The 56,250-nt window shown below is 64.7% G+C and carries 51 protein-coding genes (2 of these 51 running past the window's edge); 12 read left to right on the forward strand and 39 right to left on the reverse strand.

The annotated features are described in order from the left end of the window. The 3 genes from JQ592_RS09680 to JQ592_RS09690 form a co-directional block, all read right to left on the reverse strand. Window positions 1-1,519: the 5' portion of a DUF6798 domain-containing protein gene (locus JQ592_RS09680; RefSeq protein WP_211402647.1), read on the reverse strand. The gene continues 257 nt to the left of window position 1, outside the view; the window shows 1,519 of its 1,776 coding nt (coding positions 1-1,519); the start codon lies at window positions 1,517-1,519; its stop codon lies off the left edge, out of view. Window positions 1,520-1,739: 220 nt separating this feature from the next. Beyond that, window positions 1,740-2,945 carry an ABC transporter substrate-binding protein gene (locus JQ592_RS09685; RefSeq protein ID WP_211402648.1) on the reverse strand — a complete coding sequence of 402 codons (1,206 nt, stop codon included), beginning with the start codon at window positions 2,943-2,945 and terminating at the stop codon, window positions 1,740-1,742. Window positions 2,946-3,122: 177 nt separating this feature from the next. Next, entirely contained in the window at window positions 3,123-3,443 is a 321-nt protein-coding gene (locus tag JQ592_RS09690) for a BA14K family protein (RefSeq protein WP_211402649.1), read from the reverse strand. 283 nt (window positions 3,444-3,726) lie between these two features. On the opposite strand from JQ592_RS09690, the gene JQ592_RS09695 reads away from it, so the two are divergent. Then, window positions 3,727-4,581, forward strand: coding sequence for an alpha/beta fold hydrolase (locus JQ592_RS09695; protein WP_211402650.1), 855 nt, complete (start codon window positions 3,727-3,729; stop codon window positions 4,579-4,581). Window positions 4,582-4,976: 395 nt separating this feature from the next. Here JQ592_RS09695 and ftsH read toward each other — a convergent pair whose 3' ends face one another. The 10 genes from ftsH to tolQ all read right to left on the reverse strand — a co-directional run bounded on the left by ftsH (window position 4,977) and on the right by tolQ (window position 17,371). Then, window positions 4,977-6,899, reverse strand: a complete 1,923-nt coding sequence (ftsH, locus tag JQ592_RS09700; protein WP_018641582.1) for an ATP-dependent zinc metalloprotease FtsH — start codon at window positions 6,897-6,899, stop codon at window positions 4,977-4,979. 290 nt (window positions 6,900-7,189) lie between these two features. After that, window positions 7,190-8,269 (reverse strand): tRNA lysidine(34) synthetase TilS, encoded by a 1,080-nt coding sequence (gene tilS, locus JQ592_RS09705; RefSeq protein WP_211402651.1) that lies wholly within the window; start codon window positions 8,267-8,269, stop codon window positions 7,190-7,192. A 64-nt stretch (window positions 8,270-8,333) separates the two neighbouring features. Beyond that, complete coding sequence (gene ybgF, locus JQ592_RS09710; RefSeq protein ID WP_211402652.1) at window positions 8,334-9,386, reverse strand: tol-pal system protein YbgF; 1,053 nt, start codon at window positions 9,384-9,386, stop codon at window positions 8,334-8,336. Between the two features lie 187 nt (window positions 9,387-9,573). Further along, window positions 9,574-10,062: a peptidoglycan-associated lipoprotein Pal gene (pal, locus tag JQ592_RS09715; RefSeq protein WP_018641585.1), complete on the reverse strand. Its 489-nt coding sequence runs from the start codon at window positions 10,060-10,062 to the stop codon at window positions 9,574-9,576. A 251-nt stretch (window positions 10,063-10,313) separates the two neighbouring features. After that, complete coding sequence (locus JQ592_RS09720; protein ID WP_211402653.1) at window positions 10,314-11,039, reverse strand: N-acyl amino acid synthase FeeM domain-containing protein; 726 nt, start codon at window positions 11,037-11,039, stop codon at window positions 10,314-10,316. A 178-nt stretch (window positions 11,040-11,217) separates the two neighbouring features. Further along, on the reverse strand, window positions 11,218-13,551 hold the full coding sequence (locus tag JQ592_RS09725; protein ID WP_211402654.1) for a putative bifunctional diguanylate cyclase/phosphodiesterase: 2,334 nt from the start codon (window positions 13,549-13,551) through the stop codon (window positions 11,218-11,220). Window positions 13,552-13,787: 236 nt separating this feature from the next. Further along, window positions 13,788-15,137: a Tol-Pal system beta propeller repeat protein TolB gene (gene tolB, locus JQ592_RS09730; RefSeq protein WP_211402939.1), complete on the reverse strand. Its 1,350-nt coding sequence runs from the start codon at window positions 15,135-15,137 to the stop codon at window positions 13,788-13,790. A gap of 41 nt (window positions 15,138-15,178) precedes the next feature. Continuing rightward, window positions 15,179-16,138 (reverse strand): protein TolA, encoded by a 960-nt coding sequence (locus JQ592_RS09735; RefSeq protein WP_211402655.1) that lies wholly within the window; start codon window positions 16,136-16,138, stop codon window positions 15,179-15,181. Between the two features lie 4 nt (window positions 16,139-16,142). Continuing rightward, a complete protein-coding gene (gene tolR, locus JQ592_RS09740; RefSeq protein ID WP_211402656.1) occupies window positions 16,143-16,592 on the reverse strand; it encodes a protein TolR in 450 nt (149 codons plus the stop codon). A 62-nt stretch (window positions 16,593-16,654) separates the two neighbouring features. Beyond that, the gene (gene tolQ / locus JQ592_RS09745; RefSeq protein WP_018641591.1) at window positions 16,655-17,371 is read right to left on the reverse strand and encodes a protein TolQ; all 717 of its coding nucleotides are present in this window, start codon (window positions 17,369-17,371) and stop codon (window positions 16,655-16,657) included. 532 nt (window positions 17,372-17,903) lie between these two features. Here tolQ and ggt point away from each other — a divergent pair. After that, entirely contained in the window at window positions 17,904-19,640 is a 1,737-nt protein-coding gene (gene ggt / locus JQ592_RS09750) for a gamma-glutamyltransferase (RefSeq protein WP_211402657.1), read from the forward strand. 232 nt (window positions 19,641-19,872) lie between these two features. Here ggt and JQ592_RS09755 read toward each other — a convergent pair whose 3' ends face one another. After that, window positions 19,873-20,640, reverse strand: coding sequence for a serine O-acetyltransferase (locus JQ592_RS09755; protein WP_211402658.1), 768 nt, complete (start codon window positions 20,638-20,640; stop codon window positions 19,873-19,875). A gap of 291 nt (window positions 20,641-20,931) precedes the next feature. Between JQ592_RS09755 and JQ592_RS09760 the strand changes: the two genes are divergently transcribed. Further along, entirely contained in the window at window positions 20,932-22,095 is a 1,164-nt protein-coding gene (locus tag JQ592_RS09760; RefSeq protein ID WP_211402659.1) for an acyl-CoA desaturase, read from the forward strand. Window positions 22,096-22,253: 158 nt separating this feature from the next. Here JQ592_RS09760 and JQ592_RS09765 read toward each other — a convergent pair whose 3' ends face one another. The 5 genes from JQ592_RS09765 to JQ592_RS09785 all read right to left on the reverse strand — a co-directional run bounded on the left by JQ592_RS09765 (window position 22,254) and on the right by JQ592_RS09785 (window position 25,056). Continuing rightward, the gene (locus tag JQ592_RS09765) at window positions 22,254-22,745 is read right to left on the reverse strand and encodes a DUF2852 domain-containing protein (RefSeq protein ID WP_211402660.1); all 492 of its coding nucleotides are present in this window, start codon (window positions 22,743-22,745) and stop codon (window positions 22,254-22,256) included. A gap of 121 nt (window positions 22,746-22,866) precedes the next feature. After that, window positions 22,867-23,628, reverse strand: a complete 762-nt coding sequence (locus JQ592_RS09770) for a TetR/AcrR family transcriptional regulator (RefSeq protein WP_211402661.1) — start codon at window positions 23,626-23,628, stop codon at window positions 22,867-22,869. A gap of 127 nt (window positions 23,629-23,755) precedes the next feature. Further along, window positions 23,756-24,121, reverse strand: coding sequence for a YciI family protein (locus JQ592_RS09775; RefSeq protein ID WP_211402662.1), 366 nt, complete (start codon window positions 24,119-24,121; stop codon window positions 23,756-23,758). 51 nt (window positions 24,122-24,172) lie between these two features. Beyond that, on the reverse strand, window positions 24,173-24,577 hold the full coding sequence (locus JQ592_RS09780) for a YciI family protein (protein WP_211402663.1): 405 nt from the start codon (window positions 24,575-24,577) through the stop codon (window positions 24,173-24,175). 113 nt (window positions 24,578-24,690) lie between these two features. Further along, window positions 24,691-25,056: a nuclear transport factor 2 family protein gene (locus tag JQ592_RS09785; RefSeq protein ID WP_211402664.1), complete on the reverse strand. Its 366-nt coding sequence runs from the start codon at window positions 25,054-25,056 to the stop codon at window positions 24,691-24,693. A gap of 227 nt (window positions 25,057-25,283) precedes the next feature. Here JQ592_RS09785 and JQ592_RS09790 point away from each other — a divergent pair, with 227 nt between their 5' ends. The 4 genes from JQ592_RS09790 (at window position 25,284) to JQ592_RS09805 (ending at window position 28,067) form a co-directional block, all read left to right on the forward strand. Further along, a complete protein-coding gene (locus JQ592_RS09790; protein WP_211402665.1) occupies window positions 25,284-26,072 on the forward strand; it encodes an SDR family NAD(P)-dependent oxidoreductase in 789 nt (262 codons plus the stop codon). Window positions 26,073-26,256: 184 nt separating this feature from the next. After that, window positions 26,257-26,673, forward strand: a complete 417-nt coding sequence (locus JQ592_RS09795; RefSeq protein WP_246820347.1) for a hypothetical protein — start codon at window positions 26,257-26,259, stop codon at window positions 26,671-26,673. 261 nt (window positions 26,674-26,934) lie between these two features. Continuing rightward, complete coding sequence (locus JQ592_RS09800; RefSeq protein WP_211402667.1) at window positions 26,935-27,273, forward strand: hypothetical protein; 339 nt, start codon at window positions 26,935-26,937, stop codon at window positions 27,271-27,273. A gap of 428 nt (window positions 27,274-27,701) precedes the next feature. Then, on the forward strand, window positions 27,702-28,067 hold the full coding sequence (locus tag JQ592_RS09805) for a hypothetical protein (RefSeq protein ID WP_211402668.1): 366 nt from the start codon (window positions 27,702-27,704) through the stop codon (window positions 28,065-28,067). Window positions 28,068-28,172: 105 nt separating this feature from the next. On the opposite strand, the gene JQ592_RS09810 is transcribed toward JQ592_RS09805, so the two are convergent. From JQ592_RS09810 to JQ592_RS09825, 4 genes are all read right to left on the reverse strand, one after another. After that, the gene (locus JQ592_RS09810) at window positions 28,173-28,586 is read right to left on the reverse strand and encodes a VOC family protein (RefSeq protein ID WP_211402669.1); all 414 of its coding nucleotides are present in this window, start codon (window positions 28,584-28,586) and stop codon (window positions 28,173-28,175) included. A 38-nt stretch (window positions 28,587-28,624) separates the two neighbouring features. Then, window positions 28,625-29,161 (reverse strand): SRPBCC family protein, encoded by a 537-nt coding sequence (locus tag JQ592_RS09815; protein WP_211402670.1) that lies wholly within the window; start codon window positions 29,159-29,161, stop codon window positions 28,625-28,627. A 230-nt stretch (window positions 29,162-29,391) separates the two neighbouring features. After that, on the reverse strand, window positions 29,392-30,678 hold the full coding sequence (locus tag JQ592_RS09820) for an RNA polymerase sigma factor (RefSeq protein ID WP_211402671.1): 1,287 nt from the start codon (window positions 30,676-30,678) through the stop codon (window positions 29,392-29,394). Next, window positions 30,675-31,043 (reverse strand): YciI family protein, encoded by a 369-nt coding sequence (locus JQ592_RS09825; RefSeq protein WP_211402672.1) that lies wholly within the window; start codon window positions 31,041-31,043, stop codon window positions 30,675-30,677. The genes JQ592_RS09820 and JQ592_RS09825 overlap by 4 nt, the downstream gene beginning before the upstream one ends. Before the next feature lie 145 nt (window positions 31,044-31,188). Between JQ592_RS09825 and JQ592_RS09830 the strand changes: the two genes are divergently transcribed. Both JQ592_RS09830 and JQ592_RS09835 read left to right on the forward strand, forming a co-directional pair. Further along, on the forward strand, window positions 31,189-32,154 hold the full coding sequence (locus JQ592_RS09830; RefSeq protein WP_211402673.1) for a 2-hydroxyacid dehydrogenase: 966 nt from the start codon (window positions 31,189-31,191) through the stop codon (window positions 32,152-32,154). A 284-nt stretch (window positions 32,155-32,438) separates the two neighbouring features. Further along, window positions 32,439-34,406 (forward strand): methyl-accepting chemotaxis protein, encoded by a 1,968-nt coding sequence (locus tag JQ592_RS09835; RefSeq protein ID WP_211402674.1) that lies wholly within the window; start codon window positions 32,439-32,441, stop codon window positions 34,404-34,406. A gap of 186 nt (window positions 34,407-34,592) precedes the next feature. On the opposite strand, the gene JQ592_RS09840 is transcribed toward JQ592_RS09835, so the two are convergent. Continuing rightward, window positions 34,593-35,279: a TetR/AcrR family transcriptional regulator gene (locus JQ592_RS09840; protein ID WP_211402675.1), complete on the reverse strand. Its 687-nt coding sequence runs from the start codon at window positions 35,277-35,279 to the stop codon at window positions 34,593-34,595. Between the two features lie 106 nt (window positions 35,280-35,385). Here JQ592_RS09840 and JQ592_RS09845 point away from each other — a divergent pair, with 106 nt between their 5' ends. Then, window positions 35,386-36,030, forward strand: a complete 645-nt coding sequence (locus JQ592_RS09845; RefSeq protein WP_211402676.1) for a glutathione binding-like protein — start codon at window positions 35,386-35,388, stop codon at window positions 36,028-36,030. A 78-nt stretch (window positions 36,031-36,108) separates the two neighbouring features. Here JQ592_RS09845 and JQ592_RS09850 read toward each other — a convergent pair whose 3' ends face one another. The 8 genes from JQ592_RS09850 to JQ592_RS09885 all read right to left on the reverse strand — a co-directional run bounded on the left by JQ592_RS09850 (window position 36,109) and on the right by JQ592_RS09885 (window position 46,105). Next, entirely contained in the window at window positions 36,109-36,876 is a 768-nt protein-coding gene (locus JQ592_RS09850) for a substrate-binding periplasmic protein (protein WP_211402677.1), read from the reverse strand. A 52-nt stretch (window positions 36,877-36,928) separates the two neighbouring features. After that, entirely contained in the window at window positions 36,929-37,207 is a 279-nt protein-coding gene (locus JQ592_RS09855; RefSeq protein WP_246820335.1) for a c-type cytochrome, read from the reverse strand. Window positions 37,208-37,356: 149 nt separating this feature from the next. Further along, window positions 37,357-39,075, reverse strand: coding sequence for a pyrroloquinoline quinone-dependent dehydrogenase (locus JQ592_RS09860; RefSeq protein ID WP_211402679.1), 1,719 nt, complete (start codon window positions 39,073-39,075; stop codon window positions 37,357-37,359). A 309-nt stretch (window positions 39,076-39,384) separates the two neighbouring features. Then, window positions 39,385-40,689 carry a TRAP transporter large permease gene (locus tag JQ592_RS09865; RefSeq protein ID WP_211402680.1) on the reverse strand — a complete coding sequence of 435 codons (1,305 nt, stop codon included), beginning with the start codon at window positions 40,687-40,689 and terminating at the stop codon, window positions 39,385-39,387. Between the two features lie 31 nt (window positions 40,690-40,720). Next, window positions 40,721-41,314: a TRAP transporter small permease subunit gene (locus JQ592_RS09870; protein WP_211402681.1), complete on the reverse strand. Its 594-nt coding sequence runs from the start codon at window positions 41,312-41,314 to the stop codon at window positions 40,721-40,723. 10 nt (window positions 41,315-41,324) lie between these two features. Continuing rightward, the gene (locus JQ592_RS09875) at window positions 41,325-42,326 is read right to left on the reverse strand and encodes a TRAP transporter substrate-binding protein (RefSeq protein ID WP_211402682.1); all 1,002 of its coding nucleotides are present in this window, start codon (window positions 42,324-42,326) and stop codon (window positions 41,325-41,327) included. A gap of 33 nt (window positions 42,327-42,359) precedes the next feature. Beyond that, window positions 42,360-44,018: a hydantoinase B/oxoprolinase family protein gene (locus JQ592_RS09880; RefSeq protein ID WP_211402683.1), complete on the reverse strand. Its 1,659-nt coding sequence runs from the start codon at window positions 44,016-44,018 to the stop codon at window positions 42,360-42,362. Window positions 44,019-44,020: 2 nt separating this feature from the next. Then, entirely contained in the window at window positions 44,021-46,105 is a 2,085-nt protein-coding gene (locus JQ592_RS09885) for a hydantoinase/oxoprolinase family protein (protein ID WP_211402684.1), read from the reverse strand. A gap of 254 nt (window positions 46,106-46,359) precedes the next feature. On the opposite strand from JQ592_RS09885, the gene JQ592_RS09890 reads away from it, so the two are divergent. Then, a complete protein-coding gene (locus JQ592_RS09890; protein WP_211402685.1) occupies window positions 46,360-47,457 on the forward strand; it encodes a hypothetical protein in 1,098 nt (365 codons plus the stop codon). Between the two features lie 65 nt (window positions 47,458-47,522). Here JQ592_RS09890 and JQ592_RS09895 read toward each other — a convergent pair whose 3' ends face one another. The 3 genes from JQ592_RS09895 to JQ592_RS09905 all read right to left on the reverse strand — a co-directional run bounded on the left by JQ592_RS09895 (window position 47,523) and on the right by JQ592_RS09905 (window position 50,628). Continuing rightward, entirely contained in the window at window positions 47,523-48,329 is an 807-nt protein-coding gene (locus tag JQ592_RS09895; RefSeq protein ID WP_246820337.1) for an NAD-dependent protein deacetylase, read from the reverse strand. Window positions 48,330-48,398: 69 nt separating this feature from the next. Continuing rightward, on the reverse strand, window positions 48,399-49,235 hold the full coding sequence (locus JQ592_RS09900) for an SDR family oxidoreductase (RefSeq protein WP_211402686.1): 837 nt from the start codon (window positions 49,233-49,235) through the stop codon (window positions 48,399-48,401). A gap of 73 nt (window positions 49,236-49,308) precedes the next feature. Beyond that, complete coding sequence (locus JQ592_RS09905; RefSeq protein ID WP_211402687.1) at window positions 49,309-50,628, reverse strand: solute carrier family 23 protein; 1,320 nt, start codon at window positions 50,626-50,628, stop codon at window positions 49,309-49,311. Between the two features lie 141 nt (window positions 50,629-50,769). On the opposite strand from JQ592_RS09905, the gene JQ592_RS09910 reads away from it, so the two are divergent. Next, the gene (locus tag JQ592_RS09910) at window positions 50,770-52,098 is read left to right on the forward strand and encodes a dicarboxylate/amino acid:cation symporter (RefSeq protein WP_211402688.1); all 1,329 of its coding nucleotides are present in this window, start codon (window positions 50,770-50,772) and stop codon (window positions 52,096-52,098) included. Between the two features lie 171 nt (window positions 52,099-52,269). Here JQ592_RS09910 and JQ592_RS09915 read toward each other — a convergent pair whose 3' ends face one another. The 4 genes from JQ592_RS09915 to JQ592_RS09930 all read right to left on the reverse strand — a co-directional run. Beyond that, a complete protein-coding gene (locus JQ592_RS09915) occupies window positions 52,270-53,883 on the reverse strand; it encodes an ABC-F family ATP-binding cassette domain-containing protein (RefSeq protein ID WP_211402689.1) in 1,614 nt (537 codons plus the stop codon). 170 nt (window positions 53,884-54,053) lie between these two features. After that, entirely contained in the window at window positions 54,054-54,401 is a 348-nt protein-coding gene (locus tag JQ592_RS09920; RefSeq protein ID WP_211402690.1) for a RidA family protein, read from the reverse strand. A gap of 15 nt (window positions 54,402-54,416) precedes the next feature. Then, window positions 54,417-55,538, reverse strand: coding sequence for an NAD(P)/FAD-dependent oxidoreductase (locus JQ592_RS09925; RefSeq protein WP_211402691.1), 1,122 nt, complete (start codon window positions 55,536-55,538; stop codon window positions 54,417-54,419). Next, window positions 55,535-56,250 carry the 3' portion of an NAD(P)/FAD-dependent oxidoreductase gene (locus tag JQ592_RS09930; protein WP_211402692.1) on the reverse strand. The gene runs 703 nt beyond the window's last position, so 716 of the gene's 1,419 nt are visible here — the last part of the coding sequence; its start codon lies off the right edge, out of view; it ends in the stop codon at window positions 55,535-55,537. The genes JQ592_RS09925 and JQ592_RS09930 overlap by 4 nt, the downstream gene beginning before the upstream one ends.

The raw sequence follows: 56,250 nt of genomic DNA on the forward strand, positions 1-56,250 counted from the left end.
TTCCGCCGCGCTTGTGATCGATCCAGACGCGGCGGTGCGAGACGTATTCAAATACGCTGGCGCGATCGAGCGCCATGTCGGCGGTGCTCACCTCCGCGCGACCGTCAAATCCCGGCCGCCTCGGGGTGAGGAACATGGCGTTCAAAGGCGTGTTGCTGCGCGCCCATGCGCCGACGGCGCCCCACTCTTCGATGGCCTCGTTGCAGATCCGGTTGAAGTTGACACTGGACCGGATCGCGAGCGGGTAAGCGAGGAACACAGCCGTGGCGAGCACCAGATGGCCCATGGTGCGCTGATAGGATGGGACAGGTCCCGACCCTGTCGTTCGAAGAACAAACATCAAGGCGGCGATGACGAAGGCGAGGCCGGCCCAGCCGTCGAAGCTCAGCAACAGCACGATGAGGCATGCGGGAAGGAAAGTCGCCTCCTTGTCTCGTCGCAACCATTTCGTCGCCAATGCCGCGATCCCCAGGGCGGCCAGAAGATGAATGACCGTGCTCGACCGCAGGAAATGAAGGTTGAGGATGAACGGCGATCCCGTGGCGAAGGGAACGACGATGCCGATCAGATAGACCAGGACTGCGCCCGCATAGGCCGCCCGCAATTCCGCGGCAGCCTGCCTCAGCAAGAAAAACGCGAGCGCTCCGATGACGGTGACGCCGAGGAGCCCGACAAGATCGCCTGGCGAGGTCGAGTCGATCAGCACGTGACCGGGAAAGTACTGACGCAGGAACTCGGCATAGTCGAAGCCGAATGGACGACCGAATTCCGGATTTGCCAGGAATCCGTGAAGCACCGCAAACGCAAGCGGCAGGCACAGGACGAGACCGATCAGCACGCGCGAAGAGATCGCGCCGATTGTCGCCTTACGGTGGAACAGGAAGCGTATCCCGATCAGCGCCAGCGGCAGCACGAGCCAGACTGCAAAGAAGGCGTTGATGAAGAACGTGATCCCCAGAGCAATCGCCGCCGCGGTGAAGCGGCCCCGGGCGGCAAAATAGATCGCCAGCAGGGCCACGCCATTCGCCATCTCCGAATGAGTGAAGGTGTTGATGAACAGGCCGCCGGAGCCGGCGTAGCTATAGCCGTCGAGAAAGGCTGTGAAGCACAGGATCAGGCTGAAGACGATCCTGTCGCGTTGCTCCGTCACCCCCAGCAGCGAAGCGCAGCACAGGAATCCGACAAAGCTGAGCAGCCGGGACAGGAAGAACAGGATGAGGAACAGCAACGGAACGTTGTCGAAGTATCGTTCGACGCCGCCCAGGATCAGCCAGACACCGGACGCAAAATAGCGCAGCGACTGAATGAATGCGTCATCTGCATATTGCGACTCGTTGTAGAGACCGGCAACGATCGGCAGATGGTAGAGGTTGTTGGTGAGACCGAAGACGAATCCCGTCCGCAACACCGACACCGCCGAGGCGAAGACGGCGACCGAAAATATCTCGACCCAGAAATTCGAGGCGCCGACCGCGCGATCGCGGCCGATCATGTCAGAGGTGACGTTGACGTCTGCCATTCGAGTGCCGGAGAAAGCGACCGCTGCGGATCAGCCTCGGGGGAGCGCCATTGCGGCTACCCGTCCTGAAAGCGCCCGCCCGGAGCGATGAAGACGGACAGCAACAGAGCTAAACCACAAACGCTAAAGGCGGCTTAAGCGACGTTTCGGAATTGCCACACGGGCCGATGGTAAATGCCGGGCTAAGGCCCGCGGCACGATCGCTCCATTCCGGAACAGGTCAATTTCCCGTCTGCAACTCGCCAAAGCGCTCCCAGCTCCTGCCATTGAAGCGCATGAACTGCATCTGGTCGACCGGAACGTGATCGGTCGGGCTGGTATTGACCTTGATGCCGGGCAGCAGCATCGGCAATTCGAGATCGCGGATCGCAAACGCCTGCTTCAGGATGTTCTCGGTCGAGAGATCGTCGCCGCATGCTCTCAGCACCGCCTCCAGCGCCATCGCGCTGTTGTAGGAATTGACGTAGTTGGTGTCGTGCTGATCGGCCTCCGGCGCATATCTGGTCATGAACTCGCGCCAGCCCTTGACGCCGGGATCGTCCTTCCAGGCGGGATCGTCGGGATCCTTGACATAGGCGGTGGAGAGAATGCCGGTGCCGGCTTCCAGCCCGGCCGGCTCCATCACGGTCGAGACCCATACCGCCACATTTGAGAGGAACGTCATGGGCCGCCAGTTGATCTCGAAGGATTTTCGGATCGCCTGCGCCGCGAATTTCGGCGTCGCAGCGATCACGAACACGTCGGCGCCAGAAGCCTTCAGCTTCACGATCTGGGAATCGATGGTCGGATCCTGGATCTCATAGGTAGCGTTGGTGACCACGGAATCGTATTTTTCGCCGAGCACGTCCTTCAGCCCGGCGAGATAGTCGCGGCCGTAATCGTCGTTCTGGGAGATGACCGCAAATTTCGCGTTGGGATTCTTCGCCAGCGCATAACGCGCATAGAGCCGCGCCTCGTAGCGGAACGGCGCTTGCACGCCCATCGTCGCCTGCGGATATTGCGCAATGTCGGCGAACTTCGAGGCGCCGGAGCCGATGAAAAGCTGCGGCACGTTCTTCGACTGAAGATATTTTGCAATCGCGGTGTTGTGGGCGGTGCCGATCGAGGAGAAGATCAACGCGACCTCGTCGCTCTCGACCAGGCGGCGTGTCTGCTCGACCGATTTCGGCGGCGCGTAGCTGTCGTCGAGCGAGATCAGATTGACCTTGCGGCCGTTGATGCCGCCCTTCTCGTTCAGCATCTTGAAATAGCCGACCTCGCCCTTGCCGAGCGCGCCGAAGGCGGAGACCGGGCCGCTATAGGGCATGGTCTGGCCGATCCTGATTTCGGTTGCGGTGACGCCGCGCATCTCGGCGGCGAACGGAGCAGCAGGCCACAGCAGAAATGAAAGGGCGCCAAGCGCGCCCAATGCCGCCTTAACGCGCATCGGCTTCCCCTCCCCTTTGATCGGTGCGATCACGCCGCACCCTTATTTAAGGGGAGCATGCCATGACATCGCGGCAAACTCCAATCATTATCGACCGGCGATGGCAGGGCGGGCACGGTGCAAAAGCGCCTTTGCCCACCCTGCGTCTCTATCCGGATCGGCGACCTGCGCGGCGCATTACCTGCAAGGATGACGGCTGCCGTCGAAGCCCAGGTAGGTGCCGCTTGCCGGGTCGAACGAACGATAGCGCTCGGCGCAGGACCGCGAGCCATCCGCGCGAGCCACAACGTTGTCCACGCCTTGCGCAGGCGCTGCGCCGTCCGGCAACTCGAGGCCCAGCCGGCCTGCCGGCGTCAGCGTGCCATTCAGGTTGCGATCGGGGTTCTCCGCCTCGTACGTATCCGGATGGCTGCTCGCAAAGCCGGATTGCGCGTAAGCGGTGGTTGCGGTCAGGGCCGACAACAGAGCCACGGCAGCGAAAGTCTTGAATCCATTCATGGTCGATCTCCATCATGGCCGCTGCATCGTGCGGCTGGTGCGGTGGGAAGTGGATCGACATGGTGCGCGGGACAAGCCTGACGCGCCCGATACGCGCGGCCGGACGCAATCCCGCCGTTCAAATGCAGAAAGCGTCGTTTGTTTGCGGAACGCGGCGAATGATCAATCTGCGCGGGGCGCGGCAAGCTCCGCCGTCTTCACGTCTCGGTGCGACGCTGCCTCGAGACTGACGTGCTGGCATCGCAATGCGCTAATATCCGATGATCGAACAGGAAGGCGCATCATGATGTTTCGCAATCTCTTCGCCGCGTTACTCGTCACGGTCTCGATCGCAAATGCGCATGCAGCGCCGCGATGGCTGAACCTGCCGCCGACACCGACCTTGCCCAAGGCGGCGCAGAGCGGCCTTGCGCCGGTCAACGGCATCAAGGTCTGGTACGCCGTGTACGGCCGGGGTGAGCCCGTGCTGTTGCTGCATGGCGGCCTCGCCAACGCCAATTACTGGGGCCATCAGGTTCGCGCGCTGCAACGGCATTATCAGGTCATCGTCATGGAGAGCCGCGGGCATGGGCGCAGCAGCCGCAACCAGGAGCCCTATGGCTACGATTTGATGGCCTCGGACGTGGTCGCCTTGCTCGACCATCTCAAGATCAGGAAGGCGGCGATCGTCGGCTGGAGCGACGGTGCGATCATCGGCCTCGACATCGCCATGAAGCATCCGGAGCGGGTGAGCAGGCTGTTCGCCTTCGCGGCGAACTCGGATCCCTCAGGCGTTGCCGACATCGCCTCAAACGATGTCTTCAACGCCTACATCGCGCGGGCTGGCGAAGAGTACAAGCGCCTCTCGCCGACGCCGACGCAGTACAAGAGCTTCGTCGACGAGATCACCAAGATGTGGGAGAGCCAGCCGAAATGGACGGCCTCGGACCTCGCGGCGATCAAGGTGCCGACCTGGATCGTGGACGGCGACCACGACGAGGCGATCAAGCGCGAGAACACCGAGTTCATGGCAGCGAACATTCCGGGGGCCGGCCTCTTGATCCAGCCGGAGGTCAGCCACTTCTCGTTCCTGCAGGATCCGAAGCAGTTCAACGACGATGTGCTGCGCTTCCTGGGGCGGAAGGATGCGGCGAAGTGAGATATCGTAGGGTGGGCGTGCCCCACCCTACGATGCCGGTGGCGCGTCGTTAGAGCGGAGCTGCATCAACGTCGTCATTGCGAGCGCAGCGAAGCAATCCAGAATCTTTCCGCGGAGGCAGTCTGGATTGCTTCGCTGCGCTCGCAATGACGGAGTTTGTGGCTACGGCGCGCGTCACTCTCGTGTCCCGGACGCGCCGCAACGCTCTTGGCGTTGCCGCGCAGAGCCGGGACCCCAACAGAGGGCGATACGGGAGGATGCGGAGACATGGGCCCCGGCTCTGCAGCGCACCGTCGAAGGGACGCTGCGCTGCGTCCGGGGCACCAGAGGTGAGTTCAAGCCAACAAAAAACGCGGCGTTGCCGCCGCGTTTTTCAATTCACTATGCCGCTTGCGTTACGCCTGCGGCTGGGGCTCCAGGCCGGGATCCGGATCGGGCCGCGGGCGCGACTTGCCGGCCGGGGGCACGGCGGAAGCGCGCGGAGTGGTCGGCTCGAGCACGGACTCTCGGTTCGGCTTCTTGCCCTTGAGCAGGTCGACGATCTCGTCGCCGGAGAGCGTTTCGAACTCAAGCAGCCCCTTTGCCAGGGCTTCGAGGTCGGCGTGCTTCTCGGTGAGGATGCGGGTTGCTTCCTTGTAGCCTTCCTCGACCAGACGACGGATCTCGGAGTCGATCTTCTGCACGGTCGCCTCGGAAGCGTTCTGCGTGCGCGAGACCGACATGCCGAGGAACACCTCGTCCTGGTTCTCGCCGTAGGAGACGGTGCCGAGCTCTTCCGAGAGGCCCCAGCGCGTCACCATCATGCGGGCGAGGCGCGTGGCCTGCTCGATGTCGGAGGCTGCACCCGAGGTCACCTTCTCGCGGCCGAAGATCAGCTCTTCGGCGACGCGGCCGCCCATCATGATGGCGAGGCGCGAAGTCATCTGCTCCAGCGACATCGACAGCTTGTCGCGCTCGGGCAGCTGCATGACCATGCCGAGCGCACGGCCGCGCGGGATGATGGTGGCCTTGTGGATCGGATCGGTCGCGGGCACGTTGAGGCCGACGATGGCGTGGCCGCCCTCGTGGTAGGCCGTCAAGAGCTTCTCTTCCTCGGTCATGACGAGCGACTTGCGCTCGGCGCCCATCATCACCTTATCCTTGGCTTCCTCGAACTCGGCCTGCGTCACCATGCGCTTGTTGCGGCGAGCGGCGGTCAGCGCGGCCTCGTTGACGAGGTTCATCAGGTCGGCGCCGGAGAAGCCCGGGGTGCCGCGCGCGATGGTCTTGAGGTTGATATCGGGGGCCAGCGGCACCTTGCGGACGTGGACCTTCAGGATCTGCTCGCGGCCGACGACGTCGGGGTTCGGCACCACGACCTGACGGTCAAAGCGGCCCGGACGCAGCAGCGCGGGATCGAGCACGTCGGGGCGGTTGGTGGCGGCGATCAGGATCACGCCCTCGTTGGCCTCGAAGCCGTCCATCTCGACCAGCAGCTGGTTCAGCGTCTGCTCGCGCTCGTCATTGCCGCCGCCGAGACCGGCGCCACGGTGACGACCGACGGCATCGATTTCGTCGATGAAGATGATGCAGGGCGCGTTCTTCTTGGCCTGCTCGAACATGTCGCGGACACGGCTGGCGCCGACGCCGACGAACATCTCGACGAAGTCCGAACCGGAAATGGTGAAGAACGGCACGTTGGCTTCGCCCGCGACCGCACGCGCGATCAGGGTCTTACCGGTGCCGGGAGGGCCGACCAGCAGCACGCCGCGCGGAATGCGGCCGCCGAGGCGCTGGAATTTACCGGGGTCGCGCAGGAATTCGACGATCTCCTGCAGGTCCTGCTTGGCCTCATCCACGCCGGCGACGTCCTCGAAGGTGACGCGGCCATGCGCCTCAGTGAGCATCTTGGCGCGCGACTTGCCGAAGCCCATCGCCTTGCCGGCACCGCCCTGCATCTGTCGCGACAGGAATATCCAGACGCCGATCAGCGCGATGAAGGGCAGCCAGGAGACCAGCAGCGAGACGAACCAGGGCACGTTGTCGCCCGGCGGCTTCGCAGTGATCTGGACCTTGCTGTCGTAGAGGCGCTTGACCAGCGTCGGGTCGTTCGGCGCATAGGTCTGGAAGCTCGAGCCGTTGGTGAAGGTGCCGTGGATGTCCGGGCCCTGGATCACGACGTCGCGCACATTGCCGCGGTCAACTTCGCTCAGGAGCTGGGAGAAGGCGATGTCCTGCGAGGAGGCGCGCTGACCCGGATTCTGGAAGAGCGTGAACAACGCCAATAGCAACAAGACAATGATGACCCAGAGGGCGAAGTTGCGCAGATTGGCGTTCATCGATCTTCCTTCGTGGTCGCGCGGATCGCGGCCCTGATCCTTCAGGAGTTACTCGACCCAGTTACTTGGGCAATTCGAGGAAACCCCAAGGAATCCTCATCGTTAGACGCATACAATTTAGGTGCCGCCCCCGTCGCTGCCAAGGGAACGAGATGGGACTATTTAGCCCATCTTAGAGCGATTCCCGCTGAAATAATGGCGCCCGAAGCGGGGTTTTTCCTGCCTGGTTAAGGTGTCCTGATGGCGTGCAGCGGAAGCGGCCGGTGTCATGATCCGCCCTCATCCGCTCTTCAAGTCCCCTTTTGGGACCGCCGCGCCGGCGCAGGCGCGATCTGGATACGCCCGCCGGCAACGCTGATCAAGGCTCCCGCCAGGGTTTGCTTCAGGACCGGCCGGCCATTTGCGGCTGCGCGGGGGCTCCGACCCAAGGCCTGATCGAGTAAGGCCTGATCGAGCACGGACAACAAAGTTTCGACCTTGCCGAGTTCCACCGGCCCTTCATGCCCGAGCGCATTGATGGCCCGCAGCAGGAGCCGCAGCCGGACCTCCTCCGGCAGGCTGGCGAAGGCGCTGGCCTGGAAACTTCGCACGCCCGGCCCATGCGGCGCATCGTCGCGATCCGTCAAGCGCAGGAAGCGCTCGGCACCGTCAGTCAGCACCTCCACCGCCGCATTGGCGCGCGCAAGCCGGCCTGCGAGCCGCGCCAGGTTCCTGGCGTCGCCGCCCTCGGCCGCGAGCTGCGGCAGCAGCGCGCGCAGCCGCGGCCGGGTGAAGGCGGTGTCGCGGTTGGTGGGATCATCGGCAAAGTCGATTCTGGCCCGCTTCAAGGTCGCCACGAGCTGCGACTTCGGAATGTCGAGCAGCGGACGCGCCAGCACGATGCCGTCGCGCGCCGAAAGGCGCGCCATCGCCGACAGTCCCGCCAGCCCGCTGCCGCGAAGCATGCGCATCAACAGGGTCTCGGCCTGATCGTCGCGGGTGTGGGCGGTCAGCACATGGCTCGCGCCGGCCTTACGCGCGGCCTGCGCCAGCAGGCGGTAACGGGCCTGCCGCGCGGCCGCAGGCAGTCCCGTCTTCGGCTTGGCGCCACGCCAGCGCAGAGTCCGGTGCGGCAGGCCGAGCTCGGCCGCGAGCCGCTTGACCTCGCGCGCCTCGCGCGCCGCTTCCGGACGAAGCCCATGATCGACGGTGACGACGGTGAGACGCGGGCCGCGCGAAAGGCTGCGCTGCCAGCGGGCCGCAAGCCACATCAGCGCGACGGAGTCGGGCCCGCCCGAGACCGCGAGCACCAGGGCCGGCGCGTGCTTAAAGTCGGCGAAGAGCAGCTTCGCCGCGCGGGCCGAGATCGGTGAATTGTCGTCGTCTGACATGACGCTGCAATCGTCCGCGGATGGATCGACTGTTTAGCGCAACGCCGTCCGCTTTGTCAGCGGATCAGCACTTCACCCGCTTCTGCTCGCGGTCGACCGCGGCTTTGACGCCGGCGGAGGCGCGCGGATATTTGCGGCCGATCTCGCCGAAGGCGGCGCAGGCGGCTTCCTTCTCCTTCAGGGCGGCGAGCGACTGGCCGAGCCGCAGCAGCGCATCCGGCGCCTTGGCCGATTTGTCGTATTTGGTGGTGACGGCGAGGAAGGCTTCGGCGGAATCGCGATATTGCTGGCGCTGGAAATAGCTCTCGCCGAGCCAGTATTGCGCGTCGCCGAGCAGCGGATCGTTCGGATATTTCTGCGCGAAGTTCTTCATGGTCTGCTCGGCCAGCGCATAATCCTTGCGCTGCATGTAGCCGATGCCGAGGTCGAACTCGTCGCGCGGCGTCGCCGAGGGCGGCAGCGTGGTCAGGCCAGCGCCGCCACCTTGCGCCGGATAGCCCTGCTGGGCCGGCGGATAGCCGGGCTGGGCCGCCGGCGGCACGCCTTGCTGGTAGCGCGGGCTGGTGTTGGCGAGATCGAGCGGGTCGCCGGCATTGCGTCCGCCGGGCGCGCCGGCTCCCGCCGGCATCGGCTGCTGTCCGCCGCCGAGGGCACGGGGCGCGCCGGGCGCGTTCGGATTCTGGTTGGGATCGAAGGCATCGCCGCGGCGACGCGTGCCGGGAGCGCCGGGCGCCGGCTGCTCCTGAACGATCGGTGCGGGGCTTGCGATCTGCGGCTGCTCGTAATTCGGCTGCGCGGCCTGCTGCTGCTGGCGATAGGCCGGCGCGACTTGGGCGGGCGGCACCGCCGCGACGTTGGGCTGGACCGACACCTGCCCGGGAGCGGCTTGCGCGCCGCCCTCGAGTGCCCGCAGGCGCTCCTCGAGCTGGCGGTTGCGGTATTGCAGTTCCTCGTTCTGGCCGGTGAGCTGGCGCAGCTGGTTCTCCAGCCGCTCGATCCGCATCTCGGGATCATCATCCGTCTGAGCCAAGATCGATTGAGCCAGGACGGGCGCGCACAAGGAGAGCAGCGCGGCGGTCGCCACGGAGCCGGTAAGAACCTTAAATCTGGATGACATCTTGCCCTGACGACGAAAGCGAAATGGCCTGCGACGGAACATGCGACGCGCCACACATTGAAGTGGAGTACGCCAAAAATGTGACTGCTACAAACCGGTTTCTGTCACAGAATGCTGAAACGAAACCGGCGCCCATGAGGGCGCCGGCATGATCGTTTTCTGAAGATGAACGGTGGCTGACCAATCGTCAGGAGCTCGCGTTCAGCACGGTGACGGCGCGGCGGTTCTGCGACCAGCAGGAGATGTCGTTACAGACGGCCACCGGCCGCTCCTTGCCGTAGGAGATCGTGCGCATGCGGTTCGGATCGATGCCGCGCGAGGCGAGGAACGAACGCACCGACTGGGCTCTCCGGGCGCCGAGCGCGATGTTGTATTCGCGGGTGCCGCGCTCGTCGGCATGACCTTCGATGGTGAAGGAGTAGCGCGGATAGGTCTGGAGCCACTGCGCCTGCTTCTCGAGCGTGACGATCGCCTGCGGGGTCAGATCGGTCTGGTCGCTTTCGAAGAACACGCGGTCGCCCACGTTGACGACGAAGTCCTGCTGGCTGCCCGGCGTCGCCGCATTGGCCATCGCATCCGTCGCAGCATTCTTGTTGGCGCAGGCGCCCATCGACAGCGCGACGGCAAGCACCGCGGCCAGCTTCAATCCCTGGAGGATACGCATAGGATGTTTCATTCCGGAGCCTCCACGCTCACGTTAGTCCACTGCTGTCCGGTCTACAGGGGGTTGGTTAAGCGAACGTTCCGTCAACCTTGACGGAACCTTGCCTCAGCCGGTCAAATGCCCCCAACCAGCGAAAAGCAACCGTCATGGTTAATGGGTTGTAAATGTGGCGCGAGGGTGAAGGCAAGCCGCGTTAGCCGGCAAAATCGCTGGCATTGCTTGAATTTTGGGCCTGAGGCCCGGCGTTTGCCGACAGTCTTCAGTCAGGCGTGAACGGCGTTCGCCACCAGCACCCGCCGCTGCGGGACCTGGCGCTGGCCGCCGCGCCCGAACAGCATGCGCCGCTCGAAGGCGGTGGAGCGCATGATCGGATAGCGCTCGAACACCTTCTTGCGGAAGGTCGGGAAGTCCGCCGCCATCAGTCCGAACGGCTTGGTGAGACCGGGGACCAGCCTCGGCTCGGCAATGGTCTCGTGCAGGAACACTCGCCGGTAGAAGGCCTGGTGCTCCGGTCGCACGATCGCAAGGCCGAGATCGGCATGGAAATGCTCGCAGGCCATGTAAGCGAGCCGCGTCGTCAGATAGGGCAATTCCGGGACGCGCCTCACCTGGTCGGGATCGGCGACGAAGCGGGTCGGGTCGATCATGATCTCGCCGCGATCGAGCCGCGGCAGCAGGATATCGGGAAAGACGTCGGCCGAGGTCGACTGGCGCCATTCCGAGGTCAGCACGCTGATGCGCACCGAGCTGCAGAGCTTGCCCCGGAGATAGACGCCGAACGTCCACGCGTTCGGCAATTCGTCGTACTGGTCGGTGACGCGCGCGTCCGGAGATTCCTTGACGGCGCCTTCGCGTAAGTAGGCGCGATAGCGGAGATTGTAGATCTCCTCCTTCTCAGCGGCCGTTTCCGCAAGATGATAATCGACGTCGGTCAGGAGTTCGGCACCCCGTCCAACAGCCGAAATGATCGCTCTGGCTGAGGACTGCATTCCAACTCCTTACCCGCCACCGCTCGAACATCCGCGCGGGACAACTTCCACGCGCGTGATGATTTATTAACAGCTTCTTAACAATGAAGCAAAGCAATCGAAGTGTTAGGGTTAACCCCCCGTAGCACTACGGTACCCGGCAACAGTCTGAAACGACGGGAGATTTCGGGAAGCGGAATCAGGCGAAGGAGCGCGAGCCCACGACCTGGAGCAGGCTCTCGCCGCGCCGCCCATGCGAGGCGTTGAGGAGCTGGCGCATCCGCACGGCGGGCACCGGGCGGCTGAACAGATAGCCTTGCCCTTCGGACACGGTGCCGTCGGCGCTGATGAGTTCGAGCTGCTCGTTGGTCTCGATGCCCTCGACCACGACCGCCATGCCGAGGTCGGCCGACAGCCGCGCCACGCCGCGCAGCAGCGTCAGCGGCCGGTCGGTGTCGATGCCCTCGAGGAAGGATCGGTCGATCTTCACCTTCTGCATCGGGAAGTTGTGCAGGTAGCTGAGGCTCGAATAGCCGGTGCCGAAATCGTCGAGCGAGATGCGCACGCCGAGCGCATGCAGCTGCGACAGGATATCGTGGGTGAGCTGGGTGTTGCGCAGCAGCGAGGACTCGGTGATCTCGATCTCGAGCCGATGCGCCGGAAGCCCTGAGACCTCCAGCGCGTAGCGGATCTCGCTCAAGACGTCGCGCTGGTGGAATTGCTGCGGCGAGAAGTTGACGGCGACGCTGACGCCCTCCGGCCACTTCATGCATTCCATGCAGGCGCGGCGCAGGATCCAGCGGCCGAGATCGACGATCAGGCCCATATCCTCGGCGACCGGGATGATGTCGACCGGCGAAACCGTGCCGCGCACCGGATGATTCCAGCGCAGCAGCGCCTCGCAGGTCGTGATCTTGCCGGACTTCAGATTGACCAGCGGCTGGTAGAACAGCTCGAACTCCTCGTTGGCGAGCGCCTTGCGCAGGTCGAGCTCGAGGATGCGGCGGGCCTCGACGGTCGCCGCCATCTCGTCGCGGAAGAAGCAGAAGGTGCCGCGGCCGTCGGCCTTGGCGCGGTACAGCGCCATGTCGGCGTTCTTGAGCAGGGTGTCGGCGCTGACCTTGCCGTCCGGCGAGGTCATCGCGATGCCGACGCTGGCGCCGATCTCGACCAGGTGATTGTCGATGCGGTAGCGCTCGCTGAGGCGCTCGACGATGCGGCGGGCGAGGCTCGCGGCGTCCTCGGCCGAAGAGATGTTCTGCTGGAACACGACGAACTCGTCGCCGCCGAAGCGGGCGACGAAATCCTCGGGCCGCAGCATCTCGCGCAGGCGATTGGCGACCGCGCACAGGAGCTGATCGCCGCAGGGGTGACCGAGCGTGTCGTTGACCTGCTTGAACTGGTCGAGATCGACGAACAGCAAAGCGGAGAGCCGTTCGGCGTGGTGGGCATTGGCCAGCAGCCGCTCGATCTCGTCGCGGAAAGAGACCCGGTTGGGCAGCGCAGTGAGCTCGTCATAGCGGGCGAGATGGCTGATGCGGGCTTCGGCGTTGGTGCGTTCGGTGATGTCTTCGAGCAGCAGCACGGTGCCGCCGCCGGTCATCGGCTGGAACGTCCAGGCCAGCGTGCGGCCGCGCGACGAATCCGGATCGGCGGTGACGATCTCGCAGATTCGCGCATGGGCGATCTCGGCCAGGATCTGGTTGCCGCTCTCCGCCGAGATGGAGCCCGCGGCGATGCAGGCCGACACGATGTCGCCCGCGGTGGCGCCGCGCTTGACCAGATCCTCCGGCAGGCCCATCAGCTCGCCGAAACGATGGTTCATCACCGCAAGGCGCCCGTCGGCGCGAAACATGCACAGGCCATGCGGCATGTTGTTGAGCGCGGTGTCGAACTGGCTCGCCAGCGCGGATTCACGGAAGCTCGAGGTCAGCGCCTTGACGAAGATCGCATGCAGGCTGAGGTTGATGTTCTTCAAGCCGATGAAGAAGAAGATGAGCAGGATCGCAAGACCGACGTGGTAGGGGCCGCCGTGCAGCAGCAGCGCGAGCGACATCGGACCGCAGGCGAGCGCGACGTGCCACTGGATCACCCGGGGCTGGCCGTAATTGCGGGCGGCGCCGCCGGCGGTGTAGCCGATGCCGATGGCGACAGCGAGCATGTCGGCCACCGGATCCTCGTTGTTGTAGATGACGACGAAGGACCACACGCCGAGCACCGCCGCATAGCTGAGCGCGCCGAACCAGTAGCGCGGCTCCAGATGCTTGGCCTCTTCGAACGTGAGCGGGAACGTGCGGTTCTCGTATCCGCGCATCTGGAACGCGCGCGCGGTGCCGATGGCGATCAGCAGAAACGCGATCGGCCACAGCCAGACGTCGCCGGTCTTCAGCGCAGTCATGACCGCGGCCACGGCGGCGGAGGCCGAGCCGAGGAAGATCGCCCAGAAATTCTGCACCATAGAGTTGATGAGAGCGGCGTAGAGTATCGGCTCCAGCTCGTCTCGATCGCTCTGCTTCTGGTCGGCCAGCTGCATTGGCTAATTACGCGTCCCGTTTAGAGCGTACTTTTACCCAGCCCAGGTGAAGCCTTTCTGAGGGAACATCGTTAAAGTCGAGTTGTTTTTCGGCAATTGCGAACGCGATTCTGCTGAAATATCAAGCAACTAGGCAAGCGTTGCCGAGCACAAGGTGAAGGAAAGCTTGCTTTCCCCACCAAACGCGAAAAAATCGGTGCTTTTTTTCGATAACATCGCGCGTCTGAACACGCGATTTATTGGCCAGCGGTCGAGGACAATAGCGGCGACCATGCCGGGTCGGAGGCGAAGCCCGGCGTCGGCACCTTCAATTCGTTGCGACCGGAAATATCGACGCTGTACAGCGACGGTCCGCCGTTGCCGCCGGGATCGCGGAAGAACATCAGCACGCGGCCGTTCGGCGAGAAGGTCGGGCCCTCGTTGTGGAAGCCGGAGGTGAGCAGCCGCTCGCCGGAGCCGTCCGGCTTCATCACGCCGATCGAGAACTGCCCGCCGCCCTGCCGGGTGAAGGCGATGTAATCGCCCTTCGGCGACCACACCGGTGTCGAATAGCTGGCGTTGGTGTCGTCCTTGGAGAAGGAGATGCGCTGCGCCTGCCCTCCGCCCGCCGCCATCACGTAGATCTGCGACCTGCCGCCACGATCGGACTCGAAGCAGATGCGGGTGCCGTCCGGCGAGTAGGACGGAGACGTGTCGATCGCCGGCGTGTCGGTGAGGCGCGTGGTCGAACGCGAGCGCAGATCCATCACGAACAGGTTGGAATTGCCGCCCTGCTGCAGGCTCATGATGACGCGCTGGCCGTCCGGCGAGAAGCGCGGCGCGAAGGTCATGCCGGGGAAGTTGCCGACGATCTCGCGCTGACCAGTCTCGATGTTGAAGAGATAGACCTTCGGATCGCCCTGGCCGAACTCCATGTACGTGATCTCTTGCGAGTTCGGCGAGAAGCGCGGCGTCAGCACGAGGTCGGAGCCGCGGGTCAGATAGCGCACATTGGCGCCGTCCTGGTCCATCATCGCAAGCCGCTTGACGCGACGCTCCTTCGGCCCGGTCTCGTCGACGAACACGACGCGGCTGTCGAAATAGCCCTTCTCGCCGGTCATGCGCTCGTAGATCTGGTCGGAGATGATGTGGGCGATGCGGCGCCAATATTCCGGCGAGGTGAAATATTGCTGTCCCGCAAGCTGCTGGCCGGTGACCACGTCCCACAGGCGGAATTCGGCCTTGAGCCTGCCGTCCGGCTGCCGCGTCATGCGGCCGGTGACCAAGGCCTGCGCGTTGAGGGTCTTCCAGTTCTGGAATTGCGGCGCGACATCGATGTTGCTGATGCGCTCGATGAAGGCGGCCTGGTCGATCGGCGCGAACAGGCCCGAGCGCTTCAGATTGTTGGTGATGACCTGGGTGACGCCGTTGCCGACGTCGCCGTCTGACGGCGAGCCCGGCACAAAGCCGGAGATCGCGATCGGGATCGGCTGGAATGCCGTGGGATCGATGCGGAGGCGGCCGTCCTGCCCTTGAGCGAACGCGCGTCCGCCCCCGAGCATCGCGAGCGTCGATCCGGTCAGGGTCATGAAGCGGCGGCGGTTCATCGATCGAACGTCATTCATTGCAAAATTCTTTTGTTCGGATGTCACAACATATCTTTCAGGCCGAAAGTCATCGGGATGAGCTTCCAGCTCTCGTATTGCTGCTTCGGCATGAAGGAATAGACCTGGCACTGCACGATGGCGCGCTTGGCGCTCTCCGCGACTGCCTGAGCGATCGACCGCGACGGTCCCCTCACCGCGACCACGATCGGCTCGGATGCCAGCGATCCGTCGATCTTCATGGGAATGTCGATGTCGGCTTCGTATTGATCGGCGTCCTGCCCGTTATAGGTGGGCGTGAAGCAGCGTTTGACGGCGCCCTGGAATGCACCGCGCCAGGTCGCGACGTTGTTTGCTGCAGTCCCGGTCGCCGATCCCAGCGAAGCCGACGCGTTCAGCGCCGAGCCGGCGAGTTCGTGCCGGGTCGCGGCGCGCTTGTCGAGGTCGCGCTGGATCTGCGCGGGATCGAACGTGCGCTCCTTCGGCTTCGGCTGCTGCTGCGGCTGCACCGCCGCGACCTTCTGCTCCACGGGCTTGGGCGGCGGCTTCTTGGTGTCCAGCTTCTTCTGGAGTTCGGCGATCGGATCTTCCTTGGCCGGATCAGGCTTCTTTTCCTGCGGCTTTGGCTCTTCCTTCGGCTTCGCCTCGGCCACCGGCTTCGGCGGCTCGGGCTTCTTCTCGACCGGCTTCTCCACGGGTTTCGGCGGCGGCTCCGGCTGCGAATTGGTCTTGATCAGCTCTTTCTTCTCGGTGACCTTGCCGACGGCGTCTTCCTCGGGCTTGGCCTCGGCGATCTTCTCGACCTTGGGCTTCGGCTCTTCCTTCTTGCCGGTCTTCTGCCCCGCCATCATCTTGGCGAGCTGATCGGTGGAGATGATGTCGACCGGGAGCGATTCCTCCGGAGCGATGTAGGCCTTGCTGCTAAAGGTGACGAGCCCCCATCCAAGCACGAGGACATGGAGGGCAATCGACGCAACGAGTGTCTTGTCGACGTTCACCTTCACCGGCTTATCCCTGATCCGCCTCGGTCACGAGCGCCAGCTTCTTGAATCCGGCGCCGGACAACAGGCCCATGACCTTGGCCACCGTGCCGTAATCCGCCTTCTTGTCGGCGCGCAGATAGATGCGCTCCTCGAGCCCGCCGCGCGCGTCCGTGATGGCCTTCAGCTTCGGCACCAGCTCATTGATCGCGACCTCGGAATCGTTGATGAACACCTTGCCCTTGATGTCGACCGACATCTGCAGCGGCTTCTGGTCGTTGTTTTCGAGACTCTTGGCCTGGGTCTGCGGCAGGTCGAGCGGCACGCCGACCGTCAGCATGGGCGCCGACACCATGAAGATGATGAGCAGCACCAGCATCACGTCGACCATCGGCGTGACGTTGATCTCGGCCACGACGGGCTTGCGCCGGCCACGGCGCCCGCCGCCTCCGGACGAACTCGCAACGTTCATGGCCATGATCGCGTGCCCAAATTGACCTTCACACTATACATGCTGTCCGTCAGCATACATGCCGCCTGTCAGCCCCGCTCGTCGATCTGACGGGACAAAATGGCTGAAAATTCATCAGCAAAGCCCTCGAGCCGCTGGGCCTGCCGGTTCACCTCGGAGGTGAACTTATTGTAGAAAATAGTGGCAGGAATGGCGGCGATAAGGCCGACCGCGGTCGCAAACAGCGCCTCGGCAATACCGGGGGCCACCACCGCCAGGGAGGTATTTTTCGACGCCGCGATCGACTGGAAGCTCGACATGATGCCCCAGACCGTGCCGAACAGGCCGACGAAGGGGCCGGCGGAGCCGACGGTGGCGAGCACCAAAAGGCGGCGTTCCAGCCGCTCGACCTCGCGCGCGATCGAGACATTCATCACCTTGTCGATCCGCATCTGAAGGCCCGCGACCGAGCGGGCGTGGCTCTCGAACGAGCGCTTCCACTCGCGCATCGCCGCCACGAAGCAGGCGGCCATCGAGTGGGTCGGCTTGGCCGAGAGCGTGCGATAGAGCTCCTCGATCGACTCGCCCGACCAGAAAGCCTGCTCGAAACGGTCCATCGAGCGGCGGGTGCGGGCAAACAGGAAGATCTTGTCGATGGCGATCGCCCAGACCCAGACCGAGCAGGACAGAAGTCCCAGCATCACGGCTTTCACGATCCAGTGAGCCTGCCAGAACAGCGCGATCAGCGACACGTCCGCGGAAGCGGCAACCGGAAGGGCTGACTGAGCCACGTCGGCCGGATTCATAAGCGATATCCTCTCAAGGCGATCTCTAAACCTCATGTCCCGGCCAGCAAATGACTGCCGGTTCCCCAACCGCCGCGCCAACCGCGCAGCCGGCAAGCCCGCTCAAAGCCTTTTTTTCTTTCTGGGGTGCAGGGCTCGTCCAAAGCCGGCCGCCTGCATTCCCTGCCAAGATGTCAAAACTAAGGGGCCTCGGCCCCAGGCCTTGACTTCGGGCTCCGGGCACGCCTGTCCGCCCTTACCAGAGCCCGCCGATGGTTAATGCGGGGTTACCGGCGGCGAATTTGGCTGCGGGAAAGGTAGGCGGTGCAGGGGGATGGCCGTTTTGCCGCGGCGTTCCGCCGCCGAAGGAGGACGCTGCCAGCCCGGAACGAGGTCGGTTCCCTTCCCCGCAAGGAGGGAGGGAGCGCAGTGTGCGCCTTGGCCAACATCGCGCGTCACCCCATCCTCATGCTCCCTCAGCGGGTGCTAGCTGATAGGGTCCCTTCGCGGACAACAACGTGCCGATATCACCGGCCAGCCTGAGGAACCCCCCATGCCGAAACCACAAACAAATGTGCGGTGGATGACCGCCGCGGTCGTCTCGATCTGCCTCGTCACATCGAGCCCCGCGCGCGCGGCATCGGTTGCGCCGGTCGCCGCGGAAAACGGCATGGTGGTGTCGGCACAGCATCTGGCGACTGAGGTGGGCGTCGAGGTGCTCAAGCGCGGCGGCAATGCCGTCGATGCCGCTGTGGCGGTCGGTTATGCCCTTGCCGTCGTCTATCCGGCGGCCGGCAATCTCGGCGGTGGCGGCTTCATGACGATTCAGCTCGCCGACGGCCGCAAGTCCTTCCTCGACTTCCGCGAGACCGCCCCCAAGGGGGCGACGGCCAATATGTATCTCGACAAGGACGGCAACGTCATCAAGGGCGTCTCGACCAAGGGGCATCTGGCCGTCGGCGTGCCGGGGTCCGTCTCGGGTATGGAATTTGCGCGCGAAAAATACGGCACCATGAAGCGTGCCGACCTGCTCGCTCCCGCGATCCAGCTCTCCGAACAGGGATTTGTGCTCGACCAGGGCGACATCGACCTGCTGAGCACGGCAACCAGCGATTTCAAGGACGATCCGGCATCCAGCGCCATCTTTCTCAACAACGGCCAGCCATTCGGTGTGGGCGACAGGCTGGTGCAGTCCGAGCTGGCGAAAACCCTGCGCGAGATCAGCAGCAAGGGCACCGACGGTTTCTATAAGGGCTGGGTCGGCAGCGCCATCGTGGCATCCAGCCAGGCCGGCAAAGGCCTGCTGGCGCAGGACGACCTCGACGGCTACAGGACGCGCGAGCTCGCACCTGTCGAATGCGACTATCGCGGCTATCACGTGGTTTCCGCGCCGCCGCCGAGCTCGGGCGGCGTCATCATCTGCGAAATCCTGAATATCCTGGAAGGCTATCCGCTCAAGGAGCTGGGCTATCACTCCGCAGCTGCCATGCACGTGCAGATCGAAGCGATGCGGCACGCTTACGTGGACCGCAACAGCTATCTCGGCGATCCCGACTTCGTGAAGAATCCGCTCGATCGCCTGCTCGACAAGGCTTACGCGGACAAGATCCGCGCCGTGATCGACCCGAACAAGGCCGGCGTGTCCAAGGACATCAAGCCGGGCGTCGCGCCGCACGAGGGCAGCAACACCACGCACTATTCAATCGCGGACAAGGACGGCAACGCCGTGTCTGTCACCTACACGCTGAACGACTGGTTCGGCGCCAAGGTGACGGCTGCAAAGACCGGCGTGCTGCTCAATGACGAAATGGATGACTTCACCGCCAAGGTCGGCGTTCCAAACCTGTATGGCCTGGTGCAGGGTGAGGCCAACGCCATCGCGCCCGGCAAGCGGCCGCTCTCCTCGATGAGCCCGACCATCGTCAGCAAGGACGGCAAGCCGGTGATGGTGGTTGGGACGCCCGGCGGCAGCCGCATCATCACGGCGGTGCTGCAAACCATGATCAACGCCATCGACTACGGGATGAACGCGCAGGAAGCCGTCGACATGCCGCGCATCCACCAGCAGTGGCTGCCTGATATTACCAACGCCGAGAATTATGCGCTGTCGCCGGACACGCAGAAGATTCTGGAGAGCATGGGCCACAAATTCGGGCCGCCACAGCCGGCCAACCATTTGGCCGTCATCATCGTGGGCGCACCGTCGCTCAACGGCAAGCAAGTCGGCAACAATCGTTACTACGGTGCGAACGATCCGCGCCGCAACTCGGGACTGGCCGCGGGATATTGATCGTCTACGCCACCATCACGACTGTCATACCCCGCGACCCGGCTACGCCAAGGCTTCGCCGGGGTTGAGGTCAAGGGGCGCCGAAGCTTTAGCGTAGGCGGCAAGCGGGGTATCCAGTACGCTGCGGCCCCTCCGCATCTCAATGCTGCCTCTGGAATACTGGATTGCCCGCTTTCGCGGGCAATGACGGCGGGAGATGTGGTCGGGAGCCCCGCCCCGAAGCGTGATGGGATCAGGCCACTGATGCGGGCTCCGGGCAATTGGTCAATCGCGCGGGATTGCCGACCGCGGTGCAGCCGGCGGGAATGTCCGACGCCACCACCGTGTCGGCGCCGATCTTGGCAAAATCGCCGATGCTGATGTCGCCGAGGATGGCCGCGCCGGAGCCGATGAAGACGCCGCGGCCGATCCGCGGCGCGCGGGTCGGCAGCTCACTGCGGCGGCCGATGCTGACGTTCTGGAGGATGGTAACCTCGTCGCCGATCACAACATTCGCGCCGATCACGATGCCGGTGGCGTGGTCGAGATAGACCCCCGATCCGATGCTGGCGGCCGGATGAATGCTGACCTGTAAGACGTTCGACGCCTCGTTCTGAAACAGCAGCGCCGCATCGATATGGCCGCGATGCCACAGCCAGTGCGAGACGCGCCAGGCTTGCAGCGCGACGTAGCCCTTGTAGTGCAGCAAGGGCGGCAGCAGTTCGGTGATGGCGGGATCGCGGAGTGCGATGGCCTGCAGGTCGCCGCTGGCGGTCTCGATCAGATCCGGCTGGCTGCGAAAGGCCTCGCGTGCAAAGGACGTGAAGCGCGCGCGCTCAGTGGCGCCGCTGCCAAGCCGTTGCCCGATCAGATCGGCGAGGGCCGCGGCAAAATCGCCATGGATAAGGACTGTATCGGCAAGGGACTTGCCGAAGACGGGATCGGCCTCCATCGCATGCTGCGCTTCTTCGCGGATGTCCTGCCAGAGACTGTCGCTCGTCGAGGTCGCAGCTGCCGTCATCGCCGCCTCTTCATTCTTACGTGTCGAATATAGGGCGTGGGCAGCCCGCGCGCCACGCCGCGCCGGCGGTAGGCGTGACACTCCTCGCAACATGTCGCAGTTCCCCGTGAGGCTACGAGCTTGCATGCCAGGCACCCGAAACCATATAGTCGACCGAATTTCCGACCGACGCTGCTTCGGCCGGAGAAGTACGCGCCCGCGGTGGTCCGCCATCCGCGGGTTTTTCGTACCCGGCGGCCTGCTGCTGCCGAACCGAAATCCTGTCCCCCTCACCTGAGGTCACGCCAAAATATGTCGCCCAACGCGCCCGCCGACGACCACCATGACGACATCATGTACCCCTCCGCCGTGCCGTTCCTGCTGGTCCATCTCGGCTGCTTCGCGGCCTTCTGGTCGGGCGTTACCTGGGAGGCCGTCGCGATCTGCGGTGCACTCTATATCGTGCGCATGTTTGGAATCGGAGCAGGCTACCACCGCTATTTCTCGCATAAGGCTTTTGCGACCGGCCGGGTGTTTCAATTCATCCTAGCCTGCCTCGCGCAGAGCAGCGCACAGAAGAGCGTGTTGTGGTGGGCGGCCAAGCATCGGCACCATCATCTGCATTCCGATACCGAATTGGATGTACATTCACCGCGCCAACGCGGCTTCCTGTACAGCCATGTCGGCTGGATTTTTCACCGGCAGCACGACGCGACCGACCTCGTGAAGGTCGGCGATCTCACGGTTTATCCGGAGCTGATGTGGCTGCATCGGCTGGAGCTCCTGCCGGCCGTTGCGCTTGCAGCGCTCTGCTTCGCAGGTGCGGGGTGGTCGGGTCTGGTGGTCGGCTTCCTGTGGAGCACGGTGCTGGTCTATCATGCGACCTTCTGCATCAACTCCCTCGCCCATGTGCATGGACGCAAGCGCTACGTGACGGGCGACGATTCCCGCAACAACTGGCTGCTGGCGTTACTCACTCTCGGTGAGGGCTGGCACAACAATCACCACGCCTATCAGAGCAGCGTACGGCAAGGCTTCCGCTGGTGGGAAATCGACGTGACCTATTACGTCCTGAAGGTGCTATCGTGGTTCGGAATCGTCTGGAACATGAAGGCGCCGCCCGAACTGGTGCTGCGCAACGAGCAGCCGCTCGGTGCACGGGTCATCAATCGGGCGGCCCGTCAGCTTGCCGGACGGTTCGACGCTCACGCGCTGGCGCACGCGATCTCGTCGGCGCTGCACCGCGCTGATCTCGCCCAGCTGCAGCTGCCGACGCTGCACGACGTCCTCAATCGCGCCCATGACAGCGTCGATGCGCTGACGCATCTGCACCTGCCGAAGATCCCGACCCGCGACGAGTTTCTCGCCGAAGCCAGGGCGATGTTCGCGCGAACGCGATCGCTCAACGAGATCGTCGACCACGCCTACGAGCACTTTTTGACGTCGGTTCGCGCGCAGCTCGTCACGGTGCGCTGACCAGGGTGACCTGCAAGGCAATCTGAACGTCGCGGCTGCCCAGCCGCAGTCCCCTCAAAACCAAACCGCCCGCCTGCGGGTTGCGCAGACGGGCGGCTCGGGGCCATCAGGACTTTGGGGGCATGCGCCTGAAGGCTTTGAGAGGTATTGGCTTCAGATCAGCCCTGCGGCTGGTCGGTCGGCGGCGGGGTCGGACGCGTCTTGTGCTGCGCCATGAACTGGTCGAACTCTTCCTTGTCCTTGGCGTGACGCAGACGGTCGAGGAAGTTCTTGAACTCGACCTGCTCTTCCTCAAGCCGGCGCAGCGTCTCAGAGCGGTATTCGTCGAAGGCGCGGTTGCCGGAGGACGGCGGGCCGAAGCCAAAGCCGAAGCCGCGGCGCTCCATGCGATCGCGCATGCGGTCCATCTTGTACTGCATCTTTTCCATCTTGTTCTGCCAGCGATCCTGGTGGCTCCAGCACGACATTCTTCTGCTCCCGAGTGTGAAAAAGAGAAGGGCAAGTCCGATCGGCCACCAGATGATGAAGCCGAGAATGGTCACGGCAATCCAGCCGGGATGCCAGGGCGTGTCGAGCATGCGGGGACGCTCGTATTGTTGGTATTGGTCCGAAGGGCCGCGCCATCGATTGACATCAGCGGTGTAGGCCATTTCCCATCTCCATCACGGCACCAGCGCCGTTGTGAATGTAAATAACATTTACATAGCTAGACCATCCCGCGATTTTGTCAAGCTGGCCGCCCCACAGGGCCGGGGAATTATTTGCGCAATTTTATTTCGGCTTGCCCCAAGGACCACCGGGAGCACCACCTGGAGCACCGCCCGGCGGCACGGCTGAACCGGAGGATGCCTCCGGTGGCACCGGCGGCGGCTCGGCGCCCTTGGCCGGCGGTCGGCGATCGGTCGGGAAGCCGAGCCCGCGCAGATAGATCAGCACCTCGGCCTCCAGCAGCTCGTCCGGCGACATCGGCAGCTTGCGCCGCGCAGCATCGCCCCGCGAGAATAGCGAGGCCACGCCATGCGCCATCGACCAGATGTGAAGCGCCATCATCATCGCCGGCGGACGCGGTGTGCCGGGCGGGGCCAGCGCAGCAAGCCGCTCGGCCGCGGCGCGGATGATGTTGAAGGCGCGTTCGCTGGCGGCCTGCAGCGCCGGATTGGCATCGACCGGCAGGCCGGATTCGAACATCGCATTGTAGAAGGCCGGCTCCTCGCGGGCGAAGGCGAGATAGGCCCTGCCGACGCGCTCGAACGCCGTGACCGTATCGGGCCGGCCGTCGTCCCAGGCCGCAGTGAGACGCGCCTCGAACTGCTCGAAGCCGCGCTGGGCGATCGAGGACAAGAGCTCGTCGCGATCGCGGAAATGCCGGTAGGGCGCCGCCGCACTGACGCCGGCCATGCGCGCGGCATCGGCGAAGGTGAAGCCGGCCGCCCCCTTCTCGGCGATCAGCCCGAGGGCGGCCTGCAACAGGGCTTCCTTCAGATTGCCGTGGTGATAGCCGCGCTCGGCGCGGCGCTCCTTGCGCCAGCTCATGTGAACGGCTTTTACATGAGCCGGGCGTGAAGGTCACTAGCGGGAATCGCGCGTGATTAACCCGTACTTCCACGGTCCTGCCGGGCCGATGCGCCAGGCATCGCGCCCGGAAACGACGTCGCCTGGGCTACATCTGCGGAATCGGCAGCACGGGCATGACCTCGATCGCCTCGCCCGGGAAGATCGCAAAATGCGGATGGTTCTCGAACAGCTTTGCAGCTTCCTCCTGCGAGGCGGCCCGCACCACCGTGAAGCCGGTCAGCGCGTTGCTGATCTCGGTGATGCCGCTTCCGTCGATCCTGCGGGTCTTGCCGAGCGGGCCACCCATCTCGACGATGACGTCCTTGTGCTTCTCGACCCAGCCGTGCCAGGCGGCCATGCCCTCGCGCTCTTTGGCCTTGCGTTCGGCCTCGGGCAGCGCGCGCCAGGCTGCCATTTTCGATCCGCTCATGCTGCCAAGATAGACGGCGAGAAATTTGTGTTCGGCGCTCATGGATATCTCCTCTGGTTGATTGATTGGAAAATCGGGTAGCGGCAGTCTCGTCTACTTCTTCAGGTCGCCAAACCCGGCCACGATCTCCTGCACTTCAGGAGAGTAGTCGGTCGTCTCGTGCACCTGGCGGATCTCGATGATTTCGTTCGGCGAGGCCGGGCACTTCTTGGCCCACGCGATCGCCTCGGCGCGCGAAGCGACGTCGATCATCCAGTAGCCGCCCAGAACTTCCTTGGCTTCCGCGAAGGGACCGTCGGTCACGATGGGCTCGCCGGTCGCGAACGACACGCGCGCGCCCATCGACGGCGGATGCAGGCCGTCCAGCGTGATCAGCACGCCGGCATCCTTCAGCGCCTCGTTGTAGCGCATCATCGCGGCGACGCGCTCGGGATCGAGTTGGACGTCCGCCGGCGCGCTCTCGTAGCCGAGCGGGATCATCAGCATCATGAATCGCATGGTGTTCCCTGGTTTCACTGTCGGGAGAGCGGCGACGGAGCCGCCCGCCCTCACCTCCAAGACGAATGAACTCCCGGGGAACCGACATGGTGCCGGAAACTATTTTCGCCGCGCTAGCGCGGCTGCGGCAGGAAACGGCCATCCTGCCGGGCGGCGCCGAAATAGACCTCGATCCGCCGGACCTTGCCGCCGGCGAAGGTGAAGAACTCGGTGTTGCGAAAGCTCCTGCCATCCGTTGCCAGGCAGCAATAGGTGACGAAGGCCTCATCGCCTCGGACGAAAATCCGCTCGATGTCATGCCGCGCGATCCAGCCGCTGTCCCTCCAGCAGCGTTCGAAATAGGCCGCCTTGTCGAGGTCGTCGTCGAACGGACTGGTGAAGCGGAAGTCGTCGGCGAGCGCGTCGGTCACCCGCTGCCGATCATTGGCGAGATAGGCGGCGAACAAGTTCCGGATCACGCGCTCATGGTCATCAGGCATCGATAGTCTCCGCAGCAAGCATCCCTGTGGAAGACGATTCACAACCGGCCGCGCCGACAACGCCCGCGGACTGCAGCAGCACGACGCGAAAAGTAAGGAGAATCCGGATCCGGACCTCCGCGGGAGCGCAGCTCCACCGGCATAAGCCTTTCTCGCCGGGACCAAAGCGCAGTAATAAGGAGCCCGCGCTCACGCGCGCCCATTTTCGACACAGGACAGACCAGCCCATGCCGCATGCCCCGCAAAAAGTCGCCCTCGTCACTGGAGCCGCGCGCGGCATCGGGCTTGCGACCGCGAAGAAGTTCCTCGGCGAGGGCTGGCGCGTGGCGCTGCTCGACATCGAGGGCGAGCTGCTCGGCCGTGCGGTCGCCGGGATCGGCCAGGACGAGGCCACGCTGGCGCTGACCTGCGACGTCTCCGACGCGGCGGCGGTCGGCGCCGCGATGACGGCGATCGAGCGGCGGTTCGGCCGGCTGGACGCGCTCGTCAACAATGCCGGCATCGCCGTGTTCGCGCCGCTGATGGAGACGTCGGATGCCGACTGGCGCCGCGTGCTCGAGGTCAACCTCGCCGGCCCTTTCCTCTGCACCAAGGCCGCGGTGCCCCTGCTGCGCGACAGCGATGGCGGCGCCATCGTCAACATCACCTCGATCTCGGCAGTGCGCGCCTCGACGCTGCGCTCGGCCTACGGCACCAGCAAGGCCGGCCTTGCCCATTTGACGAAGCAGCTGGCGGTCGAGCTCGCCTCGCTCAACATCCGCGTCAACGCGGTCGCGCCCGGACCGGTCGACACCGAGATGGCCAAGCAGGTGCATACCAAAGAGATCCGCGCCGACTATCACGACGCCATTCCGCTCAACCGCTACGGCCTGGAGGAGGAGCTCGCCGAAGCGATCTATTTCCTGTGCTCGGATCGATCGAGCTACATCACCGGCCAAATTTTGGCCGTCGATGGCGGCTTCGATGCGGCGGGCATCGGCCTGCCGACGCTGCGCGGGCAAAGGCGGAACGGGTAGAACCTTGTAGGGTGGGTTAGCACTGCGGCGCGCGAAGTGCGGCCGCCGAGCGCAACCCACCTCTTTTCACGCGGCGAGAAAGATGGTGGGTTACGGCAACGGACTGCGCTTTCGCGCAGCCATAGGCTAACCCACCCTACGAAACCGAGTTGGTGGAGAGTTCATGCGACGCGTCATCTTCCCCATGGTCCTGATGCTCGCATCCGCGCTCGTCGCCGCCACGCCTGCTGTCGCCGAAATCCGCATCATGCAGTCGCCGGGCGGACAGGTCGGGCCGTTCCTCGATCTGTTCGAGAAGGTGCGCCAAAGCGGCGAGCGCGTGGTGATCGACGGTCCCTGCCTGTCCGCCTGCACGCTGGTGCTGAGCATCGTGCCGGGCGAGCGCATCTGCGTGACGAGGCGCGCCGTGCTCGGCTTCCACGCCGCGCGTTCGGTCGACCAGCGCGGGCGCATCTATGCCGAGCCGGAAGCATCCGAGGCGGTGCTTGCCGCCTATCCCGGGCCGGTGCGCGACTGGATCAGCCGCCGCGGCGGACTCACCTCGCGGCTACTGCTGCTGAAGGGGCGCGATCTCGCCGCGATCTATCCGCGCTGCCGGTGACGCCTGGGCGCCGTGTGACTGCGATCAGTCCGCCACTGTGCGGCGATTAGGCAGTTCGGCACAATTTCCCGTCCGCGCCCCCCGAATCCGCTCAAGTGCTTTGCAATGGCTGCACAATTTACGCGGTTTGCAGCTTTTCGCCGCGGTTTATGATGAATTTGGCCAGACTGAGGCCGCGGCGGCGACACAATCTCAGCAGTGGTCACGGACTAGATGGTTTTGCCTTTTCAAGATTGCTCATTTTCAAGCGGGTCGCACACTATGCAGCCCATCGATTTTCTCTACCGCCTGTCGGACCAGGGACGGATCGTCCTCGGCCCGCTGAGCTCCGAGGAAACCGTCGAGTTCGAATTGCTGTCGCGACGCGACCGCGAGGGCCTGATGGACCTCGCATCCGAGCTGCGGCTGCTCGAGCTCTATGTGAAATATGTCGGCTCGGGTGCAGGCGCCGCGCCGCCGCCACCCGACCGGCACGGCATCGAGCCGCCGCGACCGAGGAGACCCACGCCCTCCCGGACGGCGCGACCGCGCAACTACATCGTCTCGATGCTTGTCATCGCAAGTGTCAGCTTCACGCTCATCGCATTGCTCGTGAGCTGACGGGCAAGCGCGCCGGCGACGTTGCGCCGGTCACACGCTGCATGGGTTCTAGAAGAACCTCTGGATCATCTGCGCCAATTCCATGCTTGCGCAGATGAGCATACCCCAGAGTGCAAAGTTGATCTGTAGCGCCGCCGCCATCGGTCGCTCCCCTTCCAAGTCACGCCCATCCCAGTTTGTAGAATTTATGAAGGAATGATTAGCGATTCTGACGCGCTGTTCACAGCCTATTATTGCGCCAGTTGTTGTGCGATGCGGGCCGCACCTCTCCACGAAGCGGCCGCACTGCTCTCGCAAAGTGATGCGAGAGTATGATTCCTTATTCGGCCATGCCGGCCACGTCGTTTCCCTTAAGTTCCATTTAACTGGCGCGATGCAATACTTCCCGGGCGGAATTTGCGTGTCGCGTACCGCTTCAAGGGTCCGGCATGATGCGACACGGCTTCTTCTTGCTCACTTTTTGCGCAGCGCTCATGGGATGCGCGGTCGCGCCGGCGCAGGAGCGTCGTCCGATCGCATGGGATGGCCTCGGCCAGAACCCGAATCGCACTCACGTCACAAAGCGGCGCACCGCCAGTCCCGTATCTGCGCAGGACAATTCTGCGCAGGACAATCCCAATCAGGAGCGGGAAAAGGTGCTCGCCACCTTGCGTCCCTACTCCGAAGCGTGGTGGGCAGTCCACGACGAGATCGAAGCGGAGAACGACAAGCAGCTCGGCACCAAGCTAGTGATCTGCCCGCGCTGCGTTGAGACCTCGCCGCCTGGCGAAGCCGTGACCGGATCGATCCGGTGAGAGGCATACGCGTCGATCGGCACATGACGTTACGGCCTGGCCGCGCCCCTTGCTCGCATCGATCGAGAGAGGCGCGCCGCCGGGCGTGTCAGGCGACCGCTGCCGTCACATTCCCTCGGCCGGGCAGTTCACCATCCAGGGGATGCCGAACCTGTCGACGCACATACCAAAACCCTTGGCCCAGAACGTCTTGCTGAAGGGCATGGTGACCGAACCACCGTCGGCGAGCGCGTTGAACTTGCGCTCGGCGTCCGCGACATCAGCGATCGTCAGCGAGACCGAAAAGCCTTGCGGCTTGTGAAAATGCTCGCCCGGTGCGTCGGAGCCCATCAGCACGCTACCGTCGGGCAGCGTCATCCGCGCATGCATGATCATCTTCTCGCGGCCGGGCGCGGCGGGCATGTCCGGCGGCGCGTCGGATGCACGCATCATCGCGTCGATCTTGCCGCCGAGCACCTTGGCGTAATGGGTGAATGCTGCTTCGCAGGTGTCCTGATAGAATAGATAGGGATTGAGCATCGTTTCTCTCCTTTTCGTTTCCTGGACAATCGTTGGCGTTATTTCTCGGTGAGCTTCTTGAGGCTCGCGAGACCGGCCTCGAAATCCTTGCCGATCATGCTGTCCATGTTGATGAAGACCTGCATCACCTTGGACAGGAACGGAGCCGGACCGTACATCGCCCATGTGACCAGAGTAGTCTCGCCTTGCGGCACAAAGGTGAACTCGGCGGTGTTGTGGCCCTCAAAGGGTCGCTCGAAATCGAGCTTGATCCGAAGCTTTGACGGCGAGTTCGCCTCGAGGATCTCCATGTGACCGGCGCCGACATTGTTGTTGCCGTCCCAGGCATAGGTCGCACCCTTTCCTGCCGCGGCGCCTCCGAAAGTCCGCTTCATGGCCGGATCGCGGTTCTCATAGGGAGACCAGTTGGTCCAGAAGCGGAAATCGGCGACCTGCGGATAGATCGCGGCGGCCGGCGCCTTCATGGCGAGGGAACGCTCGACGCGGAAGGTGTCGGGTTTTGTCAATGCGAAGACGAGGATGCCCGCGATCCCGACCGCAAGCACGATGGCAATGATGGCAATGGCTTTCAGCATGAATGACTCCCCGGATACGGGAATAAGACGAAGGGGAACGGCGGGGGCCGACAATTGATGGGACGAAATTATCCTCCCGTCATTCCGGGGCACCCGAAGGGTGAACTATGGTGCGCAATTGCGCACCTGAGAATCTCGAGATTCCGGGTTCGGTCCTGCGGACCGCCCTGGAATGACGGTGTGGTTGATGTCAGGGACGAGCCCAGCATGGCAATGTGGGGCACCGCGCCCTACTTCGCCTTCGCGCTTTCCTTTGCCTTCGGCTGGCTATCCCGGATCAGCCGGTCGAGATGCATGCGGATGTGGGCGGCTTCGGCCGACGTGTTGGCCAGCGCAATGGCGCGGTCGAAGGCGACGCGCGCTTCGTCATTGCGGCCGAGCTGCATCAGGAAGGCGCCGCGCACGCCATAGAAATGAAAGTAGTTGGCAAGTTTCGGCGCCAGCGGCTCGATCAGGTCGAGTGCGGCCTGCGGCCCGCGCACCTTGGCGACCGCGACGGCGCGGTTGAGCGTCACCACGGGCGAAGGCTGCGCCAGTTCGAGCGCGCCGTAGAGAAGGTCGATCTGGGCCCAGTCGGTCTCCTCCGGCGCCGCTGCGCGGGCATGGAGCGCGGCGATCGCGGCCTGGATCTGGTACGGCCCGCTGCGGCGATGGCGCATCGCCTTGTCGATCAGCGCCAGCCCCTCCGCGATCATTGTGCCGTTCCACAGCGAGCGGTCCTGGTCGTCCAGCAGGATCAGCGAGCCGTCCGCGGCAAAGCGCGCGGCGCTGCGTGCATGCTGCAACAGGATGAGCGCGGTGAGCCCCATGATTTCAGGCTCGCTCGGGAACAGCCGCAGCAGCAGCCGCGCCAGGCGGATCGCCTCCTCACACAGCGGTGTGCGGATCGCCGCGGTGTCGCCGCTCGCCGAATAGCCCTCGTTGAAGATCAGGTAGATCATCGCCGCGACGCCGGCGAGCCGCTCGGAGCGCTCGATTGCGCCCGGCGTCTCGAACGGCGTCCCGGCCTCGGCGACCTTCGCCTTGGCGCGCGTGATGCGCTGCTCCATCGCCGCGTCCGAGACCAGGAAGGCGCGGGCGATCTGCTTCACGGTGAGACCCGAGACGATGCGCAGCGCCAGCGCGATCTGCTGCGTCGCCGGCAGCTGCGGATGGCAGCAGATGAACATCAGCCGCAAGATGTCGTCGCGATAATGCGATCCGTCGAGCCGCTCGGCCAGCGCTCCCTCGGCGTCGTCGAGGTCGGAGATTGCCTGGTCGTCCTCGGGCAGCGGCCGCTGCTTGCGGGTCCGGCGCACCTCGTCAATCGCGACGTTGCGGCCGACCATGATCAGCCACGCGGCGGGATCGCGCGGCGGCCCGTTCTGCGGCCAGGTTTTCAGCGCGCGCAGGCAGGCGTTCTGGAAGGCTTCTTCGGCAATGTCGAGATCGCGGAAATAGCGCAGCAGCGCGCCCACCGCCTGGGGTCGCGCCGAGGTCAGCGCAGTCTCGATCCAGGCGGTTTCGGTGTCGCTCACGTCAGGTTTCCTCCGGGCCGGAACACGCCGACGGGACGCACCTCATAGGCGCCGCCCGGATTGGCTGCGCCGAGGTCACGCGCGACATCGAGCGCGTCGTCGAGGTTCTTGCAGTCGACGATGTAGAAGCCGAGCAACTGTTCCTTGGTCTCGGCATAGGGACCGTCGAGCACCAGCGGCGGGTCCTCCTTGCGCAAGGTCGCCGCCGCGGTGGTCGGCAAGAGGCGCGCCACCGGCCCGAGCCGGCCCTGCCGAGTGAGCTTCTCCTGCACCACGGCGAGCTTCTTCATCACGGCCTCGTCCTGCTCCTTGCTCCAGGAGCCGACGAAATCCTCATCGTGATAGCAAAGAATCGCATAAAGCATGGGCAGCCACCTTCCCTGACCTCTTGTTCTGAAGACGGTCCAATATGCCCTGCCCCGACAGGGCTGCGGAAAGATTTTGCAAGAAAAATCCGGCAGATCGTGCCAAGGAGGGCCTTCTCAAGCGGAACCTTATGAGGCACTTCGAATGACCCTGGGCACACTGGCCGTCCTGATCAACAGCACGCAGCAGAACTGGCTGCCGGAACGCTGGAAGGCCCGGTTCGATTCGGTCTGCGGCGGCCGCCGCGTGGTGCTGCTGCCCGCTCCCGGGCTCGATCCGGCCGAGGTGCACTATGCGGCGGTGTGGAAGCCGGTGCCGGGCGATCTCGGCTCGTTCCCCAATCTGCGGGCCATCTTCAATCTCGGCGCCGGCGTCGATGCGCTGATGGCCGACAAGAGCCTGCCCGACGTGCCGCTGGTCCGCGTCGCCGTACCTGACCTCACCAACCGCATGACCGAATATGTCGTGCTGCACGTTCTGATGCACCACCGCCAGGAGCTGTACCTGCGGGACTCGCAGCGCGCCAAGCGCTGGGAGCCGAAATATCAGTGGCCGGCAAGCGCGGTCACGGTCGGCATGATGGGCCTGGGTACGCTCGGCGCCGATGCGGCCGACGTGCTGCGGCGGTTTGGATTCCGTGTCGTCGGCTGGAGCCGCAGCCCGCGCACGATCGAGGGCGTCGAATGCTTCCATGGCGCCGCCGGGATGGACGCCTTCCTGCGCGCGACAGACATCCTCGTCAGCCTTTTGCCCCTGACTCCGGACACGCACGGCATTCTCAACCGCGACGTCTTCTCCAAGCTCAACCGCAAGGGCCCGTTCGGTGCACCCGTGCTGATCAACGCCGGCCGCGGCGGCTTGCAGAACGAAGCCGACATTCTGGCCTGTCTCGATGACGGCACGCTCGGCGCCGCCTCGCTCGACGTCTTCGTGCAGGAGCCGCAGCCGAAGGACAGCCGGTTCTGGACCCATCCCAAGGTGCTGCTGACCCCGCACAACGCCGCCGACACCGACGCGGAAGCCATCTCGGCCTACGTCGCCGAGCAGATCGCAAGATTCGAGGCGGGCGGAGCGCTGGAGAATGTGGTGGACCGGGTCAGGGGGTATTAGGGCTACACGCGGCCGCCACACCCCGGTGTCGTCCTGGCGAACGCCAGGACCCATTACCCCAGGGAGCAGTCGTGGTGCGAAGTGGCAACCACGAGTCTTCGCCAAACCAGATTCGGTGGCTATGGGTCCTGGCGTTCGCCAGGACGACATCGGAGTTTTTGGCACGCGCCCACCGTTTCACTCGCACCTCCCCCACAACCACCCCGCTTCCCCGCCCCCGTTCACCCTCTCTTAGCGAGAAGTTGATAGGCGTTCTTAACCAACGCTCAAACAACGAGTCGGACATGCGGGCGAGCCTCGGCCTCAGGATGCGGATCACGATTGCGCTGGCGGTGACGGCGGCGGCGACCGCGCTGATCGCGGTGCTCGGCGCGATGTGGATCATCGCTGGGATCATCGACCGCGCCGACCAGCGCGAGCTGCGCAGCCATTACGATGCCCTGCAATCGCGCATCGCCGAGGAATCGCATCGCGCCGCCGCGATGAGCGCCGTGGTGGCGGCAATGCCGGCGACGCAGGAAGCGATGGCGAAGCAGGACCGCGAGGCGCTGGTGCGCCTGTTCGGGCCGGTGTTTGCCGCCATCAAGGCCGACTATGGCGTCGACCAGTTCCAGTTCCACGTGCCGCCGGCGACCTCGTTCCTGCGCGTGCACCAGCCCGCCAAATTCGGCGACGACCTCTCCGGCTTCCGCAAGACGGTTCTCGCCGCCAACCAGGACCGCAAGGTCGTGGTCGGGCTCGAGGGCGGGGTTGCGGGGCTCGGCATCCGCGGCGTGGTGCCGATCGCGCAAGGGACCAAGCATCTCGGCAGCGTCGAGTTCGGCCTGACCTTCGGCCAGCCCTTCTTCGACGACTTCAGGACCAACCGCCACGTGGATGTCGCCTTCCATCTCGCCGACGGCTCGGGCTTCAAGCTGTTCGGCGGCACGCTGAAGGGCAAGAGCTTCTTCGACGCGGCCGATTACGGCCGCGCCGCCGGCGGCGACTTCACGGTGCGACGGGCCAGGCTCGATAGCTCGCCGGTCGCCGCGCTGCTCGGACCGATCAAGGATTTTTCGGGCAAGCCGCTCGGCGCCGTCGAGCTCGTGATGGACAATGCCGATTACGAGGCCTCGGCCGACCGCGCCTGGTGGCTTTCGATCGGCATCGCCGCGCTCGGGCTCGTGCTCGCCGCGATCGTCGGCTATCTCATCGCCCGCAGCATCTCGCGCCCGATCCTGTCGATCACGTCAGTGATGCGCGAGCTCGCGGCCGGACGGCTCGACGTTGACGTTCCCGCCAGCAAGGCGAATGACGAGGTCGGCGCCATGGTGAAGGCTGTCGCGGTGTTCCGCGACAACGCTGTGAATTTTGCGAAACTCCAGGCCGAGCAGCTCGAAGCCAAGGCGCAGTCCGAAGCGGAGAAGCGGCGCGCCTTTGCCGCGCTTGCCGACAATTTCGAGGCCAGCATCCGCGACGTCGTCACTACCGTGTCCGCCGCGGCGGTCGAGATGGAGCACACCGCGCGCTCGATGTCGGCGATCGTCGCGCAGTCGCGCGAGCAGACCCGCACGGTGTCGTCGGCCTCGGCCCTCGCGTCGGAGAACGTGCAGACGGTGGCGGCGGCCGCGGAAGAATTGTCCTCGTCGATGACCGAGATCAGCCGGCGGCTGGCGCATGCGACCGAGGTGGTCGGCAAGGCCGCCAGCGACGGACGGCAGTCGAACGCGCGCGTGCAGAGCCTGGCCGATGCCGCACAGAAGATCGGCGACGTCGTCTCCTTCATCAACGGCATCGCGGGGCAGACCAACCTCTTGGCGCTCAATGCGACGATCGAAGCAGCGCGCGCGGGCGAAGCCGGCCGCGGCTTTGCCGTGGTCGCCTCCGAAGTGAAGGCACTCGCGACCCAGACCGCGAAGGCGACCGAGGAGATCGGCGCGCAGGTAACCGCGGTACAAGGAGAGACCACCGGCGCGGTTGACGGCATCCAGTCGATCTGCACGACGATTCAGCAGGTCGACGAAATCTCCGCGGCGATTGCCGCCGCCGTCGGGCAGCAGGGCACGGCAACGCAGGAGATCGCGCAGAACGTCCAGCAGGCCGCCGCCCGCACCGGCGAGGTCTCGCAGAACATCGCGGGCGTCACCGACGGCATCGCAGCCACGGGCACGGCCGCCGAGGAAGTGCTGGGCTCGGCGATCGAGCTGGCGAAGCAGTCGCAGCGGCTGCGCGACGAGGTGGATCGGTTCCTGGCGCAGATCCGCGCGGCGTAAGCGGGGCTGTAAATTGGGGTCGTCCTGGCGAAGGCCAGGACCCATTACCCCAAGGAGAAGTTGCGGCGCGCAGGCGGCAACTCCGAGTCATCGCCAAACTGCATTCGGTGGTTATGGGTCCTGGCTTTCGCCAGGACGACGTCGGGGAGATGGTGTGCGCTACATACTCCCTGCCGTCCCGACAGCTCAAGTCTTGGCGCCCGCCCCCACCATCACATCGATCGCGCCCTTCACGATCGCCTCGAGCTCCTTGCGGGGGACGCGGGCGCGCGAGCGGATGGCGATGGTGTGGACGGTTGCGGAGGCGATCTGCGCCAGCGCGATTGGATCGGCGCTCTCCGGCAACTCGCCTTTCTCCCTGGCGCGGCGGAAACAACTTGCAAAAGCCTTGTCCAGGCCAGTGAGGCCGTCGAGCACCATGGCGCGGATCTCGGGATCGCCGACGGCCTCGGACGCCGCGGTGACGACCGTGAAGCAACCGCGCGGACCGGTGTCGCCGGACAGATAGATGTCCAGCGCGGACGCGTAGATGCGCTCCAGCCGCTGGCGCAGCGGCATCTCCTGGCGAAAGATCTCGACCATGGCAGCGGCGGCCTCCTCGCGATAGCGCTGATAGCTCTTGATGTAGAGCTCGCGCTTGTCGCCGAAGGCGCCGTAAAGGCTCGGCCGGTTCATGCCGGTCGCTTCGCTGAGATCGTCGAGCGAGGTGGCCGCAAAACCCTGCTTGCGAAACAGGTCGAGCGCCTTGCCGAGCGCGATATCAGGCTCGTAGGCGCGGGGACGGCCGCGGCGCTTAGGTTGGCCGCGGCGCTCGGGTTCGCCGCGGCGCTCGGGCTCATTGGAAGCAGCTGGCGGCTTCGATTTTTGTACCATTTCGCAATTTAATCCTTGACCACGGATATATTATGCAAGATGGTACAAAAATCAATCTGGCCAGGTTGAGCGACACCCAAAGAGGAATTGCCCAAGGAGGCTACAGATGGATCTCTATTTCTCGCCGCTCGCCTGTTCGATGGCGACGCGCGTCGCGCTGTATGAAGCCGGAGCCGAGGCGAACTATCTCGAAGTCGATCCGCCGACCAAGAAGGTGCTGAACGACGGCTCCGACTTCCGTACCGTCAACCCGATCGGCCTCGTGCCGACGCTGCGCACCGACGAGGGCGTGGTGCTGACCGAGAACGCCGCGATCCTGCAATATGTCGCGGACCGTTTTCCGCAATCCGACCTCGGCACCGCGCAGGGCATCGACCGCACGCGCCTGCATCAATGGCTGTGCTTCATCGGCACCGAGCTGCACAAGGGTCTCTTCCTCCCCTTGCTCGACCGCAAGGCGCCGCAGGAAGCCAAGGCCTATGTGCTGGAGAAGAACCTGTCGCGGCTCGACTATCTCGACGACTACCTGAAGGGGCGCGAGTTCCTGCTCGACCATTTCAGCGTGGCCGATGCCTACCTCGTCACGGTCATCAACTGGACTATGGCGACGCCGCCGATCGAGCTTGCGAAATGGCCGAACGTGAAGGCGTATTACGAGCGCCTGCGTCAGCGGCCGTCGGTCGCAAAGGCGATCGCGGAGGAGTTCGAGCTGTACAAGGTCGAGCTCGCACGGAAGAAGGCGGCGGCCTGAGGCCAACGCCGTATGTCGCGCGGCAGCGACGCCGTCCCGGCTCAGTCGGGACAGGCGTCGTTCCGTCGCGCAGCTCGACTATCTCGGCGCCTGCAGCACGATCCCATAGCGGCCGTAGATCCGGTCGATCGTACCGTCGCTTCGCAGCCGCTCCACTGCTCCGTCGATGGCGTCGCGCAACGCATCGTCCGGACGGATCATGCCGACGGCGACGTTCCAGTTGAGATCGACGACGCTCTCGTCGCGATCCAGGATCCGGAGCGCCTTGTCCGGATGCGTCAGATTGAAATAGCTCGCCGCGGTGGGCGTGACGGCGGCGGCATCGATCTCATGGTTCGACACGGCCTCCAGGCTGTCGCTCTCGAAGCCGAAGGTCGACGTCGGCACCCGTCGTTGACCGATGATCATGGCCGCGATCGATCCGACCTGCACGCCCACCTTGGTCGCCGCGTTGAGGCTTCCGAACGAGGTGAGCGTGCTGGATGACGGCACCGCGAGCGCGACGCCCGTGCGATAATACGGTTTCGAGATCCGCAAGCGGGTTTCGCTCTGCGCTTCGCGGTCGGCGATGACGTCCAGAAGAATGTCGCAGCCGGCGCTGCGCATCTGATACTGCGTGATGATCCAGTCGAGCCTGAGCGAGACACCGAGCTCGCGTGCCAGCACCTGCCCCAACTCCACTTGAAAGCCGGGCGGATCGCCGGCCTTGCGCGCAAAGGGAAGCGAATTGGGATGCGCGCACAGCCCGATCACGCCGCTCGAACGGATTGCGTCCAGGGTTCGCGCCGGCGCCGGTCCCGACAGAACGATGGCGGCAGCGACGATGAGCGGGACAGATGCCTTCATTCCGCGTTCTCTTCTGGATGGATCGGGCCTTGATGGATCAGGTCCTGGCGATTCAACCCTCGCGCGGTTTCAAGGCGCGGATGTATTTGACGATCTGGTCGATCTGGGCGTCGGTGAACGCACCGTCGAATGCCGGCATCGCCCCCTGCTTGCCGCGCTTGATGCGGTCGCGAATGAAGTCGTCGTCGCGCGGCGAGTTCATCAGTTGCGGCCCCTTGCCGGCTGCCCGGCCACCGTCGGAGTGACAAAAGCCGCAAGTCCCCGCGAACACCTGCTCGACCTCGAGCGTCCCATTCTCGGGCGCGGGCGTGGCGGATTGTGCTCGAGCCATAACAGCGCACAGCAACGAGGCGGCCAGCCCCGCCGCAATCGTTTTCAAATGCAATCTCAACACGTCCGCTCCATTCCTGAATCACGCCGCCGCTTCGATCGACCGGGGAGCGGGCTTGCGCCCGCTTCCCGACGAACGTTTACGGCAGACTATTTCAGGCTGAAGACGACGAGGGCACCGTCGTCACGCGGCATGCTCTTGTAGACGCCGCCGAAGTTCGGCGCATATTCGTCCGCAAGCATGCCGCCGAAGCCTGCGGTCACGGCGATATATTGCTTGCCGCCCGCGGAGTAGCTGACGATGCCGCCCTGGTGGCCGGTGCCATTGTTGTGCTTCCACAGCTCGGCCCCGGTTTCGGCATCGTAGGCGTGAAGGACGCCGCGGGAATCAGGCACGAACACGAGATTGCCGGCGGTCGACAGCACGCTCCCGAGCGGCGGCTCGGGGTAGCGAACCTCCCATTTCTTTGCCCCCGTGATGGGGTCGCGCGCGTCGAGGTGTCCGTAGATCTCACCGCCAGGGGGCGGCGCCATCTTGAAATCGGCGCCGATGTTGAGCTGAACCTGCGGCGTGGTGACCGGCGTCGTCTTCTGGATATCGAGCGTCATGCACCATTCCTGGCCGATCTTGTAGTAGAGACCGGTCTTCGGGCTGTACGAGCCGGCATTCCAGCTGATGCCGCCGCCGATGAACGGACACAGCGGCGGTTCGGTGACTTTGCCGACCGGGAAATCGCGACGGCCGATCAACGCGCCGGTCTTGGGATCGATATCCTTGACGAAGTTGATGTTCTCGACCAGCCGCCAGACGTTCTTCACGCCGAGATTGCGGTCGTAGACGAAGACGAAGCCGCCCTTGTTCGGATGGACCACGTATTTCTGGCCGTCTCGCTCGAGCATCACGAACTCGCCAACGGCGCTGTCAAAGTCCCAGGCATCGTGCGGCAGCTCCTGATGATAGGATTTCAGCTTTCCGGTATCGATATCGAGAGCGATCACTGAACTCGTATAGAGATTGTCGCCGGGACGCGCCCCTTGCGTCTTGTAATCGGCGCCCGACCAGTCGTAGAGCGGCGCCGGGTTTGCGGTGCCCCACAGGATGGTGTTGGTCTCGGAATCGTAGGTGCCCGGCATCCAGCCGCCACCGCCGCCGGTGCGCCAGGAATCGTTGCCCCAGGTCTTCATGGCCTCGTCGGTGCCCGCGACCGTCAGGAACTCCCACTTCTTCTTTCCAGTGGTGGCATCGACCGCGAAGATCGGGCCGCGGCCCGGCCATTCGCCACCTTGCGCGCCGATGATCACGCTGCCCTTCGCGTAAAGCGGCGCGCCGGTGAAGCCGACCGTGAGCTTCTGCGAGTCAATCAGCCTGGTCTCCCAGAGGACCTTGCCGGTCTTCGCATCGAGCCCGAAGAGACGACCGTCCATCGTGCCGACGAAGACCTTGCCTTCGCCGAGAGCTACGCCGCGGTTGTAGGGAGAGTGGGTCTGGCGACTGATGAGCGCCTCATCCAGCTCCGGAAAGAACGACCAGAGGACCTCGCCCGTCGCGCCGTTCAGCGCGAAGACACGGCTGTAGGAACCCGAGTAGTACAGCACGCCGTCGGCCGCGAGCGGCATCGACTGCAGTCCGCGCGTCGATCGTCCGGGAATGTGCATCCAGGCGACGCCCAGATTGCCGACGTTGTTCGCGTTGATCTGCGCGAGCGGGCTGTAATGATGGGATTTGTATGAACCGTGATAGGTGAGCCAGTCGTTCTGGCCGGCGCCCTCGATCCGGGCCGTATCCACGGTTTGGGCCAACGCCGCCGACGCCGCGAATGCCGCAACGGCGAGAACAGGTAAGCCCGTGTTGAGCCACTGCTTCCTCATATGCACTTCCTCCCGCTTTGTGTTTATTGATTGCGTCTCGTGAACGCCGCTGCGAGGAATGTTTGCAGTTCAGTACGCGTCGATTGTCCTCCACCGGACATGAGCTGCCAACAAATGCCCCCTCTCTCGGCGCATGTCGCCAAGGGAGCCGCGTTCACTGCCGTGATTGCTGTCGCACGTCTGCTTGCACAGCGTACGACGGATCACAGAACGTGCAAAGACGGAATGCGCGCGGGGGGCGAATTGGCGCAGAGGGCGAATTGAAACGACAGCAGCGCTGACCGTTCGATCGCTATCGGAGCGAAACAGCTATCCGTAAAGCACCCGCGGCAGGATCGTGACGATGCCGGGCCAGAGCGTCAGCAGCAGCACGAAGCCGACCATGATCATCAGGTAGGGCATCGTGACGCGCGCGATGTAGCCGAGGCCGTCTTCGGTCAGCCCCTGGATCACGAACAGGTTGAAGCCGACTGGCGGCGTGATCTGCGCCATCTCGACCGCGAGCACGAGGAAGATGCCGAACCAGATCTCGTCGAATCCGGCGCCCTTCACGATCGGTAGCACGATCGGCAGCGTCATCACGATCATCGAGAAGCCGTCGAGGAAGCAGCCGAGGATCAGGTAGAAGATGACCAGCACCACGATCAGCATGAAAGGCGACAGGCCGAGCCCCTTGACGAAGGCGGCGACGGCCTGAGGAATACCGAGGAACGCCGCCGCATTGCCGAGGATCGAGGCGCCGAGCACGATCAGCGCGATCATCGAGCAGGTCACGACCGAGCCGATCAGCACGTCGCGCATCACCTGCTGCGACATCGAGCCCTGCGCCCAGGCCACCAGCCCCGCGCCGAGCACGCCGACGGCGGCGGCCTCCGAGGGCGTTGCGAGCCCGCCATACATCGAGCCGAGCACGCAGGCGATCAGGAACAGTGCCGGCGCGAGGTCCTTCAGCGCGGCGAAGCGTTCGCCCCACGGCACCCGCGAGAGCTTTGCTTCCGTCTCCGGCACCATCGCGGGCTTGAGGCTGGTGTGCAGCATCACCCAGCCCATGAAGGTCGCCGCGAGCAGCAGGCCGGGCAAAACGCCTGCGGTAAAAAGCTTCAAGATCGAGACGTCGCCGAGCACGCCGTAGATGATCATGATGTTGGACGGCGGAATCAGGAAGCCGAGCGTGCCGGCGCCGGCGAGCGAGCCGATCGCGATGTCGCGCGAGTAGCCGCGGCGCAACAGCTCGTTCAGCGACATGCGGCCGATCACCTGCGTGGTCGCGGCCGACGAGCCCGAGATCGCCGCGAAGATGGTGCAGCCGATCACGTTCACATGCAGCAGGCGGCCCGGCAGCAGCCCGGCCCAGGGTGCCAGGCCCTGGAACAGCGAACGCGACAGGCGGGTGCGGAACAGCAATTCGCCCATCAGGATGAACAGCGGCAGCGCCAAGAGCTCCTGCGTGGTCAGGATGTTCCAGGCATATTGCGGTAGCAGCTTATCGAGCGGGATCGAGCGGAACGTCGCAAGCAGCAGCGTCGCGGTGAGCGCAAGCGTGAGGCCGATCCACACGCCGCAGGCCAGCAGCGCAAACAGGATCGCGAACAGGGCGAGGACTTCGATGGTCATGCGATCTTGAATCCGGGTGCGGGCAAGGCGGTCATTCGACGGGAGAGGCCTTCATGCGGTGATCCTCCAGCGGCAGGCCGAGCACGGCCTGGATCGCGCGCGCCAGGAACTGGAGCGTGAGCAGCAGCATGCCGAAGGTGACGACGGCTTGCGGAAACCACAGCGGCGTATCGCTCGAGGTCGAGACCTGGCCGCGCACGAACGCGCTCCAGGCGAACTTCGCCATCGCCGAGGTCAGGAACGCCATGAAGGCGAAGCCGGCCGCGGCCGAGAGGATTTCGAGCGCGCGCTGCACCGGCGCCGGCGCGTTCTTCAGAAGCAGCACGACGCGGATGTGGCCGCCGACGCGCAAGGTCATGGCGGCGCCGAAGGTGAAGGACGCCGCCATCAAGTAAGAAGAGTATTCCCACGCGATCGAGATGCTCGGCGGGAAGAACGGCAGGAAGTTCGAGAGGAAGCGGGTTGCGACCTCACACAGCATCAACAGCGTCAGCATGAGCAGACAACCGCCGCCGATCCAGCCGTCGAGCCGGCCGAGGCGATCGATGCCGTCGAGGACGATGCGCAGCGGCGCGGGCGCCGCTGCATTGAGGCTCTGCGGTGCTTCGGGCGAAACGCTCACCACGGCTCCGCCCTCAGCCGCGCTTCATTTCGGCGAGATAGGCCCGCACCGGCTTGTCGGCCGCCGGCACGCGCTTGAGGAAGCCGTCGAGCTGCGGCGCGGTCTTGGCGCGGATGTCCGTCATCATCGCATCCGAGACCGGCACCACCTCCATGCCGCCCTCCTTGAGCCGGCTGAGACTGTCGACGTCGGCCTTCAGCGAGTTCGCCCAGAAGCCCGGCTCCATCTTCGCGGCGATATCAGAGACGAGCTTCTGCTGGTCGGCGCTGAGCGCCTTCCAGGAGTCGAGATTGACAGTGAGCATCTGCGACGACCAGACATGGTTGGTCGGATAGACGTATTTCAAAAATTCCCAGAACTTGCCGTCGACGCCCGACACCGCCGAGGTGGAGACGCCCGAGACGGCGCCCGATGCCAGCGCCGGAATGGTCTCGCCCCAGGGGATCATCACCGGCGCCATGCCGACCACGGCCAGCATGTCGACGGCGTTCTTGTCGGGCACGCGGATCTTGATGTTCTTCAGGCCCTCGACGTCGGCGACCTTGACCTTGAGGTGCAGATATTGCGTCGGCCACGGCACGATGTAGAGGATCTTCTGGTTGTTGCGCGCGGCGACCTTCTCGTATTCGGGCCGCACATATTTGTGCAGCACCTTGAGCTCGTCCATCGAGCTGCACAGGAAGGGGATGCTCTCGACGCCCATGAAAGGCTCGTCACCGACCTGCTGGATGTTGAGGACGTCGGCGAGCGGCACGAGGCCGTCGCGCACGGCGCGAAGATGCTCGGGGCCCTTGAAGCCGAGCTGGCCGCCCGCCTTCACGGTGATGGCGACCGAACCGCCGCTCTGCTTCTTCACCTCTTCGGCGAAGGCCATCGCGTTCTGGGTGTGGAAATTGCCGTCCGGCCAGACCGTCGACATGTCCCAGCTCGTCGTCGCCGCCCGCGCGCGGGTCGAGATGTGGCCGGCGGCCAGCAGCGTCGCTGCGCCCGCGGTGAAATTACGTCGCGTGATCATGAACCCCCTCCATTTACCAAGCGCGCTGATGCATCAACGCGCACACCCATAAACCGCAACTGCATTGTTCGAGGACACGAGACCGCTCGCGACGTCGTCATTGACGGCCGCACGATCACGCTCCCTGGGATCGCCGATGCCGGCACCGCCGGGCGTCATCACCACCAGCCTATCGTCCGGCGGCACCTGCTGAAAACCTTTGCCACGCAGCTTCTTGCCGGATTTCAGGCCGACATAGCCGGCCTCGCCGTTCTGGCCGCCATCGCGGCCGCGCGGCGGATGATCGATGCGGTCGAACGCCGCGAGAATGTCGAACGGCGCATCGACGCCGCTGCCGACCTCGATGATCTGGCCGAGGCCGCCGCGGGTGCGCCCTGCCCCGCCGGAATCCGGACGCAGCTCCTTGCGCCAGAAGATCAGCGGCGTCTGCGTCTCCGCAATCTCGACCGGCGTGCCGCGCACGCCGCTGGGATAGGCGGTGGCGGACAGCCCGTCCTTGCCGAAGCGCGCGCCGGTGCCGCCATTGCTTGTGACTGCCATCGAGAACCCGTAATTGCCGCCGACGCCCGAGCGGGTCTGGCCGCGCACGTTGAGATTCCACAGGCAGGAGGTGCCTTCCGCCGGCACGCGCTCGGGAATGATCTGGCGCAGGCAGCCGAACACGACGTCGGGCAGCATCTGGCCGATGATGTGGCGCGACGCCACGGGCGCCGGCTTCGGGGCATTGAGGATCGCACCAGCCGGCGCCGACACCGTCAGCGGCGAGAGCGAGCCGGCATTGTTGGGAATCTGCGAGGCGACGACGCAGCCGAGGCCGAACACGGTGTAGGCCGTGGTGTAGGACAGGGGCACGTTGATGCCGAACTTCGAGGCGACTGACGTGCCGTCGAAATCGACGTGGATGCCCTGCTCCGAGATCGTCAGCGTCGCCGCCAGCGTCACCGGCGCGTCATAGCCGTCCACCACCATGGTGTTGCGCCAGCTGCCCTTCGGCAGCTTGGCGATCTCGGCGAGCACGGCCTCCCGCGAGCGGTCGCAGATGTAGTCGCCGAGTTCGTCGAGCGTGTCGATGCCGAACTCGGTCATCATCTCGACCAGCCGCTCGCAGCCGACGTCGTTGCAGCCGGCGAGCGAATAGGTGTCGCCCTCGGTGTCGATCGGCAGCCGCGTGTTGGTGCGGATCATCGCCATCAGCGTCTCGTTGACGACACCCTGGTCGATCAGCTTCAGCATGGGGATGTAGAGCCCCTCCATGAACACGTCGGTGGCATCAGGCCCGAAGCCGATGCCGCCGATGTCCATGAGATGGCTGGTGCAGGAGAACAGCGCGACGATCTTGCCGTTCTTGAAGCAGGGCGTGGTGACGACGAAATCGTTGAGATGGCCGGTGCCCATCCAGGGATCGTTGGTGATGTAGGCGTCACCTTCCTTCATCGTCTCCAGCGGAAAATGGTCGATGAAGTGCTTGACCGATTCCGCCATCGAGTTGACGTGGCCGGGCGTGCCGGTCACCGCCTGCGCCAGCATCCGCCCCTTGAGGTCAAATACGCCGGCCGAGAGATCGCCGCATTCGCGCACGATCGGGCTGAACGCCGTGCGCAAAAGCACCTGCGCCTGCTCCTCGACCACGGCGATCAGCCGGTGCCACATGATCTGGAGGTCGATCAGGCTCGCGCCGCTTGCCTTGCTCATGATCAGGCCGCCTTTCGTTCCATGACGATGCTGCCGGCACCGTCGATATGCGCGTCGAAACTGGTGGAGACGAAGGTCGAGGTCTCGTCTTCCGCGATCACCGCGGGGCCCGCGATGGTCGCCCCCGGCGCCATGTCCTCGCGGCGATAGAGCGGGATCTCGATCACTTCCCCGGCCCGGCCATCGAAGAATTTGCGGCTGCCGGACGCCTTGGCGGCGGGCTTGCGCGCGACGGAAGCAACGGCAGGCGGATTGCGCGCCTCGGTGGTCGCGAGCACCGACCAGCTCAAGACTTCGATCGCCGCGCCCGGGATCGGACGCTCGAACATCGCGGAATAGTCAGTCTCGAACTTCTGGCGCAGACCGGCGAGATCGGCTGAGGTCAGCGGCCGGTTCGGCAACTCGACGGTGATCTCGTGGCCCTGTCCGACATAGCGCATGAAGGCCGCGCGGCGCTCGCGCACCGGCGCGCCGGCAGCACCGGGCTCGACCAGCGCACGCGCCTCGGTCGCCATCTCCTGCAGGAGGTCGGAGACGGCCTTGGTGTCGAAATCGTCGAGCCGGACGTGGCGGCTGCGCACCAGCTCATAGGCGATGGGCGCCGCCAGGAATCCGACCGCCGAGCCGACGCCGGCATTCGACGGCACGATCACGCGGGAGACGCCGATCTTCTCGGCAACGCGCGCCGCATGCAGCGGGGCGGCGCCGCCGAAGGCGATCAGCGTGTGCTGGCCGACCACGGCGCCACGCTCGACCGAATGCACGCGCGCCGCGCTTGCCATGTTCTCGCAGACGACCTCGTGCACGGCATAGGCGGCGGTTTCCGCCGACAGGCCGAGTGCCTCACCGACATCGCGCAGCAGCGCCTGTTTCGACAGCTCCGGGTCGAGCTTGATCGTGCCGCCTGCAAAGGCATCGGGATCGATCATGCCGAGCGCGACGTCCGCATCCGTCACGGCCGGACGCTGGCCGCCGCGACCGTAACAGGCGGGGCCAGGCTCCGACGAGGCGCTCTCCGGGCCGACGGTGACGCGCTTCATCGCGTCGACATGGGCGATCGAGCCGCCGCCGGCGCCGATCTCGACCATCTCGATCACGGGAATGCGCACCGGCAGGCCGGAGCCCTTGAGGAAGCGCGCGGCGCGGTCGACCTCGAACACGCGTGAGGTCTCCGGCTGGTATTTTTCGATCAGGCAGATTTTTGCCGTGGTGCCGCCCATGTCGAAGGACAGCACCTTGCTCTCCCCTAACCGTGCTGCGATCTGCGCCGCGAAGATCGCGCCGCCGGCCGGGCCGGATTCGACGAGACGCACGGGGAAGCGCCGCGCCGTCTCGATCGAGGTGACGCCGCCGCCTGACGTGACGAGATAGATCGCGCCGCGAAACTGCTCGACCTGCAAGGCATCGGCCATGCGGGCGAGATAGCCGTCGATCAACGGCTGCACATAGGCGTTGGCAACTGCCGTGGAAGTGCGCTCATATTCGCGGATCTCCGGGCACACGGCCGATGACACCGTCACCGAAATGCCGGGCATCTCTTCACCGATGATCGCGGCCGCGCGCCGCTCGTGCTCGGGATTGGCATAGGAGTGCAGGAAGGCGATCGCCACGCTCTCGACGCCGAGCTCGCGCAATTTCGGCGCGAGTGCGCGCACTGCCGTCTCGTCCAGCGGGAGACGGACGGCCCCGTGGGCGTCGATACGCTCGGGCACGGTGAAGCGGAGGCTGCGCGGCGCCAGCGGCTTCGGCTTGTCGATGCTGAGATCGTACTGGTCGTAGCGGCTTTCGGTGCCGATATCGAGCACGTCGCGGAAGCCGTCGGTCGCGATCAGCGCCGTCTTGGCGCCGCGGCGCTCGATGATCGCGTTGGTCGCAAGCGTCGTGCCGTGAATGAAGACGTCGATGTCGCTGATATGGGCGCGCGCATCGGCGAGAATGAGGCGCATGCCGTCCAGCACCGCCTGCTCGGGGCGCTGCGGCGTCGTCAGTACCTTGCGCGTTTTGCGGTCCAAACCTACGTCCAGCACGATGTCGGTGAACGTGCCACCGATATCCACGGCAAGCCGCACCTCGGCTCCCTCAAGCATTCCAAATTCTCCGTGCTGATCGTCAAGACTGGGTCCAAAAACACAGCAATTTCCGTGCCATGAGGCATGCCGACAACGCTGCGCCCGGCCATTCTGCGCGGCACCTATGCAATAGGCAAGGCGTGTTCGCCGCCTGCGCGATCAGAGCAGGAATGCAAGCACCGCTTCGCAGCGTTGCTCGACCCGCACGTTCTTTACCGAAGATTGCATTCGTGCTTATTTTCGCGCAGCAGCCATTCCGAGGAGTGACTTGCATGACCGACGATGTTTCGCTCGAAGAGCGCAAATTCCTTTTCGAACAGCAACGATGGCGAGACGAGCTCCCGCTGAAGCGGTTGGAGCTCGAACAGAAGCTGAAGGACAACGGCTGGTTCGCCCGCGCATTTTCACCCCTGACGACGACCCTGATGGCGGGCGTCCTGACCATATTCGGTTCGGTTGTCGCCACCACGATGCAGACCCGCAACTCTCTCGAGCTGGAAAACAAGAAATTCGAGACCAGCAAGAACCTGGAAACCCAGAAGCAGGAGCACGAACTGATCCTGAAGATGGCCAGCGTCGGCGACGTCGATCAATCCAGGAAGAACATTCGATACCTTGCCGAGACCGGGCTCATTACCGACAAGACCCTGGTGGAAAAGATCCTCGCGAGAACCGATGCTCCCGTTCTCCCCGTGCCCAACAGCGGCACCGTCCCTGCTCCCGACGCGCTGGCGCCAAAGTTGTCGGCGAGCGCGCTGGACATGATCCTGAGCTTCGAGATCATGAGCCGGGCCAACTATGAAAAGAAGTATGCAAACCCCAACTGGCCCGGCGCCAATAGCGGCATTGCGATCGGTATCGGCTACGATCTCGGCTACGTCACCGTGCCTCAGTTCACTCAAGACTGGGGCGGCTTGATCGCCGCACCGGACCTCAGTCGGCTATCCGCCGCCATCCCGCTCAAGGGGCAGAGCGCAGCTGACATCCTCCCAAGCCTCCGGGATATCACGATCGACTGGGACGCCGCGGTGCTGGTGTTCGGCAAGCAGATCGGACGCTGGTCGACCCTGGTTGCCGCGCGCCTGCCCAATGCCCGCGAGCTTCCTCCCGATTCGTACGGAGCGCTCCTGTCGATCGCCTACAACCGGGGACTGTCCTTCGACGCGCAGGGAGAACGCTACGCCGAAATGCGCGCCATCAAGGACCTGATCGAAAAGCGCGAGTACAGCAAGGTTGCTGAGCAGATCCGCGCCATGAAGCGGCTATGGCCTGAACAGCAGGGATTACAGCAGCGCCGCGAGCTGGAAGCGGTGCTTTTCGAACGTGGCCTTTCCTCGTTTCGCGCGAAGGACGCGGCTACTCCCAATTGACGTCCCGTCCGGACGAACTGTCGCCGACAGGCCGGATGGACTGCCGCCGTCCCGGTCGAGCGCCCTTACAGCAGGAATGCAAGCGCCGCTTCGCAGCGCTCCTCGACCTTCAGCGTCAGGAGATCGTCGGCGCGGGTGCGTCCGAGATTGACCGCGGCGATCGGGATCTGCCGTTTCGCGGCCGCCTGCACGAAGCGAAATCCGGAATAGACCATCAATGACGAGCCGACGATCAGCATCGCGTCGGCCTGCGCCAGGTGATCCTGCGCCGTGGCGACCACGTCGCGCGGCACGTTCTCGCCGAAGAACACCACGTCGGGCTTGAGAATGCCGCCGCAGGCTTCGCAAGGGGGCACCTTGAATGACGAGAACTCCGCGTGCTCAAGATCGGCGTCGCCGTCCGGCGCATCGGCGGCATCGAGCGTCAGCCACTCCGCGTTCACGCGGCCGAGCCTATCCTGGAATTCGCTCCGCGGCGTCTTCGCCCCGCAGCCCATGCAGCGGACGAGATCGAGCCGGCCATGCAAATCGATCACCTGCCGGTGGCCGGCGGATTGATGCAACCGGTCGACGTTCTGGGTCAGCAGCATCTCGCAGCGCCCGCCCGCCTCCAGACGAGCGAGTGCCCGGTGCGCATCATTCGGCTTCGCCTGGCCGAACCGCCGCCAGCCGATCAGGCTGCGCGCCCAATAGCGCTGGCGCGTAGGCGCGTCCGACATGAAGGCCTGGAAATTGACCGGCTGCGTCCGCTTCCAGTTGCCGTCTCTGTCGCGGTAGTCGGGAATGCCAGAATTGGTGCTGCAACCTGCGCCGGTCAGCACGAATAGATTTTCGTGCCGGCCGACGAAATCCTGGAGGGGAGAATCTGCCATGGCGCATGATGTAGTCTGCGCCGGCGGATTCTGCCAGATGCCGCGCGGGCCCGCCCGCGGCGGCCCGAGTTAGCTCGCCCAGTTCTCGCGAAACTCCGGAAACAGCGTCACACCTCCGCAGGCGTAGATGGTCTGCCCGGTGATGTAGCTGGCATCATCCGAGGCGAGGAAGGCGAACACGGCGGCGATCTCTTCCGGCGTACCGACGCGGCCCATGGGAATGTGGCTGGTGACGACACCGCGCTTTTCGGGATCGCCGGTCCAGGCCGCGTTGATCGGCGTGTCGATCGCGCCGGGGCCGACCGCATTGACGCGGATGCCGCGACCGGCGAACTCCAGCGCCAGCGTGCGGGTCAGACCGGCCATACCACTCTTGCTGATGGAATAAGCGAGATAGCCCGGCTTCGGGATGATCTGGTGGACGCTCGAGCAATTGATGATGCTGCCGCCTCCGCCGCGCGCGACGAAATGCGCCAGCGCCTTCTGCGCGCAGAGCACGGCGCCGTTCAGATTGACGTCGATGATGCGGCGATAGGTTTCGACGTCGAGTGCGTCGCTCGGCGACTCCCGCTGGAAGCCCGCATTGTTGACGAGACAGTCGAGGCGCTTCCAGCGCCCAAGAACCGTCTCGAACATCGCCGCGATGTCCTGCTCGTTGCCGACATCCGCCTTGACGATGATGTGATCGAGCCTGCCGTGGCCGCGGTCGCTCGATGCTGTTCGCGCAAGGGCTAACGTCTCCTCGGCCCTTCCAGCGTGATCGAAATAGTTGATGGCGACGGTCGCGCCTTCCTGCGCCAGCCGGATGGCGACGGCGTGGCCGATGCCTTGCGAGGCGCCGGTCACCAGCGCGTATTGGCCGACGAGGCGCGAGGGAAAGGAGGGTGAGCGTTCGGTTTGCGGCATGTGTTCTCTCCAGGATGCGTCATCATGGATGGAACCGGCGTTTTGTTCCATCCCTTCCGCGCATTGCAGGGATTCACTCCGCGCGCCGCGCCAGCGGCGAGGTCAGTACTTGGTAGAGGATGATGGCGCCGAAGGTCGCAGTGCCGATCCCGCCGATCGTGAACGCCCCGAATTTGAGCGTGAGATCTCCGGCGCCTGCGGTCAAAGCCACGGCGACGGTGATCAGGTTCGCAGGGTTTGCGAAGTCGACCTTGTTCTCGACCCAGATCCGCCCCGCCATCGCCGCGATCAATCCGAACAGCACGATCGAGAGGCCGCCGATGACGGGACCCGGGATCGATAGGATCAGCGCGCCGAATTTCGGCGAGAAGCCGAGCAGGATCGACACCGTGGCTGCGAACGCAAACAGCAGGGTCGAATAGACCTTCGTCGCCGCCATGACGCCGATGTTCTCGGCATAGGTGGTGACGCCGGTGCCGCCGCCGCAGGCCGCCACGATCGTCGCGAGGCTGTCGGCGAACAGGGCGCGGCCGAGATAGGCATCGAGACTGCGGCCCGTCATGGCGCCGACGGCCTTGATGTGCCCGAGATTCTCGGCGACGAGAATGACCGCAACCGGCGCGATCAGAAAGATTGCATCGGCCTGAAAGGTCGGCGTGGTGAAGCTCGGCAGGCCGAGCCACGGCGCGGCCGAAAGCTGGGTGAAGTCGATCGGCTTGCCGAAGCCGAGGCCGTTCGCGAACAGCGAGTACAAGAGATATCCGCCGATCGCGCCGAGGATGATCGGCAGGCGGCGCCACAGGCCTGGCGCTGCAACGGCGACTACGCCGATGATCAGGACGGTCGCAAGCCCGATCCAGGTGTCGAACGCGCCTGCGCTCACTGCCTTGACCGCCACGGGCGCGAGGTTGAGGCCGATCGCGGCGACCACAGCGCCGGTGACGGCCGGCGGCAACAGCCGCTCGATCCAGCCGACACCAGACCACATCACGATCAGCGAAATCAGGCCGTATAACACGCCGGCCCCGATGATGCCGCCGAGCGCAACGGAGATGTTCGGGTTCGGCCCCTGCCCGGCATAGCCGGTGGCGGCGATGACGACGGCGATGAAGGCGAAGCTCGAGCCGAGATAGCTCGGCACGCGCCCTGCGACGATGACGAAGAAGATCAGCGTGCCGACGCCGGAGAACAGGACCGCAACATTGGGATCGAACCCCATCAGCAGCGGCGCGATGATCGTCGCGCCCGACATCGCGACGCAATGCTGGAGACCGGAGATGACGGTCTGGCCCCATGACAGCCGCTCCTCCGGCATGATCACGCCCGAGGCCTTGAGTTTCCAACGCGGAAAATAGCCTTGCCCCTGCTCGTCCGAGCCTGTTGCGATCGTCATGTTCCCCCCAGTTGCGGTGCAGCGATCGATGTTCGTGCGATCCGACAAAAATGTGATTGTCGCTTCTGCGGCGCCCATCACATGATGCAAATCATGCAAGATTCAAATCTTGCAAGAGCAATGCGTTCCGGGGCTCATCATATGACACAGATTGCGATCCAGCCAGCCGTCCACCGACGGCACCAGCCCTGGTACAAGATCCTCTATGTGCAGGTGCTGATCGCGATCGCGCTCGGTGTGCTCATCGGCTATTTCTATCCCGATCTCGGCAAGGCCTTGAAGCCGCTGGGCGACGGCTTCATCGCGCTGATCAAGATGATGATCGCGCCTGTCATCTTCTGCACCGTGGTGCACGGCATCTCCTCGATGGGCGATCTCAAGCGGGTCGGCCGGGTCGGGCTGAAGTCGCTGATCTATTTCGAGACGGTCTCGACCGTCGCGCTCGCGGTCGGCCTGCTGGTCGGCGAAATTCTCCAGCCCGGACACGGCTTCAACATCGATCCGGCTACGATCGACCCGAACTCGGTCGCGACCTACGTCACCAAGGCCAAGGAAGAGGGCATCGTCGCTCATCTGATGGCGATCATTCCCGACAGCTATCTCGGCGCGATTGCGCGCGGCGACCTGCTCCAGGTGCTGCTGATCTCGATTCTCTCCGGCTTCGCCATCGCCTTCCTCGGCAAGGCCGGCGAGCCCATCGCTGAGGCGATCGACAAGGCCGCAAAGATGTTCTTCGGCATCATCCGCATCATCGTGCGCGTGGCGCCGATCGGCGCCTTCGGCGCGATGGCGTTCACCGTCGGCGCCTACGGCCTCGGCTCGCTGCTCAATCTCGCAGCCCTGATCGGCACGTTCTATCTCACCAGCATCCTGTTCGTGCTGATCGTGTTAGGCGCAATCGCCCGGCTCGCCGGCTTCTCGATCCTGCGCTTCATCGCCTACATCAAGGACGAGCTCTTGATCGTGCTCGGCACCTCGTCCTCGGAGACGGTGCTGCCGCAGATGATCCAGAAGATGGAGCATCTCGGTGCCTCGCGCTCGGTGGTCGGCCTCGTGATTCCGACCGGCTACAGCTTCAACCTCGACGGCACCAACATCTATATGACGCTGGCAACGCTGTTCCTGGCGCAGGCGACCAACACGCATCTGACCATCTGGCAGGAGCTCGGCATCCTCGGCATCGCCATGATCACCTCCAAGGGCGCCTCCGGCGTGACCGGCGCCGGCTTCATCACGCTCGCCGCGACGCTGTCGATCGTCCCTGACATCCCGATCCAGTCGATCGCGATCCTGGTCGGCATCGACAAGTTCATGAGCGAATGCCGCGCACTGACCAATCTGATCGGCAATGGCGTCGCCTGCGTCGTCATCAGCATCTCCGAAGGCGAGCTCGACCGCGAGGCGCTGCACGAGACCATGGCGCATCCGCTGGAGATCGGCGAGGCGCTGGAGCCGGGCGGCGGCGCGTGAGCCCACGCGCGCTCCGACGCGGTAGTTTCCCGGAGTAGAAAATTGCTGCGGCACGAGTCACAACAGCGGTGTTGGGATCACTGATTGATACTCATTCATTCCACCCGACGCGCTGGGGGCAGGGCGTCGGGTTTTTGAAAATCACTAACGCGCCAAGATCGAGAGGCGGGATCAGTCGATCCCGCCATCGTCGCGCGGCATTCTGGCGGCAAGATCAAGCCGCCGCGTAGTCCCGATCGCCTGCAAGAATGCCTCGTCATGACTGACGACAAGCAACGCGCCGTCATAAGCTCTCAAGCCTGCTTCAACGGCCTCGATGGATTCGATGTCGAGATGGTTGGTCGGCTCGTCCAGGATCAACAGAGACGGCGGCGTTTGTCCGCCCAGCACACAGGCAAGGCCGGCGCGAAACATCTGCCCGCCGCTGAGATGTCCGACGATCTGCAAGGCAGCATCGGCGCGAAACATGAACCGCGCCAGCGCAGCATGGCATTCATTCGCACCCGCCTTCGGATTGAGACGTCCAAAATTCTCCAGGATGGAGATCGCGGGATCGAGCAGGCTGACCTTCTGGTCGAACAACGCGAAGTCCGGCCTGACCCTCACGGTGCCCGTGAGCGGACGCAGTTCGCCCGCAATGAGTTTCAGCAGCGTCGTCTTGCCGGAGCCGTTCGGGCCGACCAGCGCGACCCGCTCCGGTCCGGCGATCGTAAGCGAAAGATCGCGCAGGACCCGCCGTTCCGGCCGATAGCCGGCGCTGATCCGTTCGAGCGAAAGCACCTCCCTGCCCGCCGGCAGGCCGGTCGCGGGCAGCTTGACCGACAGCGGCTGGAGAATCTCGATGCGCCGGCGCGCCGTGTCGACGGCCTCGAGTGCCTCCGCACGCCGCCGCTCGGCGATCAATGCGGCCTTGCCGCCAGTGTCTTCGCTGCGATCCCGACGCGCGCCGGCGAGGATGCGCGGCATGTCGCCCCTGGCACGCTTCTTCCGGCCGCCGCTGTCCTTGCGCGCTTTCCTCTCCGCGATCTCCTGCGCCTTACCGTCGATCTCGGACAGGCGCCTCTCGGCATGCGCGAGATCGTGCCTCACTGCCGCGAGCTCGACGGCCCTCTGCGCGCGAAAACTGCTCCAGTTGCCGCCGTATCGCCTGGCGCCGAGCGACGTCAGCTCGACGATCGCATCCATCGTATCGAGCAGATCCCGATCGTGGCTGACCAGGATCGCCCCGCCGCGCCAGGCGGCTAGGAGATCGGTCACGGCCTTGCGTCCGTCCCGGTCGAGATTGTTGGTGGGCTCGTCCAGCAGGAGGAAGTCGGGCTCGGCGAACACCAGCGCGGCAAGGCGAACCCGCGTGATCTGGCCGCCGGACAGGCAGGAGAGATCCGTATCGGGAGCAAGATCGAATCCGAGGCCCGCCAGGGCGGCCTCCAGTCGCGCTTCGAGCGTCCAGTCGATCGCCGCGACCTCGTCGGCCGAGGCATCGCCCCGCTCGGCACGGCGCAGCAACTCCAGCGCCTGCCGCACACCGAACAGATCGGCCACGGTCGCACCCGCGAGCACTTGCACGTCCTGGCGCAGCAGGCCGATGGTGCCGTTGATCAGAACGCGCCCGGATTGGGGAACACGTTCCCTTGAGATCGACGCAAGCAACGTCGTCTTCCCGACGCCGTTGCGGCCGACGAGACCCGTGCGCTCGGACGCGAATGTCAGGTCGATGTTGGAAAGAAGAGGACGGCCGTCAGGCGTGGACAGCGACAGGTTCGACAGAATGATTGAAGCAGGCATGGAATTCCCCGGGGGCAAGGCGGATGAGCGTTGCGGTCGGGGTAAAATCCATGGTTGCGAATATCCTGATTGAGGAACTCTCTAAGTAGTCCCATCACAGGGAGAGATCAAGGCGCGGCGCGAGGAGACGACAGCGCGAGAGGCGCTGTCGTCCTTCGTCGCCTCCGCCATCAGCCCTTAAGCGCGGTGACCACCACCTCGATCAGCGCACCGCCGCCGAGATCGGCGACGCCGACGGTGGCACGGGTCGGCAGATTGTCGCCGAAGAACTCGGTCCAGGCCGCATCCATCTCCTTCTTCTTGGAGAGATCCGTGACGAAGATCGAGGCACTGACGACGCGGCTCTTGTCGGTGCCGGCCTCCTTCAGATAGCCGGCGATCTTGCCGAGGATGTTGCGGGTCTGGTCGCCCATCGAGACCGAGGTGTTGTCGGCGATGGTGCCGCCGACGAAGACGAAGCCGTTGGCTTCGACCGCACGGTGCATGATGGGCGTGCGGATGCTGCGGGTGATGCTCATGATGTCCTCTTATTACTAGAGCGTGGAAGGGTGGAAGCGGTCGATGCCGAGATCGCTGACGCGGGTCTGGGTGCCGCCATTGACGATCAGCTCCGCCATGACGGCGCCGGCGCCGGGGCCGAGCTGGAAGCCGTGCAGCGAGAAGCCGAACTGGTGATAGAGGCCCTTGTGACGGGAGCTCGGCCCGAACACGGGGATGTCGTCCTTCATCTTCGCCTCGATGCCGGCCCAGGCGCGGACGATGGTCGCGCTGCGCATCACCGGAAACAGCTCGAACACCGTCTGCGCGCTGGTCGCAAGGCTCTTCCAGTCCAGCACCGTCTCGTTGCGGTCCTGATAGGGCGTCGCCAGATGACCGCCGCCGATCAGCACGGTGCCGTTCTTGAACTGCTTGAAGGAGAGTTTTCGCCCGCGCAGGATCACGACGGGGTCGATGAAGTGCGGAACGCGCGAGGTGATCATCAGCATCGGCGCCACGGTCTCGACCGGCACGGGCTCGCCGAGATCAGCTGCGATCTTGCCGGCCCAGGCGCCGGCGGCATTGACCAGCACCGGCGCGGCAAAGGTCTCAGTGCCGACATCGACATGCCAGAGGCCGTCGCTATAGCGGATGTTGCTGGCGGCCATGCCTTCGCGGACGGTGGCACCTAACTGCTCGGCCTTGCGCCGGAACGCCGTCGTCGTCTGCGCCGGATTGGCCGCGCCGTCGCGGCGCGAGACCACGCCGCCGGGGCAGGTCTCGGCCACCGCCGGCACCAGCCGCCGTAGTTCAGCTGCGTCGATCAGTTCCTCATGAGTGAAGCCCAGCGCATTGAGCTCGGCGACGCGTGCGCGGCAGACCGCGAGCTCTTCCTCGTTCTCGGCGACCAGCACCTGGCCGTAGCTTTCAAAGCTGCAATCGTCGTCGAGGAGATCTGAAATCTTCTCCCAAATTCCCATCGAGCGGATCGAGAGCGGAATCTCGGGGATGTGCCGGGCGAGCTGGCGGACGCCGCCGGCATTGACGCCGGAGGCGTGGCGACCGGCATAATCCTTCTCGATCAACACCGGCTTCAGGCCGGCGAGGCACAAATGCAGCGTGGTCGAGCATCCGTGGATGCCGCCGCCAATGACGATCGCATCCACGTTTCGGGTCATCCGCGCACCACCGCCTTGACGTCAGCCTCGCTCTTCGGAACGGCGGCGAGCTCGGCGAGCGTGATCGGCTTCACCGGCGCGCGCAGCCGGTAGTAGCCGATCTCCTGCGGGGTCTTCCCGCGCGCCTGCGCCATCAGCTCGGTGACGGTGAGACCGCAGAGCCGGCCCTGACACGGGCCCATGCCGGTGCGGCGATAGGCCTTGAGCTGGTTCGGCCCGGTCGCACCAATCGCGACGGAGTCGAGTACGTCCTTTGCGGTCACCTCCTCGCAGCGGCAGACGATGGTGTCGCCCGAGGGAATGCGGAACTGCCGCGCGGGGCGGAACAGCGTGTCGAGGAACAGGCGGCCACGCTCAGCCTTGGCGAGATCAGCGCGGAGCGTTGCCATTGCGGGAAGTTTTGCGGCAGAAGCGGGCGCCAGGGCTTCGACCGCGGCGCGCGCGGCAATGCGACCGCGCACTACGGCTGCATTCGCACCGCCGATTCCGGCGCCGTCACCGGCGATCGCGATGCCCGCGACCGAGGAATTGCCGCTCGCGTCCAGCACCGGCGACCAGCACAATTGCAGATCGTCCCAGCGATGCTCGATGCCCGCTGCCATGGCCAAATTGACGTTGGGCACGACGCCCTGATGCAGCAGCAACAGGTCCGCAGGGATCGTCTCGCGCTTGCCGCCGGCGACATAGCTGACGCTCGCGAGCTGGCCATCAC

Origin of the sequence: Bradyrhizobium iriomotense, from assembly GCF_018129405.1 — a bacterium.
Lineage (GTDB): Bacteria > Pseudomonadota > Alphaproteobacteria > Rhizobiales > Xanthobacteraceae > Bradyrhizobium > Bradyrhizobium iriomotense_B.

What these genes read in the sequence shown, in the direction of transcription:
- JQ592_RS09685 (WP_211402648.1), bottom strand. Translation starts at nt 2,945, where the DNA reads ATGCGCGTTAAGGCGGCATTGGGCGCGCTTGGCGCCCTTTCATTTCTG.
- JQ592_RS09690 (WP_211402649.1), bottom strand. Translation starts at nt 3,443, where the DNA reads ATGAATGGATTCAAGACTTTCGCTGCCGTGGCTCTGTTGTCGGCCCTG.
- JQ592_RS09695 (WP_211402650.1), top strand. Translation starts at nt 3,727, where the DNA reads ATGATGTTTCGCAATCTCTTCGCCGCGTTACTCGTCACGGTCTCGATC.
- ftsH (WP_018641582.1), bottom strand. Translation starts at nt 6,899, where the DNA reads ATGAACGCCAATCTGCGCAACTTCGCCCTCTGGGTCATCATTGTCTTG.
- tilS (WP_211402651.1), bottom strand. Translation starts at nt 8,269, where the DNA reads ATGTCAGACGACGACAATTCACCGATCTCGGCCCGCGCGGCGAAGCTG.
- ybgF (WP_211402652.1), bottom strand. Translation starts at nt 9,386, where the DNA reads ATGTCATCCAGATTTAAGGTTCTTACCGGCTCCGTGGCGACCGCCGCG.
- pal (WP_018641585.1), bottom strand. Translation starts at nt 10,062, where the DNA reads ATGAAACATCCTATGCGTATCCTCCAGGGATTGAAGCTGGCCGCGGTG.
- JQ592_RS09720 (WP_211402653.1), bottom strand. Translation starts at nt 11,039, where the DNA reads ATGCAGTCCTCAGCCAGAGCGATCATTTCGGCTGTTGGACGGGGTGCC.
- JQ592_RS09725 (WP_211402654.1), bottom strand. Translation starts at nt 13,551, where the DNA reads ATGCAGCTGGCCGACCAGAAGCAGAGCGATCGAGACGAGCTGGAGCCG.
- tolB (WP_211402939.1), bottom strand. Translation starts at nt 15,137, where the DNA reads ATGAACCGCCGCCGCTTCATGACCCTGACCGGATCGACGCTCGCGATG.
- tolR (WP_211402656.1), bottom strand. Translation starts at nt 16,592, where the DNA reads ATGGCCATGAACGTTGCGAGTTCGTCCGGAGGCGGCGGGCGCCGTGGC.
- tolQ (WP_018641591.1), bottom strand. Translation starts at nt 17,371, where the DNA reads ATGAATCCGGCCGACGTGGCTCAGTCAGCCCTTCCGGTTGCCGCTTCC.
- ggt (WP_211402657.1), top strand. Translation starts at nt 17,904, where the DNA reads ATGCCGAAACCACAAACAAATGTGCGGTGGATGACCGCCGCGGTCGTC.
- JQ592_RS09755 (WP_211402658.1), bottom strand. Translation starts at nt 20,640, where the DNA reads ATGACGGCAGCTGCGACCTCGACGAGCGACAGTCTCTGGCAGGACATC.
- JQ592_RS09760 (WP_211402659.1), top strand. Translation starts at nt 20,932, where the DNA reads ATGTCGCCCAACGCGCCCGCCGACGACCACCATGACGACATCATGTAC.
- JQ592_RS09765 (WP_211402660.1), bottom strand. Translation starts at nt 22,745, where the DNA reads ATGGCCTACACCGCTGATGTCAATCGATGGCGCGGCCCTTCGGACCAA.
- JQ592_RS09770 (WP_211402661.1), bottom strand. Translation starts at nt 23,628, where the DNA reads ATGAGCTGGCGCAAGGAGCGCCGCGCCGAGCGCGGCTATCACCACGGC.
- JQ592_RS09775 (WP_211402662.1), bottom strand. Translation starts at nt 24,121, where the DNA reads ATGAGCGCCGAACACAAATTTCTCGCCGTCTATCTTGGCAGCATGAGC.
- JQ592_RS09780 (WP_211402663.1), bottom strand. Translation starts at nt 24,577, where the DNA reads ATGCGATTCATGATGCTGATGATCCCGCTCGGCTACGAGAGCGCGCCG.
- JQ592_RS09785 (WP_211402664.1), bottom strand. Translation starts at nt 25,056, where the DNA reads ATGCCTGATGACCATGAGCGCGTGATCCGGAACTTGTTCGCCGCCTAT.
- JQ592_RS09790 (WP_211402665.1), top strand. Translation starts at nt 25,284, where the DNA reads ATGCCGCATGCCCCGCAAAAAGTCGCCCTCGTCACTGGAGCCGCGCGC.
- JQ592_RS09795 (WP_246820347.1), top strand. Translation starts at nt 26,257, where the DNA reads ATGGTCCTGATGCTCGCATCCGCGCTCGTCGCCGCCACGCCTGCTGTC.
- JQ592_RS09800 (WP_211402667.1), top strand. Translation starts at nt 26,935, where the DNA reads ATGCAGCCCATCGATTTTCTCTACCGCCTGTCGGACCAGGGACGGATC.
- JQ592_RS09805 (WP_211402668.1), top strand. Translation starts at nt 27,702, where the DNA reads ATGATGCGACACGGCTTCTTCTTGCTCACTTTTTGCGCAGCGCTCATG.
- JQ592_RS09810 (WP_211402669.1), bottom strand. Translation starts at nt 28,586, where the DNA reads ATGCTCAATCCCTATCTATTCTATCAGGACACCTGCGAAGCAGCATTC.
- JQ592_RS09815 (WP_211402670.1), bottom strand. Translation starts at nt 29,161, where the DNA reads ATGCTGAAAGCCATTGCCATCATTGCCATCGTGCTTGCGGTCGGGATC.
- JQ592_RS09825 (WP_211402672.1), bottom strand. Translation starts at nt 31,043, where the DNA reads ATGCTTTATGCGATTCTTTGCTATCACGATGAGGATTTCGTCGGCTCC.
- JQ592_RS09830 (WP_211402673.1), top strand. Translation starts at nt 31,189, where the DNA reads ATGACCCTGGGCACACTGGCCGTCCTGATCAACAGCACGCAGCAGAAC.
- JQ592_RS09835 (WP_211402674.1), top strand. Translation starts at nt 32,439, where the DNA reads ATGCGGGCGAGCCTCGGCCTCAGGATGCGGATCACGATTGCGCTGGCG.
- JQ592_RS09840 (WP_211402675.1), bottom strand. Translation starts at nt 35,279, where the DNA reads ATGGTACAAAAATCGAAGCCGCCAGCTGCTTCCAATGAGCCCGAGCGC.
- JQ592_RS09845 (WP_211402676.1), top strand. Translation starts at nt 35,386, where the DNA reads ATGGATCTCTATTTCTCGCCGCTCGCCTGTTCGATGGCGACGCGCGTC.
- JQ592_RS09850 (WP_211402677.1), bottom strand. Translation starts at nt 36,876, where the DNA reads ATGAAGGCATCTGTCCCGCTCATCGTCGCTGCCGCCATCGTTCTGTCG.
- JQ592_RS09855 (WP_246820335.1), bottom strand. Translation starts at nt 37,207, where the DNA reads ATGGCTCGAGCACAATCCGCCACGCCCGCGCCCGAGAATGGGACGCTC.
- JQ592_RS09860 (WP_211402679.1), bottom strand. Translation starts at nt 39,075, where the DNA reads ATGAGGAAGCAGTGGCTCAACACGGGCTTACCTGTTCTCGCCGTTGCG.
- JQ592_RS09865 (WP_211402680.1), bottom strand. Translation starts at nt 40,689, where the DNA reads ATGACCATCGAAGTCCTCGCCCTGTTCGCGATCCTGTTTGCGCTGCTG.
- JQ592_RS09875 (WP_211402682.1), bottom strand. Translation starts at nt 42,326, where the DNA reads ATGATCACGCGACGTAATTTCACCGCGGGCGCAGCGACGCTGCTGGCC.
- JQ592_RS09880 (WP_211402683.1), bottom strand. Translation starts at nt 44,018, where the DNA reads ATGAGCAAGGCAAGCGGCGCGAGCCTGATCGACCTCCAGATCATGTGG.
- JQ592_RS09885 (WP_211402684.1), bottom strand. Translation starts at nt 46,105, where the DNA reads ATGCTTGAGGGAGCCGAGGTGCGGCTTGCCGTGGATATCGGTGGCACG.
- JQ592_RS09890 (WP_211402685.1), top strand. Translation starts at nt 46,360, where the DNA reads ATGACCGACGATGTTTCGCTCGAAGAGCGCAAATTCCTTTTCGAACAG.
- JQ592_RS09895 (WP_246820337.1), bottom strand. Translation starts at nt 48,329, where the DNA reads ATGGCAGATTCTCCCCTCCAGGATTTCGTCGGCCGGCACGAAAATCTA.
- JQ592_RS09900 (WP_211402686.1), bottom strand. Translation starts at nt 49,235, where the DNA reads ATGCCGCAAACCGAACGCTCACCCTCCTTTCCCTCGCGCCTCGTCGGC.
- JQ592_RS09905 (WP_211402687.1), bottom strand. Translation starts at nt 50,628, where the DNA reads ATGACGATCGCAACAGGCTCGGACGAGCAGGGGCAAGGCTATTTTCCG.
- JQ592_RS09910 (WP_211402688.1), top strand. Translation starts at nt 50,770, where the DNA reads ATGACACAGATTGCGATCCAGCCAGCCGTCCACCGACGGCACCAGCCC.
- JQ592_RS09915 (WP_211402689.1), bottom strand. Translation starts at nt 53,883, where the DNA reads ATGCCTGCTTCAATCATTCTGTCGAACCTGTCGCTGTCCACGCCTGAC.
- JQ592_RS09920 (WP_211402690.1), bottom strand. Translation starts at nt 54,401, where the DNA reads ATGAGCATCACCCGCAGCATCCGCACGCCCATCATGCACCGTGCGGTC.
- JQ592_RS09925 (WP_211402691.1), bottom strand. Translation starts at nt 55,538, where the DNA reads ATGACCCGAAACGTGGATGCGATCGTCATTGGCGGCGGCATCCACGGA.